Annotated in this window: 54 protein-coding genes, 1 tRNA gene and 2 pseudogenes (3 of these 57 only partly in view); 20 read left to right on the top strand and 37 right to left on the bottom strand. The window is 63.1% G+C overall.

The genetic code is table 11. The features are described from left to right. From AC066S_RS23920 to AC066S_RS23955, 8 genes are all read right to left on the bottom strand, one after another. Window positions 1–231, bottom strand: the 5' portion of a protein-coding gene (locus tag AC066S_RS23920; protein ID WP_126254975.1) for a phasin family protein. Its footprint begins 123 nt before the window's first position; the window shows 231 of its 354 coding nt (coding positions 1–231); the start codon lies at window positions 229–231; its stop codon lies beyond the left edge, outside the window. A gap of 202 nt (window positions 232–433) precedes the next feature. Then, window positions 434–670, bottom strand: a complete 237-nt coding sequence (locus AC066S_RS23925) for a hypothetical protein (RefSeq protein ID WP_478270755.1) — start codon at window positions 668–670, stop codon at window positions 434–436. A gap of 292 nt (window positions 671–962) precedes the next feature. Continuing rightward, window positions 963–1127, bottom strand: a complete 165-nt coding sequence (locus tag AC066S_RS23930; RefSeq protein WP_164718288.1) for a hypothetical protein — start codon at window positions 1125–1127, stop codon at window positions 963–965. Between the two features lie 167 nt (window positions 1128–1294). Further along, on the bottom strand, window positions 1295–3238 hold the full coding sequence (locus AC066S_RS23935; protein WP_478270756.1) for a glycosyltransferase: 1944 nt from the start codon (window positions 3236–3238) through the stop codon (window positions 1295–1297). Next, the gene (locus tag AC066S_RS23940) at window positions 3235–4617 is read right to left on the bottom strand and encodes an HlyD family secretion protein (RefSeq protein ID WP_478270757.1); all 1383 of its coding nucleotides are present in this window, start codon (window positions 4615–4617) and stop codon (window positions 3235–3237) included. The genes AC066S_RS23935 and AC066S_RS23940 overlap by 4 nt, the downstream gene beginning before the upstream one ends. A gap of 152 nt (window positions 4618–4769) precedes the next feature. Continuing rightward, window positions 4770–5615, bottom strand: coding sequence for a putative bifunctional diguanylate cyclase/phosphodiesterase (locus AC066S_RS23945; protein ID WP_478270758.1), 846 nt, complete (start codon window positions 5613–5615; stop codon window positions 4770–4772). Beyond that, window positions 5551–6762 carry a diguanylate cyclase domain-containing protein gene (locus tag AC066S_RS23950; protein WP_478270759.1) on the bottom strand — a complete coding sequence of 404 codons (1212 nt, stop codon included), beginning with the start codon at window positions 6760–6762 and terminating at the stop codon, window positions 5551–5553. The genes AC066S_RS23945 and AC066S_RS23950 overlap by 65 nt, the downstream gene beginning before the upstream one ends. A 6-nt stretch (window positions 6763–6768) precedes the next feature. Beyond that, entirely contained in the window at window positions 6769–7773 is a 1005-nt protein-coding gene (locus tag AC066S_RS23955; RefSeq protein WP_478270760.1) for a TRAP transporter substrate-binding protein, read from the bottom strand. 856 nt (window positions 7774–8629) lie between these two features. Between AC066S_RS23955 and AC066S_RS23960 the strand changes: the two genes are divergently transcribed. Then, window positions 8630–8890, top strand: coding sequence for a DUF1488 family protein (locus tag AC066S_RS23960; protein ID WP_126254969.1), 261 nt, complete (start codon window positions 8630–8632; stop codon window positions 8888–8890). A 96-nt stretch (window positions 8891–8986) separates the two neighbouring features. Here AC066S_RS23960 and AC066S_RS23965 read toward each other — a convergent pair whose 3' ends face one another. The 5 genes from AC066S_RS23965 to AC066S_RS23985 form a co-directional block, all read right to left on the bottom strand. Further along, window positions 8987–9370 carry a hypothetical protein gene (locus AC066S_RS23965; protein ID WP_478270761.1) on the bottom strand — a complete coding sequence of 128 codons (384 nt, stop codon included), beginning with the start codon at window positions 9368–9370 and terminating at the stop codon, window positions 8987–8989. A 256-nt stretch (window positions 9371–9626) separates the two neighbouring features. Beyond that, window positions 9627–11276 carry a chaperonin GroEL gene (gene groL, locus AC066S_RS23970; protein ID WP_135168766.1) on the bottom strand — a complete coding sequence of 550 codons (1650 nt, stop codon included), beginning with the start codon at window positions 11274–11276 and terminating at the stop codon, window positions 9627–9629. A 153-nt stretch (window positions 11277–11429) separates the two neighbouring features. Next, window positions 11430–11747 carry a co-chaperone GroES gene (locus tag AC066S_RS23975; protein WP_126254966.1) on the bottom strand — a complete coding sequence of 106 codons (318 nt, stop codon included), beginning with the start codon at window positions 11745–11747 and terminating at the stop codon, window positions 11430–11432. 402 nt (window positions 11748–12149) lie between these two features. Continuing rightward, window positions 12150–12950 (bottom strand): SDR family NAD(P)-dependent oxidoreductase, encoded by an 801-nt coding sequence (locus AC066S_RS23980; RefSeq protein ID WP_478270762.1) that lies wholly within the window; start codon window positions 12948–12950, stop codon window positions 12150–12152. Between the two features lie 70 nt (window positions 12951–13020). Then, complete coding sequence (locus AC066S_RS23985; RefSeq protein WP_478270763.1) at window positions 13021–13599, bottom strand: TetR/AcrR family transcriptional regulator; 579 nt, start codon at window positions 13597–13599, stop codon at window positions 13021–13023. Window positions 13600–13806: 207 nt separating this feature from the next. Here AC066S_RS23985 and AC066S_RS23990 point away from each other — a divergent pair, with 207 nt between their 5' ends. From AC066S_RS23990 to AC066S_RS24005, 4 genes are all read left to right on the top strand, one after another. Beyond that, entirely contained in the window at window positions 13807–14919 is a 1113-nt protein-coding gene (locus tag AC066S_RS23990; RefSeq protein ID WP_478270828.1) for an efflux RND transporter periplasmic adaptor subunit, read from the top strand. Then, window positions 14916–18026, top strand: coding sequence for an efflux RND transporter permease subunit (locus AC066S_RS23995; protein ID WP_478270764.1), 3111 nt, complete (start codon window positions 14916–14918; stop codon window positions 18024–18026). Before AC066S_RS23990 ends, AC066S_RS23995 begins: the two co-directional genes overlap by 4 nt. 11 nt (window positions 18027–18037) lie before the next feature. Further along, entirely contained in the window at window positions 18038–18295 is a 258-nt protein-coding gene (locus tag AC066S_RS24000; protein WP_478270765.1) for a DUF3551 domain-containing protein, read from the top strand. Between the two features lie 168 nt (window positions 18296–18463). Beyond that, window positions 18464–19624: an iron-containing alcohol dehydrogenase gene (locus tag AC066S_RS24005; protein ID WP_478270766.1), complete on the top strand. Its 1161-nt coding sequence runs from the start codon at window positions 18464–18466 to the stop codon at window positions 19622–19624. Here AC066S_RS24005 and AC066S_RS24010 read toward each other — a convergent pair. Both AC066S_RS24010 and AC066S_RS24015 read right to left on the bottom strand, forming a co-directional pair. After that, complete coding sequence (locus AC066S_RS24010; protein WP_126254961.1) at window positions 19596–19943, bottom strand: hypothetical protein; 348 nt, start codon at window positions 19941–19943, stop codon at window positions 19596–19598. The two genes, AC066S_RS24005 and AC066S_RS24010, sit on opposite strands and share 29 nt — an antisense overlap. 196 nt (window positions 19944–20139) lie before the next feature. Next, window positions 20140–20598, bottom strand: coding sequence for a winged helix-turn-helix transcriptional regulator (locus AC066S_RS24015; RefSeq protein ID WP_126254960.1), 459 nt, complete (start codon window positions 20596–20598; stop codon window positions 20140–20142). 240 nt (window positions 20599–20838) lie between these two features. On the opposite strand from AC066S_RS24015, the gene grxD reads away from it, so the two are divergent. Both grxD and AC066S_RS24025 read left to right on the top strand, forming a co-directional pair. Further along, window positions 20839–21168 (top strand): Grx4 family monothiol glutaredoxin, encoded by a 330-nt coding sequence (gene grxD / locus AC066S_RS24020; protein WP_135168775.1) that lies wholly within the window; start codon window positions 20839–20841, stop codon window positions 21166–21168. An 11-nt stretch (window positions 21169–21179) separates the two neighbouring features. After that, entirely contained in the window at window positions 21180–21329 is a 150-nt protein-coding gene (locus AC066S_RS24025; protein ID WP_478270767.1) for a hypothetical protein, read from the top strand. A gap of 180 nt (window positions 21330–21509) precedes the next feature. Here AC066S_RS24025 and AC066S_RS24030 read toward each other — a convergent pair whose 3' ends face one another. From AC066S_RS24030 to AC066S_RS24055, 6 genes are all read right to left on the bottom strand, one after another. After that, entirely contained in the window at window positions 21510–22523 is a 1014-nt protein-coding gene (locus AC066S_RS24030) for an NAD(P)H-dependent flavin oxidoreductase (protein ID WP_135168776.1), read from the bottom strand. A 21-nt stretch (window positions 22524–22544) separates the two neighbouring features. Beyond that, window positions 22545–23732, bottom strand: a complete 1188-nt coding sequence (locus tag AC066S_RS24035) for an acetyl-CoA C-acyltransferase (RefSeq protein WP_478270768.1) — start codon at window positions 23730–23732, stop codon at window positions 22545–22547. Window positions 23733–23746: 14 nt separating this feature from the next. Next, window positions 23747–24877, bottom strand: coding sequence for an acyl-CoA dehydrogenase family protein (locus tag AC066S_RS24040; protein WP_478270769.1), 1131 nt, complete (start codon window positions 24875–24877; stop codon window positions 23747–23749). Window positions 24878–24898: 21 nt separating this feature from the next. Next, window positions 24899–26080: an acyl-CoA dehydrogenase family protein gene (locus tag AC066S_RS24045; protein ID WP_478270770.1), complete on the bottom strand. Its 1182-nt coding sequence runs from the start codon at window positions 26078–26080 to the stop codon at window positions 24899–24901. A gap of 12 nt (window positions 26081–26092) precedes the next feature. Next, window positions 26093–26830 (bottom strand): SDR family oxidoreductase, encoded by a 738-nt coding sequence (locus AC066S_RS24050; protein ID WP_126254955.1) that lies wholly within the window; start codon window positions 26828–26830, stop codon window positions 26093–26095. Window positions 26831–27337: 507 nt separating this feature from the next. Further along, complete coding sequence (locus tag AC066S_RS24055; protein WP_478270771.1) at window positions 27338–27970, bottom strand: DsbA family protein; 633 nt, start codon at window positions 27968–27970, stop codon at window positions 27338–27340. Between the two features lie 214 nt (window positions 27971–28184). On the opposite strand from AC066S_RS24055, the gene AC066S_RS24060 reads away from it, so the two are divergent. Then, complete coding sequence (locus AC066S_RS24060; RefSeq protein ID WP_126254953.1) at window positions 28185–28703, top strand: winged helix-turn-helix transcriptional regulator; 519 nt, start codon at window positions 28185–28187, stop codon at window positions 28701–28703. Window positions 28704–28821: 118 nt separating this feature from the next. Here the strand turns inward: AC066S_RS24060 and AC066S_RS24065 are convergent, their stop codons facing one another. Together AC066S_RS24065 and AC066S_RS24070 are read right to left on the bottom strand one after the other, a co-directional pair. Further along, complete coding sequence (locus tag AC066S_RS24065) at window positions 28822–30627, bottom strand: AMP-binding protein (RefSeq protein WP_478270772.1); 1806 nt, start codon at window positions 30625–30627, stop codon at window positions 28822–28824. Between the two features lie 100 nt (window positions 30628–30727). Next, complete coding sequence (locus AC066S_RS24070; RefSeq protein ID WP_126254951.1) at window positions 30728–31927, bottom strand: ABC transporter substrate-binding protein; 1200 nt, start codon at window positions 31925–31927, stop codon at window positions 30728–30730. 913 nt (window positions 31928–32840) lie between these two features. Here AC066S_RS24070 and fabF point away from each other — a divergent pair. Together fabF and AC066S_RS24080 are read left to right on the top strand one after the other, a co-directional pair. Then, a complete protein-coding gene (fabF, locus tag AC066S_RS24075) occupies window positions 32841–34100 on the top strand; it encodes a beta-ketoacyl-ACP synthase II (RefSeq protein WP_478270773.1) in 1260 nt (419 codons plus the stop codon). Between the two features lies 1 nt (window position 34101). Beyond that, window positions 34102–34336, top strand: a pseudogene (locus AC066S_RS24080) (AAA family ATPase); the annotation flags it as partial. A gap of 126 nt (window positions 34337–34462) precedes the next feature. On the opposite strand, the gene AC066S_RS24085 reads toward AC066S_RS24080, so the two are convergent. The 4 genes from AC066S_RS24085 to mnmA all read right to left on the bottom strand — a co-directional run bounded on the left by AC066S_RS24085 (window position 34463) and on the right by mnmA (window position 37307). Then, window positions 34463–34539, bottom strand: a tRNA-Met gene (locus tag AC066S_RS24085). 270 nt (window positions 34540–34809) lie between these two features. Then, entirely contained in the window at window positions 34810–35166 is a 357-nt protein-coding gene (locus tag AC066S_RS24090) for a hypothetical protein (protein WP_126254949.1), read from the bottom strand. Between the two features lie 46 nt (window positions 35167–35212). Then, entirely contained in the window at window positions 35213–35851 is a 639-nt protein-coding gene (locus AC066S_RS24095) for a class I SAM-dependent methyltransferase (protein WP_135165460.1), read from the bottom strand. A gap of 274 nt (window positions 35852–36125) precedes the next feature. After that, entirely contained in the window at window positions 36126–37307 is a 1182-nt protein-coding gene (gene mnmA / locus AC066S_RS24100) for a tRNA 2-thiouridine(34) synthase MnmA (RefSeq protein WP_478270774.1), read from the bottom strand. A gap of 350 nt (window positions 37308–37657) precedes the next feature. Between mnmA and AC066S_RS24105 the strand changes: the two genes are divergently transcribed. From AC066S_RS24105 to AC066S_RS24145, 9 genes are all read left to right on the top strand, one after another. Then, on the top strand, window positions 37658–39262 hold the full coding sequence (locus AC066S_RS24105) for a flagellar hook-length control protein FliK (RefSeq protein ID WP_478270829.1): 1605 nt from the start codon (window positions 37658–37660) through the stop codon (window positions 39260–39262). A 12-nt stretch (window positions 39263–39274) separates the two neighbouring features. After that, complete coding sequence (locus AC066S_RS24110) at window positions 39275–39979, top strand: flagellar hook assembly protein FlgD (protein ID WP_478270775.1); 705 nt, start codon at window positions 39275–39277, stop codon at window positions 39977–39979. Between the two features lie 381 nt (window positions 39980–40360). Next, window positions 40361–40636: a CtrA inhibitor SciP gene (sciP, locus tag AC066S_RS24115; protein ID WP_002714638.1), complete on the top strand. Its 276-nt coding sequence runs from the start codon at window positions 40361–40363 to the stop codon at window positions 40634–40636. 193 nt (window positions 40637–40829) lie between these two features. Beyond that, complete coding sequence (gene fliF / locus AC066S_RS24120) at window positions 40830–42440, top strand: flagellar basal-body MS-ring/collar protein FliF (RefSeq protein ID WP_478270776.1); 1611 nt, start codon at window positions 40830–40832, stop codon at window positions 42438–42440. 18 nt (window positions 42441–42458) lie between these two features. Then, entirely contained in the window at window positions 42459–43556 is a 1098-nt protein-coding gene (gene fliG / locus AC066S_RS24125) for a flagellar motor switch protein FliG (protein ID WP_126254944.1), read from the top strand. After that, window positions 43556–44179 (top strand): FliH/SctL family protein, encoded by a 624-nt coding sequence (locus AC066S_RS24130; RefSeq protein ID WP_063201378.1) that lies wholly within the window; start codon window positions 43556–43558, stop codon window positions 44177–44179. The genes fliG and AC066S_RS24130 overlap by 1 nt, the downstream gene beginning before the upstream one ends. Before the next feature lie 3 nt (window positions 44180–44182). Continuing rightward, on the top strand, window positions 44183–44533 hold the full coding sequence (gene fliN / locus AC066S_RS24135; RefSeq protein WP_018318401.1) for a flagellar motor switch protein FliN: 351 nt from the start codon (window positions 44183–44185) through the stop codon (window positions 44531–44533). Between the two features lie 50 nt (window positions 44534–44583). Continuing rightward, window positions 44584–45969 (top strand): sigma-54-dependent transcriptional regulator FlbD, encoded by a 1386-nt coding sequence (gene flbD / locus AC066S_RS24140; protein WP_478270777.1) that lies wholly within the window; start codon window positions 44584–44586, stop codon window positions 45967–45969. Between the two features lie 267 nt (window positions 45970–46236). After that, entirely contained in the window at window positions 46237–47385 is a 1149-nt protein-coding gene (locus AC066S_RS24145) for a M20 family metallopeptidase (RefSeq protein ID WP_478270778.1), read from the top strand. A 106-nt stretch (window positions 47386–47491) separates the two neighbouring features. On the opposite strand, the gene AC066S_RS24150 is transcribed toward AC066S_RS24145, so the two are convergent. The 10 genes and pseudogenes from AC066S_RS24150 to AC066S_RS24195 all read right to left on the bottom strand — a co-directional run. Beyond that, window positions 47492–47650: a hypothetical protein gene (locus tag AC066S_RS24150; protein WP_164718287.1), complete on the bottom strand. Its 159-nt coding sequence runs from the start codon at window positions 47648–47650 to the stop codon at window positions 47492–47494. Between the two features lie 94 nt (window positions 47651–47744). After that, window positions 47745–48326: a flavin reductase family protein gene (locus AC066S_RS24155; protein WP_135165467.1), complete on the bottom strand. Its 582-nt coding sequence runs from the start codon at window positions 48324–48326 to the stop codon at window positions 47745–47747. Window positions 48327–48358: 32 nt separating this feature from the next. After that, window positions 48359–49195: an ATP-binding cassette domain-containing protein gene (locus tag AC066S_RS24160; RefSeq protein ID WP_478270779.1), complete on the bottom strand. Its 837-nt coding sequence runs from the start codon at window positions 49193–49195 to the stop codon at window positions 48359–48361. 20 nt (window positions 49196–49215) lie between these two features. Continuing rightward, complete coding sequence (ssuC, locus tag AC066S_RS24165) at window positions 49216–50022, bottom strand: aliphatic sulfonate ABC transporter permease SsuC (RefSeq protein ID WP_478270780.1); 807 nt, start codon at window positions 50020–50022, stop codon at window positions 49216–49218. Next, window positions 50019–51185, bottom strand: a complete 1167-nt coding sequence (ssuD, locus tag AC066S_RS24170) for an FMNH2-dependent alkanesulfonate monooxygenase (RefSeq protein ID WP_478270781.1) — start codon at window positions 51183–51185, stop codon at window positions 50019–50021. Before ssuD ends, ssuC begins: the two co-directional genes overlap by 4 nt. An 8-nt stretch (window positions 51186–51193) precedes the next feature. Further along, window positions 51194–52147 (bottom strand): sulfonate ABC transporter substrate-binding protein, encoded by a 954-nt coding sequence (locus AC066S_RS24175; protein ID WP_478270782.1) that lies wholly within the window; start codon window positions 52145–52147, stop codon window positions 51194–51196. 38 nt (window positions 52148–52185) lie between these two features. Then, the gene (locus AC066S_RS24180) at window positions 52186–53136 is read right to left on the bottom strand and encodes a sulfonate ABC transporter substrate-binding protein (protein WP_126254935.1); all 951 of its coding nucleotides are present in this window, start codon (window positions 53134–53136) and stop codon (window positions 52186–52188) included. Between the two features lie 398 nt (window positions 53137–53534). Continuing rightward, window positions 53535–54699 (bottom strand): annotated as a pseudogene (locus AC066S_RS24185) (cytochrome P450). Between the two features lie 133 nt (window positions 54700–54832). Continuing rightward, window positions 54833–55780, bottom strand: coding sequence for a tRNA dihydrouridine(20/20a) synthase DusA (gene dusA / locus AC066S_RS24190; RefSeq protein WP_478270783.1), 948 nt, complete (start codon window positions 55778–55780; stop codon window positions 54833–54835). Window positions 55781–56001: 221 nt separating this feature from the next. Then, a protein-coding gene (locus AC066S_RS24195) for an ATP-binding cassette domain-containing protein (protein WP_478270784.1) crosses the window boundary here: on the bottom strand, window positions 56002–57362 show its 3' portion. It continues 43 nt past the right edge of the window; only the last 1361 of its 1404 coding nucleotides appear in the window; the start codon falls outside the window, past its right edge; its stop codon occupies window positions 56002–56004. Continuing rightward, window position 57362 carries a 1-nt sliver of a LysR substrate-binding domain-containing protein gene (locus tag AC066S_RS24200; protein WP_478270785.1) on the top strand. Its footprint extends 773 nt past the window's final position, so just 1 of its 774 coding nucleotides falls inside the window; only part of the start codon is in view: it crosses the right edge, with 1 base visible at window position 57362; its stop codon lies off the right edge, out of view. The two genes, AC066S_RS24195 and AC066S_RS24200, sit on opposite strands and share 44 nt — an antisense overlap.

Raw genomic sequence — 57362 nt, forward strand, 5'->3', positions numbered from 1 at the left:
CTTGGCGAAGTCGGCCTGGACCTCCATCGCCTTGTCGAGCGACTTTACGCCCGAGAGCTTCTCGACAAACAGCCTGGTGTCCTCAACCGACTTCTTCGTGTAGTCCCCGTAGGCCGTGGCAATCGCAAGGAAGCCCCCGGGAAAGGCGCTGGACGGAGCTCCTGTATCGGGTTGATCGTTGCCATTCGGTTGCTGCGGCACATTCTGCTTGGTCCGGATCTGATCTGACATTTGTGTTTCCTGTTGGTGGTGGTTGATCAACGTCGCCCACCCACCGATGGTTGCTTCAGGGCCCTCAGTTCTCACCGGTTTGTAGCGCTGCGTGCGTTCGTGCGACGAACAGCCGCTGTGACTGCGCGGGCCGCGACATTTTCATCGCTGGTGGCTGACGATGTGCCGGCGGTGGCCATGAGAGCGGCCTGACAATCGTAGTCTAAAAATGACTCGAATCGTGAAAGCGGGTGTTTGGGGTAACCAACGCGGGTTCGGGGAGGTGATCAATATTGGTCAGCGCAGCAGCAGGCATGGTTCCAAGATGGCGCATCACCGCTCCAAGTGGCATCCACCGGTGACTGGGAGTTTCGCGCTCCCGCCTGATCAAGGCCAGCTCCATGACCGTCCAGCCATCGATGCGTCGCAAATGCCAGACAAGCCTGATGCTGGCGCGCATGACGCCCGGTCCCGCCGGGTTTTGCATTGATACCTTCGAATCTCCCGCTGGTGATCTCCACCGGCTCCTCGACGAGGCAGTCGACCCGATGAAATGCGCAAATACTCTAGCTTGGCTCCGGGGCGAGCTGCGGGCGCCGACATAGCCCGCGCGCAACCGAAGCGATCAAGCGCTGAAAGCCTCGACGTGGGCATTGCGGCCACGAAGAACCGACTGCGAAGCCTGGCTTCGCAGCGGCCGTGACCGCTCAGCTCCAAGGCAATATCTGGCTCAGCGTATCTTTTCCGCGAACTCAGCGCCGCCCTTCGACATATCGAAGGATGGTCTCCGAAAGACGCACGACGAGCTGTTTCAGCTCCTTGTTCTCTTTTTCGAGAGAGCGAACGGCGACTGTCATTCGCTTCTCATCGTCCGGACCATGTGGCCAAAAGGTGGGCGGATTTCGCTCGGCGATCATTCCTTCCTCCCGACAGCGCCAGCCCCCTAGGATACATGCTCTCAGACGCACCGATTCGCTGGTCAATATTGCTCAGCTTCATGATAGGACAGCCGTGCTGCCCAACCCCGTCCATGCAGCCGCCCGAGCAATGGCACCCGACCCGACGAAATCGCCGGCAGACGTCGTCAGCCGAAGATCCGCATCATGATTGCTTTGCCGAGGGGCGCGGCGCGTATGCCGGTGAATGCAGTGACGTAGTCACCGGAATAGAAGGCTCGAATGAGATCGACGCGCGCGTTGTGGGTTTCATCGAACCGGATCGCAAATCCATCCCCGGTGCGCCGCACGACCAGAGCGGCGACAGTTCTCCCCCGAAGAGTGCAATGAACGGCAGTCCCGACAGGCGGAGGATTGTCGCTCACGAAGCGGGCCCCCGTAATCGAGATATCGGCCAAACGGTAGATGCCGGACCGCTCACCGATACTGAAAAGAACCGGCTCAGTGCGCTCGAACCGCTCGGCTTTTCGCCGCCGCGGCTGCTCGATGGTTACCAAGCAGATGATGGTCAGGATGACCGCATTGTATAAGCTCCAGGCCAGTGCCAGGCCGCCATAGGCGATTGCGTCGCCTTGCGCATGAAGCACGAAGGCATGGGCAATTCCGGCGAGCGTGATCACCAACGCGGAGCCGTAGACCCTGAACAGCGACCATTCGATGAAACCTTGATTGCGATCCCCGCCCTTGGCGGTGACCTCGAATTTGTGCCCCCGCGGCTTCAGCAGTCCCGTCGCGACCGCTTTGAGAACGGCCGGCAGAGCAATGTATTGAGCGACGTCGGACATCACCGCCATTGACCGTCCGCGGGAAATCCAGGCCATGGTGAGCGAGTACCAGACATAAAACGGCAGGAAATATCCGAGGAGCACGAAGAGATCCGCCTGAACGGCTTTGACGCCGAACAGAAGATAAAGGCTCGGAACGACAAGACCGAATACCTTGACGACATAGGTCGAAGTCCAACTCAGGAATGCTTCGACGAGGGACAGCCTGTCGACAAAATCCAGCCGCGACCTTCGGGAAAAGGGGCCGCTGCGCCCACGAATGATCTGCATGAAGCCAAGGCACCATCGGCTGCGCTGAGTGATGTACTCCTTGAGTCCCTCGGGGGCTAACCCCAAGGTCAGACGCTCGTTCAGATACACCGTGCGCGCGCCAATTTCCTTCAGCCGCAGCGTCAGGAGATAATCCTCCGTCACGGAATCGGTCGGAAAGCCGCCAATTTTCACGAGTGACGAGCGTCTGACGACCGACGACGTGCCGCAACAGAAGGCCACGCCCCACGCGTCCTTCGCTGGCATCAGAATATCGAAGAAGAAGCGCTGCTCGTCCGGCCAGACCTTGGTCGCGGCCAGGTTGGTCTGGATCGGATCCGCATTGATGAAATGCTGAGGCGTTTGCACTACACCCACGCCAGGGTCGCGGAGCAGGCACATCGCGCGGGCGAGAAATTCGGGCATGGGGACGAAATCGGCATCGAGGATCGAAATGAAGTCGGGGGGATCGACGAGCCCCGTCACATGCCGCAGAGCATGGTTGATGTTGCCGGCCTTGGCGTCCTTGTTGTCGGGTCGTGCCAGATAGCGGCAGCCGAGGTCGCCTGCAAGCTCTTCGAGCCAGCGGCGCCCCCCGTCGTCCAGCACCCAAACTCGATAGTTCGGATAGTTCATTCCAGTTGCGCCGACGATCGTGCGCTCGAGAATCGAAACTTCCTCGTTGTAGGTGCAAATGAACACGTCGATCAGAGGGGCGTCCTGTTCGGCAAGCCATAGCCGGTTGGCTTCGACTTGCGGCGTTCGATCGGTCGTGCGGCTCAGGAACAGCAGCGAGAGTGCACTCGCCGCGAGTGCCGCAGCCTCGACGACGAGGAACAGCGCTCCCACGACGAAATCGGCGGTCCAGCCGACGGGCGGGACCGTGAACGCAAGGCGCCATCCAAAATAGCGGATCATGAGCAACAACACGATTGCGATCATCAGCAAACGCGCCGCAGTGCTCCCAAGCCGGAGCCAGGGCAGGATGGCAAGGCAGAACCCGAGCGCGATAAGGCCCGGTGTCAGCGCGGCGATCATGGCCCTCTCGCACTATCTGCCGAGAAGATGACGCGTCCGGTTCGCCCGACCGGACAATTGTTGGAGCCATTGTTGAGAGCGGGGACCGAGATCGTGGCACGATACGGTTCCTTGCTCAGCGCATCAGGATTGATGGCGAGGTTGGCCGGGGCTCCAGCAGATCCGGTGAGATTGACGACGGTGCCGGCCAACTCGGGCCCGCCGGCGCTCGGTCGGAAATGCGCAACCGATCCCAGTTGCAGGCTGTTGTACACACTCTCCGTGACGTTCGCCGTCACCACCGCGCCGGAGCAATCGAGGAGACGAACCAGCGGTTGGCCGGCCCGCACGTCCTCTCCTGGTGCTGTCAGGATCTCCCAGACCCGGCCTGCGACGGGAAATTTGAGCTCCGCCTCCGAGCGGCTGACGTAGCGGGATCGCTCGGATTCAATCTCACCCGCAAGCCACGCGATCTGCGCTTCCGCATGCGCCAAGTCCGCTGTGAGCCCTTCCGCCCGCTGCCGCATCTCCTCCTCACGCTGCACGGAACTCGGGCGATCGTTGTAGCTGTCGCCAAGAAACGTGCCGTCGCGCGCGGCGGTGAGCTCGACCTGGGTCGCATCCAGGCGGCGTCGCGCGCCGATCTCGGTCTGCAGTGCTATGGTTTGATCTCGCGTCAAGCGCCCAAGCTCGACGGAGGAAACGCTGCCTGACTTGATGAGCGACAACGCTCTTTCCACGGCAGCCGCCGCCTCTTCCCGACGCGCCGCGGCCGCTTCGATCGAGGCTTGGATCTCGGCGATGCGCGCTTCGAGCTGACGTATCCGCCCCTCCGTGAACAGGGCCGCCTGACGCGCCAGATCCTTCTGCGCGGCGCGGGCCGAGGCAATCTTCGAAACCAGGCTTGGCCGCTCGTTTTCCAGCCGAGACATCTGGCTGCGCAGATCATCGAGCCGCACGTGGTCACCGCGCGTGTTGACGACACGAAGGATGAGCGTGCCCTCGGCGACGATGCCTGGATCGCCCGACAGACCGGCGCCGGATGAAATCTTGCCGTCGATCGGCGACCTCAATGTCACCAGTCTCGAGTTGACGATGGCTTCGACGCTTGACGTCTGGAGAAGCGCCCTCAGGGGGAGCCAGCCGAAGACTGCGACGATGGCAATGCCCGCGGCTGCTTTCACAAATCGCAGCGGTATCCGGCTAGGATTGGATTGCGCCACATTCGCCGTCGGAGCGTCAGTCTCCGAAGCCCCGGTCTTGCCGGGATTGAGACGGGCATCCAACTCGTGCTGCAGATCGGACGCGCCATTTGCTCCGTCGATCGATGCCGTGAGAGGTTCGGTGGTGTGTGGACCGCCGCTTTCGGATGCCGGGTCGTAACGGGGTTGATTTTTCATGGTAGACATCACCATCAACGCACAACCTCGGCGAGAGATGCAGGCAACGCGAAAAAATGCCCATCTTGGTAAGAAGAACGCTAAATGAAACGCCAGAATGTTTACATAACAGGCGGCCGGGAGCCGCATCGCCCACAACGCGCAGGTTCGTGCTACCCTTCAGCCCTGGCGTTGACGACGTGCAGTTCGGTCACGGGCGAAGCCGGCGGCATTGTCCTCGCGAAGCCCGCCAGAATGCTGGCGCCGAGTTCCGAGGCCGGCACTGGCCGGCCGAAGAAAAAACCCTGGACCTGATCACCGTCGGCCGTATCGAGAAACGCCGCCTGACTGGCGGTCTCGACGCCCTCGACCGTTACGCGCATATGCAGCTCGCGTCCGAGGGCGATGATCGCTTTGACGACCGCTCCGACCTGGCAATGGGGGCCGTCGAGGCCCTGCATGAAGGCTCGATCGATCTTGATCTTGTCGAACGGAAAGCGCCACAGGTAGTTGAGGCTCGAATAGCCGGCACCGAAATCGTCCATCACGATGGCCACGCCCATCGCCTTGAGGCTCAGGAGCTGCGACACAATTGCTTCGGTGTTGCCGAGAAGCAAGCCTTCGGTAATCTCCAGCTCGAGCCGGTGCGGCGCGAGTCCCGACTCTCTCAGTGCGACAGCCACGATGTCGCTGATGGTGCCCGCCACGAACTGCTGGGGTGACAGGTTCACGGCAACGGTCAGGTGCGCCGGCCAGGTCGCAGCGGTGCGGCATGCCTGCCGCAACACCCACGCCCCGATCTTGTCGATGAGCCGCAAGTCCTCGGCGACCGGGATGAAGGCCAATGGCGGAATGAGTGTTCCGTCCGCCGCCGGCATTCGGATCAGCGCTTCGAAGCCGGCGAGGCGGCGCTGCGGTATTTCGAAGAGAGGCTGGTAGTGCAATTCGAACCGATCATTCAGTACCGCCTCGCGAATCGCTCTCTCGAGCTCGATGCGCGCCTGTAGCTCGGTATCCATCTCGGGCACGAAGAACCGGATGCAGTTGCGGCCGGCTGCCTTTGGCCGCATAGAGCGCGAGGTCGGCACTCTTGAGCAGCCGCTCCGGGGTGGTGCCCTCCTCCATCGCCAGCGCCACGCCGATGCTGGCGGTGGTGAGGATCTCGCGCTGCTTGAACTTCACCGAAGCATTGAGAGCGGTGGCAAGATGGCGCGCAAACGTCTCGGCCTGCCTCCTGCCGGCGATGTCATTCTGCACGACGACGAACTCGTCGCCGCCGAGCCGGGCCACCATGTCGTCGATCCGGACCGCTGCGCGCAGACGCTCGGCGATGGACTTGAGCAGAAAGTCGCCGCCGTCGTGACCAAGGGTATCGTTGACCTCCTTGAAACGGTCGACGTCGATGAAATGCACGGCGAGGCCGCCGCCGCGCATCGGCAGGTGAGCGAGGGCTCTGTCCAGTTGTTCGATCAGATGGAGACGATTGGCCAACCCGGTCAACGCGTCATGGTGGGCGAGAAAGCGGATGCGTCGGTCCGCCTGCTTCACCTTTGTTTCCCGATACCACGCAACTGCGGGAATGGAGAAAGCGAGACCCGACAGCAGGCAAAGGAATGCGGCCGCGGTCAGGAACGTATTGTGAAAACTCCTGCGTTGCTCCGTTTCATCCACGTAGGCCGCAACGACCGCAATGTGGCGACCGTCGGCCTGGACCGGGACATAGGCGCGCGCGAAGAACGCCGGTCGGTCGACCGAATTGCCCTCCGTGACATCGACGATTGGTTGACCGTTGGCGACTGACCGCGCCGCATCGGGGCTATATTCGGACAGGTCGACGAGCGCGATCTTCTCGCGAGTCGACACGAGCTGCGAATAACCATTGCGGTTGAAGATCTCGTAGTGAAACACTTCGCCGGCATTTCGCGCCGACAGGAAGAACGCTATGCTTGCGGCGGAAGGCTGCTCGCCGCCGGCGATCTGCTCGAGATCGGTGACACTGGCCGCCAGGAACCTCGCCCAGCTACGAGCGGCCGACGTCGCATCTTGACGCAGAAGATGATCGGTCGTGATCTTCAAGGTCGCCCCGGTGCCCAGCAGCAGAATGGCAAGCGCGGCGACGATGATGACGATGTTTCGCTGAGGCCAGATGCTGGCGAATGCTGACATCCGTGGCTACCGGGTCGAACGCATTTTTGTGAGCTCGGCCCGGACCGTTTTCAGCAGCTCGGCATTGTGCTGACTTTTCGAGGCCCAATCATCGGCAATGGCCGCGAACACGGCATTTGCCGCATCCAGGTCTGACGGCGAGGGAATGATCACGTGACGCTTGGGATCGGACTTTAGCTCCGCCACAATGCTGCTTTCCACGGCTTCGTAGGTATCTACGAAGCGCCCGGCAGACCACGCCCCACTGTATTTGAGGATGATCGCCTGCGCTGATTTCGGTAGCCGGTTGAATGTCTTCCGGTTCATCAAGACCATCAGCGGCGCGCCGCTGATGCCAAGAAGGTAGTGATAAGTCGCAACGCGTTTGACGCCGTAATCGACCACTGAAGCAGGGTTCACGAGGGCGCCGTCGATGCTGCCGTTGCCGATAGCTTCGGAGATCTTGTTGACCGGCAGGAGCACAGGCCGCGCCCCCAGTTTTTCGAGCGCGGCGGCTTCGCCAGGATTGTTGACGCGAAGGCGCTTGCCCTTCAGATCATTCAGCGACGTGATCGGGATATTGCTGTGGATCGTCTCGGGTTCGCTGACATAAGCGCCGATCACGATGTAGTCATCGTAACCTTGCAGCGCGTTGGCTGCCATCAGCCGGGTGAGCACCGCAACGGACTCCCGCATGCTCGCAAACAGGCCGGGCAATTCGAGGATTGCATTATCCGCAAATCGATTGCGCGTCAGGCCTGTGACGACGTAGGCGATGTCCGCCCTACCATCGAGCACGAGCTGGGGCTGCTCAGCCGGGTCCTTGCCAAGCGCGCCGCTGAAATAGGTTTCAACTTCGATCTGGCCTCTGGCCTCGGCGTTGACCGCGTCGACGAATGGCTTGACCGCGGCGAGATAGCTCGTCGAGCGGTCGGAGCTGAAGAACGCCAGTTTGAGCTTGATCGGTTCGGCGGCGGACGCCGACGTCAATACCATGGAGATCAACGCGCATCGTGCCAGCAACTTGAGCATCGGCTTTCCGATCGTGGCGACGGCGCGTCACACAATCGTGCGAGGTTGTGCGAGACGCCGATTTCCTCTGGTCTCTAGCGAACCCTCATAGATAGACATGCTGCAGACAACTCTCATAGATAGAAATTGGCGATCCCAGCAGCGAGCAAATCGCGCATCGTGGTTGGACGCGTGTTAACGCCAGCGAGGCAATTGTCTGGAAGAGCGCCAATGCGGCCTGGGCCCACGCATCCTCGCGGGCAGACTCGCGACCGCCCGTGAACTTGGCTTCGGCCCCTTCATCAAAGACGACCGGGAGCCGGCATCCTAGACCGCAGCCGGATGTTTTGCTGAGCAATATTGCTCAGTTCACAAAGCCAGCGCTCGACAGGAATCGTGGACTGAACACGGCTACGGGCCTGCGCTCAGGATGCACCAGATCCTCCGGGGGAAACTACCACCGAATGAGCACTGCAGCAGCGATCAGCAGCACGAAAAAGATCGGCAGCAATACGGGAGGTACCATCCACTCGCGAACACTGAAGTTGGAGATATTCGACATTTGACCGCCTCTTGGTCGCGGCGGGAGCACATTGCTCTCAGTCACCGATAACAGCCGATGGGCGCGCGGTGATGACCCAGATATAGTGCCTATTCGCGGAATAACGAGGTCAAGCGCAACTTTTCTGCCGTCGTCGGCATCGCGCGGCATTGTATTACGCTTCCAGAATGACCATTTGAGGGGTGGCGCAACTGGATCGCTCCAGCATCCCTCGCTTGGCGCCAGCTTCGGCCACGTCCGATGTTGTCTGCCTACTGCCTGCACGCGACCTCGACGTGGGCGTCGCGGAACACCGGCAACTGATCGGCTCCAACCATGATTGAGTTTCCAAATCACAGTCGTTCTTATGATCGCACACGCCGTGCCGTGCGATTTTGGGGATACGACAGCGCTATTGAGGCGTCGTTCTTCATAAACGAAGGCGCGCTGAAGCGACTTCAACCAGGTGCCAGCTACGATGAAGCGGGGTTCCTCTGCGCGTTTGATTCCAATCGTGACGTGATCTGTGCCGCCGCTGCCAAGGTCTACAGCCGCGGCAGCAGGGGCTCCTACGATCTGGTCGCCGCAAATTTTTGAAACGCTCCTGCTCTTGCAGGCGGTCTTGCAGGCCGGTCTTGCAAGCTGGGCCTGACCAGCGGAATTGCGGCCTCTCCGCCGCGCGGAGTTGCCTGATTATCCGCGCAACGCAACAGCTTTCTTGCTATCAAGCGATTCGGCGCAAGCTTTTGCGACGGCCGAGTTTGGCTCGGTGCTTCCCGGCATCGTGGCCCAGCCGCCCTTTTCGACGAATTTGCTCTGGTCCCAGGCGTAGGTCGCCTTCTTCATCTCGACCAGGTTCGCGGGTGCATCCGCGGCTTGTCGAAATTTCTCAACGCAGATCGGTGTGAGAGCTGCGACGACAGCTATCGCAGCACTGTTCCTCGCGAGCGTCTCGGCGGTCCCGCCTGTCACCCAGCCGCCCCAGCTGAAGCCCATGATTGCCAGAGCGATTGCTCCGGCCGCGGCTCCCCACAGCGCCGACCGCACGGCAGCTTTTGTCTCCCCGGAGATCTCCATCGCTTTCACCCTGACCTAGAGGTAAGTCGAGCTTCACCCGTCAAAGCGCGATGCGATTAGGATGAATCGTCATCGCGCTTTAGGTTGTCGTTTGAGCATGATCTTTTCGGAAAACCGCTGCGCACTTCTCCGGATCATGCTTTAGGGAGGCTAGACACGTCGAGCGATCGGCGTCTGTACCAAATTGCTCACGCAATCGCGCGCGGACACTCGCGCGATGCCCGATGCGCCGGTTCGGCGTCGTGAGCCGGCTCGCTTAGAAATCCATACCTCCCATGCCCCCCATGCCGCCGCCGCCCGCAGGAGCGCCGCTGCCCGCGTTCCGCTTCGGCCCCTCGGCGACCATGGCTTCGGTGGTGATCAAGAGTGCCGCGACCGAGGCCGCGTTTTGGATCGCCACCCGAACCACCTTGGTCGGGTCGATGATGCCTTTGGTGACCAGGTTGACGTATTCGCCGGACTGGGAGTCAAAGCCGTAGCCGTATTGATCCTTCTCCAGGATCTTGCCGACGATCACCGAGCCGTCTTCACCGGCGTTGATCGCGATCTGGCGCGCCGGATAGGACAGCGCCTTGCGCACGATCTCGACACCGGTCTTCTGGTCGTCGTTCTTTGTGCGCAGCCCCTTGAGATGCTCGGACGCGCGCAGCAGGGCGACGCCGCCGCCCGGCAGGATGCCTTCCTCGACGGCCGCGCGGGTCGCATGCATCGCGTCATCAACGCGGTCCTTGCGCTCCTTGACCTCGACCTCGGTCGCGCCGCCGACGCGGATCACCGCGACGCCGCCGGCGAGCTTGGCCAGACGCTCCTGGAGCTTCTCGCGGTCGTAGTCCGAGGTAGTTTCCTCGATCTGCGCCTTGATCTGGGCCACGCGCGCCTCGATATCGGCCTTCTTGCCGGCGCCGCTGACGATGGTGGTGTTCTCCTTGTCGATCATCACCTTCTTGGCGCGACCGAGCATGTTGAGCGTGACGTTCTCGAGCTTGATGCCGAGATCTTCCGAGATCGCCTGGCCGCCGGTCAGGATCGCGATGTCCTGCAGCATGGCCTTGCGGCGATCGCCGAAGCCCGGCGCCTTGACGGCCGCGACCTTCAGACCGCCACGCAGACGGTTGACGACGAGAGTTGCGAGCGCTTCGCCTTCGACATCTTCCGCGATAATCACCAGCGGCTTGCCGCTCTGCACCACGGCTTCGAGCAGCGGAAGCAATTCATTCAAGTGAGACAGCTTCTTCTCGTTGATGAGGACGTAGGCGTCGTCCATCTCAACGCGCATCTTGTCGGCGTTGGTGACGAAGTAGGGCGAGATATAGCCGCGGTCGAACTGCATGCCTTCGACGACCTCGAGCTCGGTCTCGAGCGACTTGGCTTCTTCAACGGTGATGACGCCCTCGTTGCCCACCTTCTTCATGGCGTCGGAGAGGAACTTGCCAATTTCCGCGTCGCCGTTGGCCGAGATGGTGCCGACCTGGGCGATTTCCTCATTCGAGGTGACCTTCTTGGAGTTCTTGACGAGGTCCGCGACGACGGCTTCCACGGCGAGGTCGATGCCGCGCTTCAGGTCCATCGGGTTCATGCCGGCGGCAACCGCCTTGGCGCCTTCACGGACGATCGCGGCGGCGAGCACGGTCGCGGTAGTGGTGCCGTCGCCGGCCGCGTCGGCGGACTTGGAGGCGACTTCGCGCACCATCTGGGCGCCCATGTTCTCGAACTTGTCCTCGAGCTCGATCTCCTTGGCGACGGTGACGCCGTCCTTGGTGATGCGGGGGGCCCCGAACGACTTGTCGAGAACGACGTTGCGGCCCTTGGGGCCGAGCGTGACCTTGACCGCATTGTTGAGAATTTCGACACCGCGCAACATCTTGTCGCGGGCATCTACGCCGAATTTGACTTCTTTGGCCGACATCATGATCTCCGTTTTCGACTGGTCAGATCCCAAGGATCTCCCAAGGATCGCGCGCCTGGGCGGGCTCTCGAGGAGCGGGACTTGAGTGACGGGCCTCATCCTGCGAGACGCCGGCTGCGCCGACGGCTCAGGACAAGGAAGACTTACTGGAGCTTAGGCGACCTTCTTCTTGGCGACGGGCCGATCGACGAGAACGCCCATAATGTCGCCCTCCTTCATGATCAGCAGGTCCTGACCATCGAGCTTGACCTCAGTACCGGACCACTTGCCGAACAGCACGCGGTCTCCGATCTGGAGGTCGATCGGAATCAGCTTGCCGGCTTCGTCACGGCCGCCTGGACCAACCGCCGTGATCTCGCCCTGCGAGGGCTTTTCCTTGGCGCTGTCCGGAATGATGATGCCGCCGGTGGACTTGTCTTCGGCTTCGATGCGCTTGACCACGACGCGGTCGTGAAGCGGACGGAATTTCATGCTGTCCTCCTGTTTTCTGGTTGTTGTTGCTTTGGATGAAATAGCAGTCGTGGCCAGCAAGTGCTAATCAGCACATAAGCCGCCGCAGGGGGCGTACAAGACCGAGCCGAACCGATATTCTGAGAGCAGCCCGAACGGCATGACACCGGCCCGGCCCAATGGCGTCAAACTGGCAAAGCATGCCCACGAAGCTCACAAGCCGAGCCCCGCGCTTTCGTTCCAGCGGCTTGGCCGGAATGTGGCAGCGGATTTGACGGTGTTACGTCTCGCCCCCGGATGTATCACCTGCGAAAGGCTCATACGTGGCTCGTCCCTCCTACCTCGCCCGGCGCGGTGACGGTCGCGCCTTCCTGCAGATTCGGTTTGGGGAGTCAGAATTCCGCAGAGAGGTACGGCCAGGCGTTAGGCGTCCATTATTCTCTTCATCGTGGCCCTTTGCATTGATCGCGGCGTCAAACGATTTGAAAAGGCGGCCATCTTGTTCAATGGACCTGCGACCGCTATGGCCCTTCCTTGCAAGAGCGCCCGAATCCCGCTCGCCGCGACCGGACGCGGCTTCATGGTAAGGAGGCGCAGCAAGCCTGAAGCGGTTGCGCCAGCTGCCGCATCGAATCCCGTCGCGGTGTGCCCCGGGCAGAGACTGGTCACGACCACACCGTGCGGGCGGAGTTCGTCATGCAGGGCCTCGCCAAAGGCGAGTACATAAGCCTTGGTCGCGGCATAAGCTGCGTAGCTGGGAACGGCCTGGAAGGCCAGAAGGCTGGCGATGAGGAGGATATGTCCGGATCGCCGCTTGGCCATGTCGCGGCCGAACAGATAGGTCAGCTCAGTGATCGTGGTGATGTTGAGCTGGATCATGTTCGTGGTCTGCTCGATCGGCGTGTCCAAAAAATCGCCGTGCAAGCCAAATCCGGCATTGTTCACCAAGATGTCGATCGTCACCGACCTCGCATCGAGACTGCTTTTCAGGCGGCTGGCCGCGTCCGGCGCGGCAAGATTGATCGCCTCGACCAGGACATCCACCCCGTATTTGCTGCGGAGATCCGAGGCAAGCTTGTCCATCGACTCTCGCCGTCGAGCCGCCAAGACGAGATTGACTTTCTGCGCCGCCAGCAGATCTGCGAATTCAAGGCCGAGGCCACTCGACGCGCCCGTGACCAGCGCCCATTTTCCGGCGAAGTTGTCCGTTGCTTCTTTTGACATCGTTCTCTTTCTAATTTGATCAGCGAATGGGCCGTGCGAATTCTCACTCCGAACACCGGCCCCTCCCCATTCAAGCGGCAGCGGCGTCTCGGACCTGTTCGGCCGCGGCATCCAAAAGCGCTTGAGCCAGATCGGGGTCGTTGACGACGCGCGAGAGCGTCACCGCGCCGACCATCGTCGCGAGAATGCCCATGGCCTTGCCGCGCGAGGCCTCGCCGTCGTTTCCGGCGATGAAGCGGCCGAGCACGTCGAGATGGGCTTTGATTCCCTCTTCGAATTCCGCCTTCACGTCGGGGCCCTGCCGGGCGGCGTCCGAGCCGAGCGCCACGATCGGGCAGCCGTCCATCTTCTCTCCGCGATGGTCGCCGCTGAGGTAGAACCCGATCACGGCGCCGAGTGGATCGTCAGGATGCGCCGCGGCCGCGTCTGACCATCGGCCGGATGCGCTTTCCAATGCGCGCCTGGACGCCTCCACCGCCAGATCCTCTTTTGAAGCGAACTGCTTGTAGAAGGCGCCCTGAGTCAGCCCGGCCCCCTTCATCAGATCCTTGAGGCCGATGCCATCAAAGCCGCGCTCCCTGAAGAGGCGACTGGCCACATTGATCACGGTTTGGCGGTTCTCGGCCGCCTGGGTGCGACTCACTCGCATCGCGGATCTCCATTTGGATTTCGTTCAACTTCTATATCCGATATAGAGTTCGATTACAATCTATCAATCGACGCGGCGCGATTTCGCGGGCTGCGCGGCGAAAATCCCGGGGTTTTGGATCACGCTCCCGTTACCGCCCCGAAAATTAGATTGCGAACGAAATCTAATCTGATTATAGATGTCGCATGAAATCTAATTTTGAAGGAGATGGTCATGAAAAGGGGTGTTGCGGTGCTCGCCGGTATTCTGGTTCCGGCAGGGGTAGCGACCTTCGTTGCGCTTGCCATTCCCTCCCATGAAGCCTCCGCGGTGATCGACCCCAGGCAGGAGCCCCCGATGGTCCGTCTGGTGACGGCCACTCGGGTCAGCGGATTTGAACGCGGTTTCACCGGGACAGTCGGCGCGCGAGTGGAAAGCAATCTCGGTTTTCGCGTTGCCGGGAAGATCGTCGAGCGGCTCGTCAATGTCGGTGAGCAGGTCAAATCCGGCCAGCCCTTGATGCGGATCGACGAAACCGACCTCCGCCTCGCGGTCACAGCAAAGCGCAATGCCGTCGCCGCGGCGCGTGCAGTTGTCGTTCAGACCGACGCCGACGAGCGGCGCTACGCCAACCTGGTGAGCGACGGATGGACCTCAAAGCAACGCTACGAGCAGGCGAAGGCCGCATCGGACACTGCCAAAGCGCAGCTTGCCGCCGCGGAAGCCGAAGCAGGGGTCGCCGAGAACCAGGCGACTTATTCCGTCCTGGTGGCGGATGCGGACGGAACGGTCACCCAAACGCTCGGTGAGCCGGGACAAGTGGTCTCCGCCGGCCAAGCGGTCGTTCGGCTGGCACAGTCCGGTCCTCGCGAAGCCGTGGTCGCGCTTCCCGAAACGATCCGGCCGGCGATCGGCTCGCTCGCCGAGGCGAGCTTGTATGGGAGCGATGGGCGCCGCTTTACCGCGCATCTGCGCCAGCTGTCGGATTCCGCCGATCCCCAGACCCGCACCTATGAGGCCCGCTACGTGCTCGATGGTGACGCCGCGGCGACACCGCTAGGCGCGACGGTCACGATTCGGCTCGCCAGCCAGGATCATCAGCCGGAAGTCCAGGTGCCGCTGGGCGCCGTGCTCGATGACGGCAGAACGACGGGCGTTTGGGTCTTCGACAGCGCGACCTCGACCGTGCGCCTGCAGCCCGTCAAGCTGCTGCGCGTGACCAGCGAGACAGCCGTTATCTCCGGATCGAAGTCCGGTGACCAGATTGTTTCTCTCGGCGCTCATCTCCTGCATGAGGGCGCTCGCGTCAGGACTGGCTCGGAAAGCGGGAGCAAATCGTGAGCTTCAATCTCTCCGCCCTCGCCGTTCGCGAACGTGCCGTCACCCTGTTCTTCATCCTGCTGCTGGCAGCCGCGGGCGCCTACGCCTTCCTCATGCTCGGGCGAGCCGAGGATCCGTCCTTCACCATCAAGACCCTGACGGTCACCACCGTTTGGCCGGGCGCGACGGCGCGCGAGATGCAGGACCAGGTCGCCGAACCCCTGGAGAAGCGGATTCAGGAGCTGACCTGGTATGACCGGGTGGAGACGACGACGCGGCCGGGTTATGCCTACATGACGGTGACGCTGAAGGACAGCACGCCGCCGTCCAGCGTGCAGGAGGAGTTCTACCAGGCCCGCAAGAAGCTCGGAGACGAAGCGCGCAAGCTGCCGTCCGGAGTGCTTGGCCCCTTCGTCAACGACGAATATTCGGACGTGAGCTTCGGACTCTACGCGCTCAAGGCCAAGGGCATGCCGATGCGAGAGCTCGCCAGGCAAGCCGAGACCATTCGCCAGGATCTCCTGCACGTGCCCGGCGTCAAGAAGATCAACATCCTCGGCGAGCGTCCCGAACAGATCTTCGTCGAGTTTTCCTATGCCAAGCTGGCAACCCTCGGCGTGTCGGCAACGGATATCGTTGCCGCCCTTCAGCGGCAGAACACCGTCACACCGGCGGGCTCGATCGACACCAAGGGGCCGCAGGTCTTCATCCGGGTCGATGGCGCCTATGACAGCGTCCAGGCGATCGCCGACACGCCGATCGTCGCTGCCGGGCGGACGCTGAAGCTGTCCGACATTGCCGAGGTCCGCCGCGGCTACGAGGATCCACCCACCTACATCATCAGGCACCAGGGCGAGCCCACCATCATGCTCGCGGCGGTGATGCAGGAGGGCTGGAATGGTCTGGCGCTCGGCAAGGCGCTGGAGGAGAGGTCCGCGGCTATTGCTCGGACACTGCCACTCGGGATGACGCTGGCCAAGGTCAGCGACCAGGCCGTCAACATCACCTCGGCGGTCGACGAGTTCATGATGAAGTTTGCGATGGCGCTCGGCGTGGTGCTGCTGGTGAGCCTGCTCAGCCTCGGCTGGCGTGTCGGCATCATCGTTGCGGCGGCCGTCCCTCTGACGCTCGCCGTCGTGTTCCTCATCATGCTGGAGACCGGCCGGTTCTTCGACCGCATCACGCTCGGCGCTTTGATCCTGGCGCTCGGTCTTCTCGTCGACGACGCCATCATCGCGATCGAGGTGATGGTGGTGAAGATGGAAGAAGGCATGGACCGCATCTCGGCGGCGGCCTATGCGTGGAGCCATACCGCGGCGCCGATGCTGTCCGGAACGCTCGTGACAATCGCGGGCTTCCTGCCGGTGGGTTTCGCGCGCTCGACCGCCGGCGAATACGCCGGCAACATCTTCTGGGTCGTGGGATTCGCCCTCATCGTCTCCTGGATCGTCGCGGTGATCTTCACGCCGTACCTTGGCGTCAAGATGCTGCCCGCGATCAAGCCGGTCGAAGGCGGTCACCATGCGATTTACGGGACGCCCAACTATCAGCGCCTGCGCAGCCTCATCACCCTCGCCGTCCGCCACAAGTTCCTGACCTGCAGCATCGTCGCCGTCGCCTTCGCGCTTTCCGTCGTCGGCATGGGTGGCGTCAAGCAGCAGTTCTTCCCGACCTCCGACCGCCCGGAAGTGCTGGTGGAGGTTAGGCTGCCGGAAGGCACCAGCATCGAGACCACGACGGCCACCGTCGAGAAGCTCGAGGGCTGGCTGCACGATCAACCCGAGGCCAAGATCATCACGAGCTATGTCGGTCAGGGCGCGCCGCGCTTCTTCTTCGCGATGGCGCCGGAGCTGCCGGATCCGGCCTTCGCGAAGATCGTCGTTCTGACGCCGGACGCGGAGGCGCGCGAGGCTTTGAAGCACCGGCTCCGAAAGACCGTGTCGCAGGGCCTTGCACCTGAGGCCAATGTGCGCGTCACGCAACTCGTGTTCGGACCCTATACGCCATTCCCGGTTGAGTTTCGTGTGATGGGGCCTGATCCCGCGCAATTGTACGCCATCTCTCAGAAGGCTCTCGAAATCATGCGTGGCGTTCCCGATGTGCGGCAGGCAAATCGGGATTGGGGCAACCGCACGCCCGTGCTCCGCTTCATCCCGGATCAGGATCGGCTGAACCTGATCGGCCTGTCGCCGGCCGAGGTGGGCCGCCAGCTCCAGTTCCTGCTCACCGGCATCGCCGTGACGCAGGTTCGCGAGGACATCCGCAATGTCCCGATCGTGGCGCGCAGCGCCGGTGGCGAGCGGCTCGATCCGGCGCGTCTGGCGGATTTCTCGCTGATGAGCCGCGACGGCCGCTCGATTCCGCTCGACCAGGTCGGTCATTCGGAAATCCGACTTGAAGAGCCGATCCTGAAGCGCCGCGATCGCACCCCGGTCGTCACGATACGCTCGGATATCAATGAGGCGACCCAGCCTCCGGAGGTCTCCAAGGAGATCAAGACGGCCCTCCAGCCGCTGATCGCCTCTCTTCCGGCCGGCTATCGCATCGAATTGGGCGGATCGATCGAGGAGGCAACCAAGGCCAACGACGCGCTGGCGACGATCTTCCCGGCCATGATCGCCGCCATGCTGATCGTCGTCATGCTGCAGGTGCGATCGTTCTCGACCATGGCGATGGTCGTCCTGACCGGACCGCTTGGTCTCGTCGGTGTCGTGCCGGCACTGCTCATCTTCAACCAGCCGTTCGGATTCAACGCGATTCTGGGCCTGATTGGACTGGCGGGCATCCTGATGCGCAACACTCTGATCTTGACCGAACAGATCAAGGAGAACCTTGCCGCCGGACTTGACGACTATCACGCCGTCATCGAGGCCACGGTGCAACGCACGAGGCCCGTGATCCTCACGGCGCTTGCTGCCGTGCTGGCCTTCATCCCGCTCACGCATTCCGTGTTTTGGGGATCGATGGCCTACACGTTGATCGGCGGCACCGCCGTCGGCACGGTTCTGATCCTGCTGTTTCTGCCCGCGCTCTATGCCGCCTGGTTCCGGATCAAGCCGACCGCAGAGGGGACGCATGCGGATGCAATGGAAGAAGCCCAAGCACGGCCAGCAATGGCCGCCGAATAGATGACGCTTGAGTGCAGGAGACCATATTGAGCAAGCTATTCACCCTCCTCTCGATTGTCTTCGCCGGCCTGGCTGGCGCAGACTACTTGAGCGTTGCACCGGCGGCTTCAACAAATGCCTACGGATACTGTCTTCAAGACCATTCCTCCGACACGCGGACATGCAGCTTCGATACGCTCGAGCAGTGCATCGTCCTCATTTCCGGTCGCGGTGGGAGTTGCGCTCGCCACCCGTGGCCGTCCGAGGGATCCGCTATGGCGGCGAACTGAACCAAGGCTGTCCGCCATATTTTGGTCGAGCCGGGCTTCGCCGAAGCGGAGCTCGGCTCGCAACCACATGGCTGGCCTCGCGATCCGGCACCAGAAAAGATGGCCGTTGCGCCCAGTCACTATTAATACTAAAGTGACTTATATTCAAAAACAGTCGTGGGGAAACAAATGCGCAAGGTTGGGATACATAACTTTCCGGACATCGACCGTGTGGTTTACGGCAAGCCTGCAGCCGAGGCTTTGAATGATGAAGCGGTGCGGCTGAATGCCAATCGCGTTTTCCTCCTGGTCAGCCGTACCCTGAATACGAAGACCGACGAGATCGAAACGATTCGCCGTGCGCTCGGCAACAAGCATGTAGCGACCTTCGACGGGATCGCGCAGCACACGACCCGCAAGCAGGCCGCCGAGGTCGCGCGTCAAGCGAAGGAGGCGCAAGCTGATCTGGTGGTAGCCGTCGGCGGAGGCTCGGCGGTCGACCTCGCGAAGATCGTCATCATGGCCATGGAACACGACATTTTCGATGAGGCAGGCTTCGACCCGTTCGTCATGGGGCCTGGCGTGCCCTTCTCTCCATTCCGTGCGCCCACAGTGCGGCAGATCGCAGTGCCGTCGACGCTGAATGGCGGCGAATACAATGCCGGTGCGCTCGTCACGGACGAGCGCACCAAGCTGAAGCAGATATTCTTCCACCCGCAGATGTCACCCGTGGCAGTCATTCTTGATCCCGACCTCAGCCTTCATACGCCCATGAACCTATGGATGGGATCCGGGACACGCGCGATGGATCACGGCATCGAAGCCCTGTGCTCGCCAGCGGGCACGCCTTTGGCGGATGAAGTGGTCCTGGCGGGCATCCGTCTTTTGCGCGAGGGGATGCTCCGCACCTTGCAGCAACCGAATGACATGGAAGCGCGACGCCAATCGCAACAAGGCTCATGGCTCGCCGCTTTCGGCCTGCAGGCTCGTGTTCCGATGGGCGCAAGCCACGGCATCGGACACGTTCTTGGCGGCACTTTCGATGTTCCTCACTATTACTGCACGCCCGTCATCATGCCGAGCCTTCTTCGGTACAATAAGGCCTTTACAGAGGACGCGCAGAAGCGCCTGGCGGCGGCCCTCGGCAGCCCTGAGATGGAAGCTGGAGATGCCTTTGCCGGCTTCGTCAAGGCGCTCGGACTACCTACGCGTCTGGCAGACGTCGGCGTCGGCGAAGACAAGTTCGAGAAGATCAGCAAGATCGCGATCAATCATCGCTTCGTTCAGGCCAATCCGCGGCCGTTCAAGAGCGAATCCGATATCATCGATCTCTTGCGAATGGCCGCTTGACCGCACCTGGGCGCTTAGTCCGCGCCGAGACTTTACGCGGCGCTTTTGCGATTCCAGGGACCTGGGGCTCGCTGCCCAGGACATATTCGCGAGCTACGCTCATTATCTCCGATGAGAATTCCGGTTGATCCACCGCGCGCGCCAACAGCAGGGCACCGACGATCTCGGAGACGACGGCAATCGCTTCTCGCTTCGATGGGCCGTTCACGTCCTCCGACAGAAAGTCGATCATCTCTCTCAGGCGGTTTGAAAACGCCCTTCTGATGCCCACGCCGGCCCGCGTGACCTCGGCACAGCCCGAGGCGGTTTTGGGCCACATTCTGCCTTTTCTCAAGAGCTGACGGCGTCAAGGCGCCGCGCGCGCCTGCCTTTCCGTTCAAAGAATGCCCAGTCACATCCTTCCAAAAGGAAGCGTCGATGGCCAAACCGTGTCCCATCCTGATGACCGGCGCCGGCGGAGACGTAGGCTCCATCAGCAAAACGATGATCGGGCCACTCGCATGGTGGCTCGCGGCTCAATTCCTTGCGCCTCTCGCTGTCTTTGCCGCCGGCTTGCCAGCGGATTTCACCCGTTGCACCGGACGGCGGATCAAGGCCTCGGAGGCTTTCTGCAGGTGACGCAAGCACTCATCGTGCTGCAGGCCGGGGCTCAATTTCCCGCCGAGGTGCCGTAGACCCCATCGACCGAGCGCCAATACGATGACGCCGAGCTCGCGGCCCGGATCCGTCAGGCTATAGGCGGCCCTGGGAGGGTGATCGCTGTAGAACTCGCGGCGCACCAGGCCGTGTTCCTCGAGTATCTTCAAGCGATCGGAGAGCACATTGGGAGCCATGTGGGGCAGACGCTCCTGAAGATCCTGAAAGCGCATGGTGCCGGGAAGCAAGTCCCTGATGATGAGCAGCGTCCACCGCGCGCCGACGATGTCGAGCGTTCGGGCTACCGGACAAGTTACGTCGAGGCTCTTTCTTGCCATCCAAATGAGGTCCCGGAATCCTTAGCTTGTCCGAATATAGTCAATATTACCGGAATTGAAACTGCACCGAGGTGCCGTGAGCCCCCGCTTCGCACGATTAGGTCCGCAGTGCCTAAGTTCCTTTTACGTATTTACTTTCTATTGAAACTGAAGTGACATCTTCTGCTCGGTATGGAAGGCCAAGCTGGGGCTCGCGAAGGAAGGTAACGACCGGGGCTGACAAACGTCAGGAGAACACGGATGACGATCGCAGAGTTCATAAGCAACGAAGTCAATGCAAACGAAGTCGTGCTATTCATGAAGGGATCGCCGAGTTCGCCGGCCTGCGGATTCTCGGCGCAGGTTGTTCGTATCCTCGATCATCTGGGCGTGACGTTCAAATCGCATGACATCTACCAGTCCGAGGAATTGCGGCGAGGGATCAAGGCGTATTCGGACTGGCCGACGATTCCGCAGCTCTACGTGCGCGGCGAGTTCGTTGGCGGCTGCGACATCGTCACGGAGATGTTCCGGTCCGGCGAACTCCAACAATTGCTGTCGGCAGAGCACCAAATTGTTCACTCGTCCTGAGCGGCCCCGTCATGGATCCGAATGGCGGCTATGGCGTTTCGCTCTACCAGATTGACGACGGCGAGAGCATCGAAGCGATTACTTCGCAGGATCCCATCGTGAATGACGGCGCCGGCCATTATGAGCACTATCCGATGCGTCATCTGGCGGCCCGGGGCTAAACCCCGCGTCCATCACCTCCAGGCCAAATACAGAGCGAATCCTCTCGGATGCGCTCGAATACAATGCCACAACTGGCCGAGACGCCACTCTTTTCAATGAGAGGCGTGGCTGACGAACATACAAGGTGTAAGGGACAGGACGCTCAAGATATCGAGCGTCCTGTCCGTTGACCCATTGCGTCAGGCGATTGCGCGTGCCGGGGCAGAAGCCGTGCTCACACCGTCGAGGAAGCCGGTCAGCCGCTGCCGGATGATGCGTTCGGCACCATCCATGATGCGATCGATCAACTCCTTGACGGTCGGAATGTCGTTGATCAGACCGACCACCATGCCGCAGCTCCAGGCCCCGGCATCCATGTCGCCCTCCAACATCACCTTCGGGTAGACGCCGGCAACCTGGTCGAGAATATCCTCGATCTTCAGGCCGGCGCCCTTCTCGCGCTCGATCTCGATCAGCTCCTTGACGCCCTCGTTCTTCAGCACACGCTCGGTGTTGCGCAGCGCGCGCATGACGAGAACGGTGTCGAGCTCGGTCGCCTTGACCAGTGCCTGCTTCACGTTGTCGTGGACCGGCGCCTCCTTGGTGGCGACGAAGCGGGTGCCCATGTTCATGCCCGCCGCGCCCATGGAAAGAGCCGCAACGAGGCTGCGCGCATCCGCCATGCCGCCCGAGGCGACGAACGGAATCTTAAGCTCATCGGCCGCACGAGGCAGCAGAATCATGTTGGGAATGTCGTCCTCGCCAGGATGACCGCCGCACTCGAAGCCATCGACACTGACCGCGTCGCAGCCGATCTTCTCGGCCTTCAGCGAATGCCGTACCGAGGTGCATTTATGGATCACCTTGATGCCGGCGGCCTTCAGCGCCGGCATGTACTCTTCCGGGCTACGGCCGGCAGTCTCGACCGCCTTGACGCCGCCTTCCTTGATCGCGGCGATATACTCGGGATAGGGCGGCGCGGTGAAGCTCGGCAGGAAGGTGAGATTGACGCCGAACGGCTTGTCCGTCATGTCGCGACAGCGCGCGATTTCCTTGGCCAGCAGCTCGGGCGTCTTCTGGGTGAGGCCGGTAATGAGGCCGAGGCCGCCGGCGTTCGACACCGCTGCTGCAAGTTCTGCGAACCCGACATAGTGCATCCCGCCCTGAATAATCGGATGTTCGATGCCGAACAGTTCCGTAATCGCTGTCTTCACGACGATCTCCCGCAGTTCCGTTCAATGGATGATTTCGAAAAGGCCCGCCGCACCCATGCCGCCACCGATGCACATGGTCACGACACCGTACTTTGCCTTCCGTCGCCGCCCCTCGATCAGAAGGTGGCCGGTGAGGCGGGCGCCGGTCATGCCATAGGGATGACCGATCGCAATCGAGCCCCCATTGACGTTGAGCTTGTTCGGGTCGATGCCGAGCTTGTCGCGGCAATAGATCACCTGAACCGCATAAGCCTCGTTGAGCTCCCAGAGATCGATGTCGTCGATCTTCAGGTTGTGACGCTTCAGCAGGCGGGGGATCGCGACGACCGGGCCGACACCCATCTCATCCGGCTCGACGCCTGCGGCAACGAAGCCACGGAAGATCCCGAGCGGTTTGAGCCCCTTCGTGGCCGCGATCTTGTCGCTCATGATCACGCATGCTGATGCACCGTCCGAAAGCTGGCTCGCATTACCTGCGCTGATGGTTTTGCCGTCGAACACCGGCTTGATCTTGGCGAGGCCTTCTGCGGTCGTATCAGGACGCGGGCCTTCGTCCTTGGTGAGGGTCACCTGTTCATAGGAAACCTGCTTGGTGTCTTTGTTGACGAGCGCCATTTTCGTCGTGATCGGAACGATCTCCTCGTCGAACCGGCCGCTCTGCAGGGCGGCCCCGACGCGGCGCTGGCTCTCCAGGCTGTATTCGTCCTGCTTGTCGCGGCCGATCTTGTAGCGCTCGGCAACGACCTCGGCCGTATCGAGCATCGACATGTACATTTCGGGCTTCATCGCCATCAGTTCATCGTCGACCATATGAAACTTGTTCATGTGCTCGTTCTGCACCAGGCTGATCGACTCGATGCCGCCGCCGATCGCGATGTCCACGCCGTCAAGCATCACGGAACGTGCCGCCACGGCGATCGCCTGCAGGCCTGAGGCGCATTGCCGGTCGATGGTGGTGCCGGCGACGGTCACCGGCATGCCCGCGCGGATCGCCCCCTTGCGGGCTACGTTCATCACCATGGTGCCTTGCTGCATGGCGCAGCCCATCACCACGTCTTCGACTTCACCCGGGGCAATGCCGGCGCGCTTCACCGCCTCGGCCATGACGTGACCGGCCATGGTAGGCCCGTCCGTATTGTTGAGGGATCCGCGGTAGGCTTTGCCGACCGCCGTACGAGCGGTGGAAACGATTACTGCTTCTGTCGTCATACTCGCCTCTTTCCTTATGCGGCCGCGCCCAGTCGTGCATAGCGCAGGACGTGGAACGCGGGGTCGCCGAACTGGATGTTGATGGAAGAGATGCGCTTGAAATAGTGGCCGACATTGAGCTCGTCGGTCATGCCCATGCCGCCATGCAGCTGCACGGCCTGGTCGGCGACGAATTTGGCCGCATAACCGATCTTCGTCTTGGCGCCGGAGGCGAGCCGCGAGAGGCCGGCTTCACCTCCGCTGATGCTGAGATTGAGGTGCTGCATCAGGGAGAGCGCCTCCTGATGCGCGATGAACATGTCGACCATCCGATGCTGCAGCACCTGGAATGAACCGATGGTGGTGCCGAACTGCTTGCGCGTCTTCGAGTATTCCAGCGTGGCGGAATTCAGCTCGCCAATGGCACCGACCGCTTCCGCGCAGAGCGCGCCGATGGCGCGATCGCGGCAGGCCTCCAGCGCTGCCACGCCCTCGCCTTCCTTGCCGAGCAGCTGTCCGCGGACATTGCGCAGACTGATCTCGGCGGCGCGACGGCCGTCGATGGTCTTGAAGCTCTGCAGATCGACGCCAGCCGCGCGGCGGTCGACCACGAACAGACTGACCCCGCCGCGATCCCGTCGATTGCCCGAGGTACGCGCGGAAACGACAAGGTAATCCGCCCAGGGCGCTGCGATCACTGCCGTCTTGCCACCGCTCAGGACGTAGTCATCGCCCTCACGTCGCGCGGTGGTCGTCACGTCTGCGAGATCGAACCGGCCCCCCTTCTCCGTCCAGGCCAGCGTCCAGATCTTCTTGCCGTCGACGATGTCGGGGATGAAGCCCTGTTTCTGCGCGGCATCGCCTAGCCGTTCGATCAGGCCGCCGGCCAGCACCACCGTCTCGACGAACGGCTCGACGACGAGATGGCGCCCGAACTCATGCGCGATGATCATGGTCGACAGCGGGCCGCCGCCGAGACCACCCGCATCCTCGGCGAACGGTGCAGCCAGCAGGCCGAGTTCGGCAAACGCCGCCCATTGCCTGCGACTAAAACCTTGTTCGTCGGCGACGATCTTGCGGCGCGCCTCGAAATCATACTGATCGCGCAACAGGCGCTGGATGCTGGATCGCAGCAGTTCCTGCTCTTCCGTAAACTGAATGTCCATCCGACCCTCTCGATACTCTGGCTAGAGACCAAGCACAGCTTTTGCGATGATGTTGCGCTGAATCTCGTTCGACCCGCCATAGATGCTGAGCTTGCGAGAATTCAGATACTTCTCCGACGCGGTGTGCCCGTATTCAGGGCCGGGCATGAAGCGATTGGCGCTGGCCGGTTGCTCTCGCAGCGCGAGCCCGTGACTGCCGATCGCGCGGTGGGTCAGTTCGGTGATCCTTTGGAAGATCTCCGTGCCGCGGATCTTGAACAGCGATGCGGCCGGTCCGGGATCGATGCCGCGCGCCATCTGAGCCACGACACGCAGCTCGGTCGCCTCGAGCGCCAGGACGTCAAGCTCGACGAGGGCGATCTCGCGCTGGACGTCGAGATGCATCGGATCGTCGGACGGGATCTCGGCTTCAACGATTTGCTTCAGCTTGTTGATGTAGCGTGTTGACCGGCCGATGCCGGCCATGCTGGTGCGTTCGTTGCCGAGCAGAAACTTGGCGTAGGTCCAGCCCTTGTTTTCCTCGCCGATCAGGTTCTCGACGGGGACACGAACGTTCTCCAGAAAAACGTCGTTGACCTCATGGCTTCCGTCGATGGTGATGATCGGTCGCACGGTGACGCCCGGCGACTTCATGTCGATCAGCAGGAAGGAAATGCCGGCCTGTGGTTTGGCATTCGGATCGGTCCGCACCAGGCAGAAGATCCAATCCGCGTGCTGAGCGAGCGTCGTCCAGGTTTTGTGGCCATTAACGATATAGTGATCGCCCTCGCGCACGGCCTTGGTGCGGACGGTTGCCAGGTCAGAGCCGGAGCCCGGCTCGGAATAGCCTTGGCACCACCAGTCCTCGCCCGACAGAATACGCGGAAGAAATTTCTTCTTCTGGGCCTCGTTACCGAACGTGTAGATGACGGGCCCCACCATGGTGACGCTGAATGCCAAAGGCGGCAGCGTGCCGGCCCGGCTGGTCTCCTGTTCGAAGATAAAGCGGCGCGTAATCGACCAGCCGGGCCCGCCGTACTCCTTGGGCCAGAGAGGCGCGATCCAGCCCTTCTTGTGCAGGATGCGATGCCAGAGCAGCGATTGCTCCTTGGTCAGGTCGGTCTCCGGATTCGGGACGCGCATTTCCGCGGGGTAGTTTTCCGCGATGAAGGAGCGCACCTCGTCCCGAAATGCGGCATCCTCTGTGGAAAGCGCCAGCTCCATCCTATCTGCTCCTCACCACTTCTCGCCGAAGGGACGAATCTCCATCTCGAACGTCCATGCGCTTTTCGGCTGCTGGTAGAGCTGCCAATAGGATGCAGCGACGGAGGACGGAGGCATCAAGGCATCCGGATCATCCAGCGCGTTGGGCCCGAGAGCCTCCAGTCGGCGCTGCCGAACCCATTCGGTATCCACGCCGGAATCGATGATCAGATGCGCGACGTGGATATTCTTCGGGCCAAGCTCGCGGGCCATTGCTTGCGCGACCGCACGAAGTCCAAACTTGGCGCTCGCGAAAGCTGCATAACCGCTGCCGCCTCGGAGCGAGGCGGTCGCCCCGGTAAAGAAGATGTTGCCACCTCCGTGCGGCAGCATCAGGCGGGCCGCCTCGCGACCTGCCAGAAAGCCGGAATAGCAGGCCATTTCCCAGACCTTGCGGAAAACGCGTTCTGTGGTTTCCAGAATCGGGAAATTGACGTTCGCTCCGATGTTGAAGATGCAGACTTCCAGCGGCGCGTGCTTGTCCGCATCGTTGAGGAAGGAGATGATCTCGTCTTCCTTGCGAGCGTCGAGCGAACGGGCGTGAATCTCTCCGCCGGCCGCCTCGATGTCTTTGACGAGCGGAGCCAGCTTTTCGCCGTTACGACGGCCGGCGAAGACCGTGAAGCCTTCTGCGGCAAACTTCTTGGCGATCTCGCCGCCGATGAAATCGCCGGCGCCGATGACAGCCGCGGTTGCATTTCTTTTCTGCACGGGCGTGCTCCCTGTGAGGTTATACGTCGCTTGCGAACGATCTAGCCGTGAACCCGCCGGACCGCGTCCGTCGACGCACTCGCGGCATTATGGAAAGTACATAGCGTTCTTTTTTAGAACTCGTCAATTGATATTTGACGTTGGTGCTTCGAACTCGCAAGGAGCACCACGTTCCGACTTCAAGCTGAACCGGATTTCGAGGCTGGCAGCCGAGCACGGCAGAAGATGCGCCCTCCCGATCCGAGGACAGTTCGTTCAAAGTGAACTCGCTCACGGCACAAAGTCGAAGGACATCAGCGCTGTCCTTTATCGGGGCCGCGATTGCGATCTAAAGGTATTGCCAGCGAGCGCACCACTTCACCGCAGATGGCGCAGCTATTTCAGCGGTCACGCCCGAGGGCGAGCGCCGTCGAAAAGCCTGGCCTGCTAGATCCGAAACGATCACCGCGGGCGAGTTGTGGCCGGCGGCTACTCCCATTTCATGATCGCCGAACTTCGATGCGGATATCACTTCGCCTTGGAGGTCGCCCCACTGGATTGTTCGACGATGGATTCCTCCACGTCCCGCAACTGATCTTTGCCGAAGAACATTTCCTTGCCGACGAAGAAAGTCGGCGAGCCGAACGCGCCCCGGCTCACAGCATCGTTGGTCAGCTCGATGAGCCTCTTCTTCACGTCGTCGTCCTGCGCACGCTTTGCGATGCGATCGATATCGATGCCTGAAGAGATGAACGCGCTGCGGAAAACCTCGGGATCGTCCATCTTCTTCGGTTCTTCCCACATATGGTGATAGGCGGCCCTGAAATAGGGCTCGAACACTGCCTCGGACTGCGCCGCAACCGCGCAGCGCATCAGCATGAGGGTGTTGACGGGGAAGAAGGGGTTGGTGCGGAATCTCGTCACGTTATGGCGACGAATAAACCGCTGCGTCTCGAGCGCCTGGTATTCCGGCTTGTTCTTGATTCCACGCAGGGAATCGAAGGGCGACATGTTTCCGGTGGCCTTGTAGATGCCGCCAAGGAGGATCGGGACGTACTCGAATTTGGCTCCAGTGCGCTGTTCGATGCCCGGGATCGCGACCTCGGCCAAATAGGCGTTCGGGCTACCGAAATCGAATAGGAACTCTACTTTCGGTGTCATATCGGCGTTCTCCGGACAATTCGATGACGATGACGTTCGCAAGATCATCTTGTCTTTTTTACAGTTCTATTTTCGAACTGTCAAACCGATCCCGAGCAATTTGGGCGATTTTTCCGGGAGCTATTGTTTGGGGATCAGTACCTAACTAGAATGATATGACTTTATTTCCCGCTCTGGAGATTCGTGGAAGAATGGTTGGTATTGGAGACCGCGGATGAAATGGAAAGAACTCGAGGAAGAGCCATGTTCGATGGCCAGGACTATCGCGGTCATCGGCGACCGATGGACGCTGCTTATACTGCGCGAATGCTTTCTGCGGACTCGCCGCTTCGAGGGATTCCAAACCGCGCTGGGTATCACTCGCCATCTGCTTGCCGAGCGATTGAAGAAGCTTGTTCGGCAAGGCATTCTTCGCCGAGTCCCCTATCAGGAATCGCCCAAGCGCCACGAATATATCCTGACGCAGAAGGGCCTCGACCTCTACCCGATCATGATGGCAATCGTCCATTGGGGCGACACTCACATGGTCGACGAACGCGGTCGGCCACTCCTGCATCAGCATCGCAACTGCGGTAAGAACTTCGACCCCGTCATGGTCTGCTCCGAGTGTGGCGAGCCAATTTTGGCCAAAGAAGTCCATACGCATCCGGGCCCTGGCGCCAGGGGCCCCCTCGCGCAAAAGGAAATGGAAGCGCCGGCCCGAAAACCCAAAGCGCGGCGTAAGGTTGCCTGATCACTCCTGCCCTGCGAAACCGGCCAAGTCACTACGCGTGCAGTGACTGAATAGCCGACCGCTTCGCCGCGATCAGCTTCCATGTCGGGCACCACCTGGGCGTTCGACGTGCAAGAGTTCAAACTCGGATCACGCCTGGGGTCGGGGCGGAGCAGTAGAGAGATTCGACCTGGTCCGACCGGCACTTCAGGACGGCGCGTTGATTGACGTATGCCTTGTCGGTGATTTCTCCAGCGGCAATTGACGGCGGCTCCTTGAGCAGCACGAACGAATGAGCATTTTCGCTGCTGCCAACGGTCCGGTTGTATTCTTGCAGCCGGTCCTTGAGGAACTGCACGACGACGGGGTCGCTGGTCAGGTCGGACGACGGCTGCGGAGAGATCCGCGCAGCCTCCGTCGGGTTCAGCCAGCAAAGCAGACCGCAGTGCTCTCGGTTTTCACCTGCAATCACCACATCCGACAGCACGCCGCGGGTAGCCGCCAGGATTGCAGCACGCATGTTCCCGATCGACACCCAGGTCCCGTTGGCGAGCTTGAAGTTCTCGGAAATCCTGCCTGTAAAGCGAAGTCCGGATTCGGGTTTCTCGGGGTCCATGAACGAGACTGTGTCGCCGATGCGATAGAAGCCTTCTTCATCGAAGGCTTGCTCCGTCAAGTCCGGCCGGCCGAGATAACCAGGCGTGACGTTGGGACCTTTGACCCGCACCTCGTATGTGTCGGAAACGGGAAGCAGCTTGAGCTGCAAGCCCGGCGCAGGAAGGCCGATCTCTCCCTGTCGATCGGTGGCCCAATGCGTCGTACTGATCGTTGGCGCGGTTTCCGTCGTACCGTAGCCGGACATGACAGGAATACGCCGGCCGGTGATCGATGACGTCAACCGGTAAAGACGCTCGAGCGTGTTCTGCGAGATGGCTGCGCCGGCGTAACTTATGCGATCCAGCCGCTTCAGGATACGCGCGCCAATCTCGGAATCCTTCTCGATGGCGTCGCAAAGAGAATTGTAACCGGCTGGCACGTTGAACATGGCGGTCGGCGAAACCTCTTGGAGATTGAGGAGCGTCTTGTGGAAGAGCTGCGGCATTGGCCGGCCGTCGTCGATGTAGAGCGTCCCTCCATTCTTGAGTATGCCGTGCAGAATGACGTTGCTTCCCATGGTGTGGTGCCATGGCATCCACTCGACCTGAACAGGCGCTTCGGAGGGAGCGACCAGCAAGCTGCCCATTTGCAGAGAGCTCGCCATCATGCGGTGAGTATTCAGGACGCCCTTGGGAAGGCCCGTCGAGCCCGACGTGAAGAGGACTTTCGCGACGGAATCGCAGGATACAGCGCGGGACGCGCCTTCGAAGCCTTGGTAGCTGCTCCTCTTCTCAGTCAGGTCAGAATAGCGCACCGTTTCGGGAGCGCCGTCTACGCTGATCCAGGTTGCCGCTTTCAGCTCTGGAATGGAGCGGGCGGCTGAGAATTCGCGTCCGCTTTGCACGAACACGAACTTCGGGCGCAGCACCTCTGCGATATCTTTCAGCCGTGCCAGACCGCCGGGCATCAACGTGTAGTTCGGCGAGACTGGCGCGAGAACGACGCCGATCGACATCGCGGCGAAAGACATCACCGCGTTCTCTATGGAATTCCCGGAGAGGATGGCGAGGTTATCCGAAGGCTTCGCATCCATCTCGATCAGGCTTTGGCCAACAGCCTGAACCAAGGACCAGGCCTGGCTGTATGTGACTTCGTCCCACCCGCCGCTTGAATTGCGTTGAGCCAGGAAAATGCGGTCGGGAGCGGCTTTGGCCCATTTCGGCAGGAAGTCCGTGATGCGCCAATCGCACTCCCCCAGTTCGATCGGCGAGCTCAAGATGAGCGTACCGTCGCTCCGACGCTGCAGGGAGACCTCTTTGGGCGCGAATACAGGTGCGTTCGTTGACATTGAAGATGATCCCATGACTTCGGACTCGCGCGGACGGCTTACCTCAGGAGGTCAACGGCGCATGCGATGACGCGCCGTTTTCTATTTTCTACGCGATCAACTACTCGGATTTCGCGTCAAGCACGTCGCCGAACAACTGAAAGGTCGTTCCGGTCCAGCGCTGCAGCCGCATTTGGGTCGACATCATGTTCGAGCTTTCGCTGGTGTTGACCTCGATGCCCGGTAGCGCGACGGGGACCACGACGTTCTTGAGATTCTTTGCTTGCGCCAGGATATTCTTGCGGGAGAGATCGTTGCCGCATTGCTTCAAAATCTGCTCGAGCAGAACTCCCTGTTGATATCCGAGCGTATAACTTCCGTTCGTGATGTCGGCGCCGGACAGATACTTCTCGAAGAAGCTCTTATAGGCTTGCATGCCAGGATCGTTCTTCCATGTCTCGTCTGCGACGTCCTTGCTGATCGTGCCTGCGATCACGCCGATCGATTTGTCGAGCCCGGCCGGCGCGAGCGTGCCACCAACGGATGCGGAGGGATAATTGATAATGACGGTCGCCTTCCATCCAATCACCGAGGCCTGCCTGATCGCCTGCGCTGCAAACTTCGGTGTTCCGGCGATCACGAGAGCCTCGGCGCCCGAGCTCTTGAGATTCGTGATCTGTGAATCGATCGTCGGCTCGGTAACCTCGTAAGAGGCGGTCACGACCTTTCGGTCGAAGTCGCGCCCCAGATACGCCTTGAAGGCATTGACGTAGTCCTTACCGAGGTCGTCGTTCTGGTAGAGAATTGCGTATTTCGCATTGGGAAGCGTCTTGGTCAGATACTTGGCGTAGATCTTCCCTTCGGTATCGTAGCTGACGAGACCGGTCGTCATCAGGGGATAATTCGCGACATCCGTGAACTTGGATGAGCCGCTGACGATTGCGAGGCTAGGCACCCCTTTCGCCCTGAGATACTTGGCCGTAGCCGAGAGGCCGGGCGTACCCAGTTGGCCGAACATGAAGGACACTTCGTCGCTCTCGACCAGCTTGCGCACGTGCTCCACCGCCTTGGGCGGACTGTAGGAGTCATCGTAGGCGATGTAGTTGATCTTGCGGCCGTTTACGCCGCCTCGGTCGTTCAGCGATTGGATATAGGCGATAAGTCCCTTGCCCACGAGCCCGATCGATGATGCCGGTCCGCTGAAGGGGAAGACCCCTCCAACCTTGATCTCAGTTTCGGAGATGCCGGGCTCTTCCGCCGCGGACGCGGGGCCGCTCAAGAGCACAGCTAGAGCTATCGCGATTTTCCATTTCGCTGTCATCGATCGTCCTCCCCACGCGCGCCTGTCGGGGCACGCCAGTATGTTGGTTGACCTTCTGCTTTTCGCGCTCGCCCGCCGGTCTCCGACCGGAGTGAGGGCTTGAGGTCTGGGTCGAACCTTATCGTTCTTTTTTAGAACTCGTCAAGCGTCTCCGTGATCTGATGCCTGCGGCACATTCAGCCGATATCATTCTGAGCGGTGACTTTGCTTGCGAGAGCTCCACACATCAATCCGACCAATTACTTCCGAAATAGAACTTATATGCCAGAAGACGGACTGGCCCCCGCCACTGGGACGCACGTCGTCAAGTACTGCCAACGCCCTGTACCCGCCGTCACGACCGGCTTGCGGCATCGTCCCTTGAGCGCAGATGCATCAATGTTGCTCGGAGAAATATCGATCTTCTCGGCGTTAGGGCGGGTGTGAACGAGTTCTTCTTCGCCGGATTGTCGATCATGATCTTGAGGATTCGACCGTGGACCGCCAGCGGCTGGCGCCCTGACAACGTGCAAGCCCCGGACGTTTGAGGCTGACCTGTGTGGCGGCGAGTGGGCTCCCGAACCGGCGAGGAGACCTTTCCGAGGAGAGGCGCAGACCGACATCGCGCAGCTTGGGAGAAGTCCGAACGAGATCGGCGAACGCTCTCCCGGGAGAGCTTCCTTTCCCGGCACTGAAACGAACCCTATTGACCATTATTGATCAATAGTTACTTGATATTTCGTAGCGGCTCTGGCAATTTGTACAGGCGTAGCTATTTGCAGGGGTAGAGCACGGCTCCCTATCACGGGTGACGACGTCCCCCTCATCGCTGGAGAAGAAGTTCAGAAGGACCGATACTGCAGACGCATGATCGGGATTTCTCTCCCTAGCTCTGGCAATAGACCATCGTATCTCCACAAAACCGGATCCTTACATGCGCCGAATAGTCGTCACAGGAATGGGGCTGGTCTCTCCGCTCGGCTGCGGCGCGGAGGTGGCGTGGTCCCGGCTGCTTGCCGGCAAGTCCGGGCTGACCATGCTGCCTGAGTGGGCTTCCTCGCTACCGGGGAGAGTTGCCGGGCTCGTGCCGGCTAAAGCCGATGACGTCGATGGTGGCTTCGATCCGGATCTGACCATCCCGCCCAAAGAGCAGCGGAAAATGGATCGGTTCATTCAGTTCGCGTTGGTGGCAGCTGCGGAGGCCGTCAAGCAGGCTGGCTGGACCCCTACCGACGAAGGCTCCCAGGAGCGGACAGCGACGATCATCGCTTCTGGAATCGGCGGATTTCCGGCCATCGTCGAAGCGGTACGGACGACCGACCAACGTGGCGTCCGCCGCCTGTCACCCTTTACCGTGCCGTCCTTCCTGGCAAATCTCGCCGCCGGACACGTTTCCATACAGTACGGCTTCAAAGGGCCGATCGGCGCTCCCGTCACGGCGTGTGCCGCCAGCGTACAGGCGATCGGCGACGCGGCTCGATTGATCCGCGCGGGTGAGGCTGACGTGGCGGTCTGCGGAGGTGCAGAAGCTTGCATCGACCTGGTCAGTCTTGGAGGGTTCGCTGCGGCTCGCGCAATCTCCACGCACTTCAACGACAGGCCCTCGCAGGCGTCTCGCCCGTTCGATCGGGACCGCGATGGATTCGTCATGGGCGAAGGCGCCGGAATTCTGGTGATCGAGGAGCTCGAGCACGCTCGCGCGCGCGGGGCTCTGCCGATCGCCGAACTCGTCGGCTATGGCACTTCCGCCGACGCGTATCATATCACGTCGGGCCCTGAAGACGGCTCAGGCGCACGGCGAGCCATGGAAGCGGCCTTGCGGCAGGCTAACCTCGATCCGCGCAACGTACAGCATCTCAATGCACACTCGACCTCGACGCCGGTCGGCGACAACTCCGAGCTGGCCGCCATCAAATCCGTTTTCGGAACCCACGGCGGCATCGCCGTGAGTGCGACAAAGTCGGCGACCGGTCATTTGCTGGGCGCGGCAGGGGGCGCCGAGGCCATCTTCGCGATCCTCGCCGTCCGAGACCAGATAGCCCCTCCCACGCTCAATCTGGAAAATCCGGACGAGGCAGCGGAAGGCGTCGATCTCGTCGGACCAAAGGCCCGAAATATGGCGATGGACCATGTGATCTCGAATGGTTTTGGATTTGGCGGCGTGAACGCCAGCGTCATCTTCAAGCGCTGGTAGGGTGACGTTCCCCGACGCCGACACGATGGGTCGCATCGTCGACGTGCACTTCCCCGGCATCAAGAAGCGCCTGGTGGAGGAAGCCCTGCGCATCTTCTTCGAGGTGCGCGAGGTGCCCGGCCTGAAGAAGAAGCCGTCGACCTCGGAGCTGCTGGACTGGCTCAAACGAGGACACGAGCGTCGAGCAGCTGCGCGAGCGCGACCCGCGAAAACTGATCCCGCCGCTGCACGGCGCGCCGCAAACGCAATCGACCTGGAGTGAAAACTTTGAAACCTCTCGACAACCCGATCGGCACGAGGTGGTCACCCATGTCTCAGGTAGGTTTCGTTACCTATGTGTCCGGGCTGGACACGCGGGAATGTGGTAGCGGGGGAGGGACTCGAACCCCCGACCCCAGGATTATGATTCCCGTGCTCTAACCAGCTGAGCTACCCCGCCACAGGGATCGCGGCGGCGAACAAGGCCGATCTCGCGAACGCGCGGCATATAAAGAAGGGGGCGGCGGGAAGTCAAGCAAAGCGGCCGGCTTTTTCGGCCCTCGGCAAGGCTTGTCGACAAGCCGCCTTTCGCAGATTCGGCCTCTTTTCCAATGAGTTCTTCCCCGCCCTGAGAACGCGGATGCCCGGGCCTTCGCCTCGCCGAAGCGGCTTCGGCCGCGCAGGCGGGACGAGCCCGGGCATGACGGCATTTGGGGATGCGGAGCGAGCCCTATTTCGGCCGCACGTTCGGGTCGCCGCCCGGGCTGCCCGGAGGCGGGATGACCGGGGTGTTGCCGCCGGTGTCGGGAGCCGGGGCGTGCATCTCGGGGTCGACGCCGGCGGGCGGGCAGAGCACGCCGTCGGACTTGGCCAATCTGTCGCCCAGCGGTTCCCGGGACTGGCCGGTGGTGGTGCCGTCCGAGGAGCGGCCGAGCCGGTCCTGCGGGGTGCAGTTGGCGGCATGTTGCGGAGAAGGCGGCGCGGTCGCTTGCGGCGGCGTCGCCGGGGCGGGCGGGGCCTGCGCGATCGCACTGCCGGCGGCGGCGATCAGGAGGCTGGCCAGAATGATGTTTGATGTCGTGCGCATGGGAGGGAAACGCCCGCGCGATGCACCCTGTTCCCTGCCCGCCTGATCACGATTTGACGTAGCGGATCAGCGAAAAGTGCCCCATCGGCGGCATCGGGCGCCGCTCGGCCAGCGTGATGCCGCCGTGCCTGGCCGCCCAGCCCTCGAGGCGGGCCCACGGGAATTCCGGGCGCCAGCCGAGGCGGCGTGCGATCGGCGCGAAGGCGAGCTCGAACAGCTTGCGCGGACCGCTCTCGGCGCCGATGTGATTGACCAGGATCAGCTCGCCGCCAGGCTTGAGCACGCGCACGAACTCGTCGAGCGTGCCTTCGGGATCGGGCACGGCGGTGATGACGTATTGCGCCACCACCGCGTCGAAGAAGTTTTCGGGGAAGGCGAGGTTCTTCGCATCCATCACCGAGAGCACTTCGACGTTGGAGAGCCGAAGCGCGCGCACGCGCGCCTGCGCCTTGCGCAGCATCGGCTCGGAAATGTCGACGCCGCAGATCTTCGTGGTGCGTGAATAATCGGACAGCGAGAGCCCGGTGCCGACACCGACGTCGAGGATGCGGCCGCCGATGCGGTCGGCCTCGGCGATGGTCGACTGCCGGCCGGCGTCGAACACCTTGCCGAACACGAGATCATAGACCGGCGCCCAGCGGCCATAGGCCTTCTCGACCCCGGCCCGCGAGATGTCTGCTGCCATGCCCCCTGCCCTGCCTGTTGCTCTTACTTACACCGGACGATCATTAGTGAGATCGAAGTCAGCCCCGAACTCGGTCTAGCGCCTCTCCCGCTCTTGTCCGCCGAAGCCTTGGCGAAGGCGGATGCGGGAGAGGTCGGCGCGTAGCGCCGGGTGAGGGCTTTAGCCGCTCGCGAGATATCGGTAGTGGAGAGAGCCCTCTCCCCAACTCTCTCCCACAGGCGGGAGAGGGGGCGCACCTCCGGTGTCGCGAGAGTGCAATTCGATCTCATGATGATTAGCCGCGAACCGCCTCTGCGAGCGGCCTTGCCGTGTCGCTTGCGACCTTCGCAGCGGCGCTCTGGATGAAGCCGCCGCCGAGCACGCGCGCCTGCCCGCTGGCTGCGTCGTAGAATACGCAAGCCTGGCCGGGCGAGACGCCCTCCTCGCCGGCGACGAGCTCGACCTCGTAATGGCCGTTGTCGCCGCGCAGCCAGGCCGGCTGGGGGCTGCGGGTCGAGCGCACGCGCACGAACAGTTCGAGGCCGCCGCCGATGGCGCGGTCGATGTCGCCGTCGCCGATCCAGTTGACGTCGCGCAAGGCGATGCGGTGCATCTTGAGCGCATCGCGCGGGCCGACGACGACGCGGCGGGTCGCAGCCTCCAGCCGCACCACATACAGCGGCGCGGATGCCGCGATGCCGAGGCCGCGGCGCTGGCCGACGGTGAAATTGGCGATGCCGTTGTGGCGGCCGAGCACGCGTCCGTCGAGATCGACGATCTCGCCGGGGTCCATCGCGTTCGGCCGCAGGCGCGTGATGATGTCGGTGTAGCGCCCGGTCGGCACGAAGCAGATGTCCTGGCTGTCGTGCTTGTCGGCGACGGAAAGGCCAAAGCGGCGCGCGAGTTCGCGCGTCTCCGGCTTGGTCATGTCGCCGAGCGGGAAGCGCAGGAAGTCGAGCTGCTCCTGCGTGGTCGCGAACAGGAAGTAACTCTGGTCGCGGTCGGCGTCGGCCGCGCAGACCAGCGCGCGCGAGCCGTCCTCGCGGCGGCGCGAGGCGACGTAATGGCCGGTGGCGAGCGCCTGTGCCCCGAGCTCGCGCGCGGTCTTCAGGAGGTCGCGGAACTTGACGCTGCGGTTGCACTCGATGCACGGCACCGGGGTCTCGCCGAGCGCGTAGCTATCGGCGAAATTGTCGATGACGGATTCGCGGAAGCGGTCCTCGTAATCGAGCACGTAATGGGGAATGCCGAGCTTGGCGGCGACGTCGCGGGCGTCGTGGATGTCCTGGCCGGCGCAGCAGGCGCCCTTGCGATGGGTCGCCGCGCCATGGTCGTAGAGCTGCAGCGTGATGCCGACGACGTCGTAGCCTTCCGCCTTCAGGAGCGCAGCCGTCGTCGAGGAATCGACGCCGCCCGACATGGCGACGACGACCCTGGTGTCCTCAGGACGGCCTTCGAGATCCAGACTGTTGAGCATGGGCCTTTAAGGGTTGTGACGACGGCGCGCGGCGATCCCGCGATTTCTTGCTTCTCGCGGGACATCGGCGATCCCCGGGAACTCGAGTTCCCGAAAGGCACGACTGCCCGGTCGAAAGCGGCTGAGAGTAACATCTTTAATATAGGCGGCATTCCGGTGAAGCAATCACGCGGGCGGCCGGCTTAGGGCAATTCTTGCCGGGGAGGCAGAAATGGCGGGGTTGCGGCGGGCCTGGCAGCCGCGCCTTCAAATTCTTAAGCCATTGATTTTATTTTATAAAAAAGCACGTGGCAACGCTGGCCCGCTCCTTGCTCCCTTTGATGCCGAAGTTTGTTGCCAAGGGGTCGCCTGTGGTCGGTCGTACGTCAGATGTCGCGGCAAGCGTGCAAGTTTCGAGCGCGCAGCAAAAGCCTGCCCGGTCGCAGAGCGCCAAAGAGGCGTCCGCGAGCGACTCCTTCGGGTCGCTGGTCGACAGCAACACCCAGGCGATCAACACCAATGCGGCCGCGCAGGCCCAGGACAGCGCGCCGCGCCGGAGCGAGTCGTCCTCCGCGGACAAGGGCGCACGCGACGCCTCATCGACGGATCAAGCCTCGCAAAGCAAGGCGAGCGACGAGACCGACGCGTCGGCGCCCATCAAGGCCGACGAGGCGAGCGATGCCGCCACCGATGCCGCCAAGGACACCGGCGAGGTCAAGGACAAGTCCGAGACATCCGACGCCAAATCGGCCGATACATCCGAGCAGACCAAGGGCGACAAGACCGAGGCCGCCGATGGGCTCGCGGCCGCCGTCGATGCCGCGCCGGCCGACGCGGCGCAGGCGGCCATGCCGGATCCCAACGCGGTCGTGGTTGCCTCTCCGGTGGTCCCAACCGATCCGAACTCCGCGGCGAACCAGGCCGCCACCTCCTCGCCGCTGACGATCGCCGCCGCCGGCCTTGCCGCCAGCGCTTCAACCGCGGCGCAGATCGCGGGCACCAAGACCGACACCGCCACGCCGGGCGACAAGAGCGCCAAGATCGCCGGCGCCAAGGTCGATGCCGACACCTCGGCGACGCTGGCCGATGCTGCGACCGGCGCAAGCGACGACGCCACGACCGAGGCCAAGCTGAACGGCGGACTGATCCCCGTCCATCAGGGCACGCCGAAGACCTCGTTCCAGGCCGCCGCCACCGCGCAAGGACAGTCCGACGTCTCCAATATCGGCCAGGACACCGCCAAGGCGAATGCCGCCCCGACGCAAGCATCAGGCCCGACGGCCGCCAACGCCGCCGCGCATGCGCAAGGCTCCAAGCCGCACGCAGATGGCGCAGCGACCGAGGCGAAGCCCGGCGCCGCGGACCGGACGCCCGACGCGATCCCGGCCGCACCGGCCGCCCAGGCCCATGCCAATGCGCAGGCAGCTTTCAACACCGCCGATGCGAGCGCGCAAGCCGCCTCCGCCGTGCAGGCGCCGCTGACCAACGCGACCTCGACCGCGTCCGCAACGACCGCGACGCTGACCGCGACCGCGGCCAGCGCGACGGCGGTGCCGATCAACGGCGTGCCGGTCGAGATAGCGGCCGCGATCCGCTCCGGCAGGTCCCGGTTCGACATCAGCCTCGATCCGGCCGAGCTCGGCCGCATCGACGTGCGCATCAATGTCGACCGCGCCGGCAACGTGACCTCGCATCTCACCGTGGAGAAGCCGGAAACGCTGCAGATGCTGCGCCAGGACGCGCCGCAATTGCAGCGCGCGCTCGACGATGCCGGCCTCAAGACCGGCAGCAACGGGCTGTCCTTCAGCCTGCGCGACCAGAATTCGTCGGGCCAGAACTCCGGCCAGAACAACGACAATGGCGGCAATGCCCGCCGGCTGATCATCAGCGAGGACGAGACCGTCGCCGCCGCACCCGTCGGCCGCAGCTATGGCCGCATGTATGGGCCGAGCAGCGGCGTCGACATCAGAGTGTAAGGAGTATTCGACATGACCACCACGAATGGCGCCACGGCCCCTAGCGTCGTCTCCGGGACGACCGAGCTGCCGAAATCCTCTTCGTCGAACACGCTGAGCTCGACCACGGGATCGACGCTCGCCGGCAACTTCCAGACCTTCCTGACGCTGCTGACCACGCAGCTGCAGAACCAGAACCCGCTGGATCCGCTCGACACCAACCAGTTCACCCAGCAGCTGGTGCAGTTCGCCGGCGTCGAGCAGCAGCTCAAGACCAACGATGCGCTGGCCCAGCTCGTCACCCTGCAGCAGACCACGCAGGCGACCCAGGCGCTGGGCTTCGTCGGCAAGACCGCCCTGGTCGACGGCACGACCGCGACCATGAAGAACTCGTCGGCCACCTGGCATCTCAACGTGCCGACCGATTCCACCGTCGACATCACCGTCGCCAATGCCAGCGGCCAGACCGTGTTCACCGGCAAATATACCGCCGCCGCCGGCACCGACATCCCCTTCACCTGGAACGGCCAGGGCAATGACGGCACGCAATGGCCCGACGGCAAGTACACGATCTCGGCCACGGGCAAGGACGTGGCGAACAACAATGTCGGCATTTCCGCGCAGGTGCAGGGCACCGTGTCGTCCGTCGACCTGACCCAGTCGCCGCCGCTGCTCACCATCGACGGCGCCAGCTACACGCTCAGCCAGGTCAAGAGCATCATCGCGACAAGCAATTGAGGAACGGCTGCCCGCCAAACATTCGGTGTCATCCCCGCGAACGCGGGGATCCATAACCCCGGACGTCGTTTTCGCGTGAGGTCGTAACCCCGAGTCGCCGTCAAACGATTCCCTGGGTTATGGATCCCGGGCTCGCGCTCCGCGCGCCCCGGGACGACAGTTGAGAGCTTTGCAGCGTCGCGTGCAGGCCTCATTCGTTAGTAAAGTATTTACGAAGACCCCCTCGACCGGCCCGGATGCCACCGTCCCGCCGGCCGACACGGCCTCGTCTCAGCATTTTCAACGAGAATTGTATTGAAGCCTTAGGCTTAGCGGATTTTTAAGCCGCCGGGCGTAGGGTTACGGATGTGAGTTCAGTGGTTGAGAGTTTGTGAGTACGCCATGACAGAACCCCATCGCCCGAGGGTAAAATACGTCATCGGGCCGGACGGCAGTCCGTTGACGATCGCGGATCTGCCTGCACCCGGCACCAAACGCTGGGTCATCCGCCGAAAGGCCGAAGTCGTCGCCGCTGTCCGTGGTGGACTTCTCTCGCTCGAGGAGGCCTGCAGCCGTTATACCCTGACGGTCGACGAATTCCTCTCCTGGCAGTTTTCCATCGACCAGCATGGTCTGGCGGGTCTTCGCACCACCCGCATCCAGCAATATCGCCAGTAGGCGATCCCGGAAATCTGCGGCTTTTGACGAAAATCGGCCTCGCCCTGCGGGGCCGATTTTTTTCATATCGCACTTTGGCGCGACTTTTGTCCGACCTCTTAACCTTCGTTAACCATATCGAAACCATCCCCTAGGCAATAATTGCCCAGTCGGCCTTTCCAGTGAAAGCGGCCGAATCTGTTGGGGCGGTTGCTTGCAAGGTCTTGCGGACTTTCTGAAGAGTATCGGCGCCGCCCGGTTCGGGGCGATGATCGCGGTCACCGCCGCGCTCATCGGCTTTTTCGCGTTCGTCATCATGCGCGTCACCACGCCGCAGATGACGACGCTGTTCACCGACCTCAGCGTCGAGGATTCCTCCGGCATCATCAAGGACCTGGAACGCCAGGGCATCCAGTTCGAGATCCGCAATGAGGGTTCCATCATCATGGTGCCCAAGGACAAGGTCACGCGCCTGCGGATGAAGCTCGCCGAGGGCGGCCTGCCCAAGGGCGGCGGCGTCGGCTACGAGGTGTTCGACAAGTCCGACGCGCTCGGCACCACCTCTTTCGTCCAGAACATCAATCACCTTCGCGCGCTGGAAGGCGAGCTCGCCCGCACCATCCGCGCCATCGACCGCATCCAGGCCGCCCGCGTCCACCTGGTGCTGCCGGAGCGCCCGCTGTTTGCGCGCGAGGCGCCGGAGCCGTCGGCCTCGATCGTGGTGCGCGTCCGCGGCTCGCTGGAAGCCCAGCAGATCCGCGCCATCCGCCACCTCGTCGCCTCCGCCGTCAACGGCCTGAAGCCGCAGCGGGTCTCGATCGTCGACGAGGCCGGCCAGCTGCTCGCCGACGGCGCGGCGGCCGATCCGGAGCAGGCGGTCGGCGACGAGCGCCGCATCTCCTTCGAGAAGCGGATGCGCAAGCAGGTCGAGGACATCGTCTCCTCCGTGGTCGGCTCGGGCCGCGCCCGCGTGCAGCTCTCCGCCGATTTCGACTTCAACAAGGTCACGCAGACCTCGGACAAGTACGATCCCGAAGGCCGGGTGCTGCGCTCCAGCCAGACCCGCGAAGAACAGAGCATGACCGCCGACAACAACGGCCAGGTCACCGTCAACAACGAGCTGCCCGGCAACCAGCAGAACAACGGCGCCACGGCCAAGGACCAGAGCAAGAAGACCGAAGAGACCAACAATTACGAGATCTCCCGCACCACCAAGACCGAGGTGACGGAGGCCGGCCGGGTCAACCGCATCTCGGTCGCGGTGCTGGTCGACGGCATCTATTCCAAGAACGACAAGGGCGAGCTGGCCTATCAGGACCGCACCAAGGAGCAGCTCGACCGCATCGCCGCGCTGGTGCGCTCGGCCATCGGCTTCGACCAGAAGCGCGGCGACCAGGTCGAGGTCGTCAATCTGCGCTTTGCCGATGCGCCCTCCACCGCTCCGATTGGCGAGCCTGGCGGCCTTCTCGGCATGTTGCAGTTCACCAAGGACGACGTCATGTACTTCGTCGAGCTCGGCGTGATGATGCTGCTCGGCCTGGTCGTGCTGTTCCTGGTGATCCGCCCGCTGGTCAAGCGGATCCTCGCCTCCGACGACGTTGCCGCCGCCATCTCCGGCGTCCTCAGCGGTCCGGCGGCTTCCGAGGAATCCGCGCCGTCCGCCCAGCCGCTCCTGCCGAGCGGCGCCGCCAGCGCGATCGACGTCGCCACCATCCAGGGCCAGGTCCACGCCCAGTCCGTTCATCGCGTCGGCGAGCTCGCCGAGCGCAACCCCAACGAAACCGTCGCCATCGTCCGCCAATGGCTGAGCGAATCCGCAAAATAGTACGAGAAGTGATCTGACATGGCCGCCGCATTGCAAAACGCCAACAGCAACGACATCACCAGCGTGATCTCCACGCTCGGTCAGCGCGCCAACACCCGGGCAAAGGACGGCAAGCCGGCCGAACAATTGTCCGGGCCGAAGCGCGCCGCGATCCTGATGCTTGCGCTCGGCGAGCAATATGGCGGCAAGATCTGGAGCCTGCTCGACGACGACGAGGTGCGCCAGCTCTCGCTTGAGATGTCGACGCTCGGCACCGTCGAGGTCGACACCGTCGAGGACATGCTGCTCGAATTCGTCTCGCGCATGTCGGCCTCGGGCGCGCTGATGGGCAATTTCGACGCCACCGAGCGCCTGCTGCAGCAATATCTGCCGCCGGAGCGCGTCAACGGCATCATGGACGAGATCCGCGGCCCCGCCGGGCGCAACATGTGGGAGAAGCTCTCCAACGTGCAGGAAGAAGTCCTCGCCAACTACCTCAAGAACGAATATCCGCAGACCATCGCGGTGGTGCTGTCGAAGCTGAAGCCGGAGCATGCCGCGCGTGTGCTCGGCATCTTTCCCGAGGACCTCGCGCTCGACGTCGTCAACCGCATGCTGAAGATGGAGGCGGTTCAGAAGGAGGTGATCGAGAGCGTGGAGAAGACGCTGCGCACCGAATTCATGTCTAACCTGTCCCAGACCCGCCGCCGCGACGCCCACGAGGTGATGGCCGAAATCTTCAACAATTTCGACCGCCAGACCGAAACCCGCTTCATCACCTCGCTGGAGGAGGACAACCGGGAATCGGCCGAGCGCATCAAGGCGCTGATGTTCACCTTCGACGACCTCGTCAAGCTCGATTCCGGATCGGCCCAGACCTTGATGCGCAACGTCGACAAGGACAAACTCGGCGTCGCGCTCAAGAGCGCCAACGAGGACGTCCGCAACTTCTTCTTCGGCAACATGTCCTCGCGCGCGGCCAAGATGCTCCAGGACGACATGGCGGCGATGGGCCCGGTCCGCCTGCGCGACGTCGACGAGGCCCAGGCGCTTCTGGTCAACCTCGCCAAGGACCTCGCCGCCAAGGGCGAGATCATGTTGACCAAGAACCGCGCCGACGACGAGCTGGTGTATTGATGGCCGCTCCGGCGAAATTCCTGTTCGATACCGACTTCGCGGCGCCCGAGCGGGCGACGCGCGAGAAGGCCGCGACCGCGGCCGAGATCGCCCAGAAGGTCGCGGAAGCCGAAGCGCGCGCCTATCAGGAAGGCTTTGCCGCCGGTCAGCGCGAAGCCAAGGCCGAGAGCGACCGCCGCGTCGCGCTCGCCATGGAGGAGATCAACATCGGCATCCGCGGCATCGCGGCCGGCATCGGCAACATCGAATCGAAGATGGAGACCGAGGCGGTCGACGTCGCGGTGGCAGTAGCGCGCAAGCTCTGCGCCGACCTCGTCGCCGCGGAGCCGCTCGGCGAGATCGTGGCGCTGGTCAAGGACTGCTTCTCGCATCTGGTCGCGACGCCGCATCTCGTCGTCCGCATCAACGATGCGCTCTACGACGCCGCCCGCGAAAAGATCGAGCGGCTCGCCAAGCAGAGCGGCTTCGAGGGCCGGCTGGTGATCTTGGCCGAGCCGGAGATTGCCACCGGCGACTGCCGGATCGAATGGGCCGATGGCGGCGTCGTGCTGGAGCGCGGCGCCATCGCGGCCAAGATCGACGAAATGGTCGGACGCTATGTCGCGTCCCGCAGGGGGAGTTAACCCATGAGCGACACCGACGGACAGGTCCCGCTGCCCGATCTCAACGGCCCGATGCCGCCCACCGGCACGGACGTCGGCTACAACGAGGACGAATATGCGGCGCGCGCCGCCGCCGACCTCGAGGCCGTGTTCGACGTGCCGGTACAGGTCTCGGCCGTGCTCGGCCGCTCCAAGATGGACGTCAGCGAGCTCCTGAAGCTCGGGCCCGGCACCGTGCTCGAGCTCGACCGCCGCGTCGGCGAAGCCATCGACATCTACGTCAACAACAAGCTGGTCGCCCGCGGGGAAGTCGTCCTGGTCGAGGACAAGCTCGGCGTGACCATGACCGAAATCATCAAGACCGAACGCAGCTAATTCGCAGGGAATGACGCGCGGCAGCGCGACCAGACGGACAGGAGACTGACATGCGGCTTCTCATCGTAGGCACATTGAAGGGCCAGCTCACCACCGCCATCAAGATCGCGATGGAGAACGGCGCCACTGTGACCCACGCCGAGGATCACGAGCAGGCGATGCGGGTGCTGCGCGGCGGCAAGGGCGCCGACCTCCTGCTGGTCGACGTCGCCCTCGACATCCGCGACCTCGTGCTGCGGCTCGAGGCCGAGCACATCCACGCCCCGATCGTCGCCTGCGGCATCACCAACGACGCCCGCGCCGCGGTCGCCGCGATCCATGCCGGCGCCAAGGAATACATCCCGCTGCCGCCCGACCCCGAGCTGATCGCCGCGGTGCTGGCCGCCGTCGCCAACGATTCCCGCGAGCTGGTCTATCGCGACGAGGCGATGGCGAAGGTGATCAAGCTGGCGCAGCAGATCGCGGGCTCCGACGCCTCGGTGATGATCACCGGCGAGTCCGGCACCGGCAAGGAGGTGCTGGCCCGCTACGTCCACACCCGCTCGACGCGCGCCAAGCGTCCCTTCATCTCGATCAACTGCGCCGCTATCCCCGAGCATCTCCTGGAATCCGAGCTGTTCGGCCACGAGAAGGGCGCCTTCACCGGCGCGATTGCCCGCCGCATCGGCAAGTTCGAGGAGGCAACCGGCGGAACGCTGCTGCTCGACGAAATCTCGGAGATGGACGTCCGCCTGCAATCCAAGCTGCTGCGCGCCATCCAGGAACGCGTGATCGACCGCGTCGGCGGCACCAAGCCTGTCCCCGTCGACATCCGCATCATCGCGACCTCGAACCGCAACCTCGCGGAAGCGGTGCGCGAGGGCACGTTCCGCGAAGACCTGTTGTTCCGCCTCAACGTCGTGAACCTGAAGATCCCGCCGCTGCGCGAGCGCCCCGCCGACATCCTGGAGCTCGCCCAGCATTTCGTGAAGAAATACGCCGAGGCCAACGGCGTGCCTCTGCGCCCGATCTCGGCGGAAGCGCGCCGCGTGCTCTCGGCCAACCGCTGGCAGGGCAACGTCCGCGAGCTCGAAAACACCATGCACCGCGCGGTGCTGATGGCGCAGGGCGACGAGATCGGTGCAGACGCCATCATCACGCCGGACGGCGACCGCCTCGACCTCGCCAAGACGCCCCCCGCCGTCGCCCACGCCACGATGGCCGCCGAACAGGTGACGCGCGCGCTGGTGGGGCGCACCGTGGCGGATGTCGAGCGCGACCTGATCCTGGAGACGCTGAAGCACTGCCTCGGCAACCGGACCCATGCCGCCAATATCCTCGGCATCTCGATCCGCACGCTACGCAACAAGCTCAACGAATATTCCGACGGCGGCATCCCGATCCCGCCGGCGGGCACCCCCGGCGAATATCCGCGGATGCCGGTGATGGGGGCGTAAGCGGCTATCTGCGAATATCGAGGATGCGGATGCCCGGGCCTGGTCCCGGGCATTTTGTTTGGAAGAGTGCACATTCGCCTCCGTCATTGCGAGGAGCGTAGCGACGAAGCAATCCAGCCTGCCTCCGCGATCAAAGCTTGGATTGCTTCGCTTCGCTCGCAATGACGGGGTCGAAAGCACTCGCCGCATACCGGGATCGCGCCGCACGACTAGGACGTCCGCGCGCAAAGTCCTATAACCGCTCGCGACAACCACGCGAGGGTAAACATGTCTGAAGCTCAAATCACGGACTGGCTGGCATCGCAGAAGCAGGCGATGATCGATCTGCTCCGCGATGTCGTGAACATCGATTCCGGCTCCTATGACAAGGAGGGCGTCGATGCGGTCGGTGCGCGGTTCGAGCGGCATTTTGCCGAGCACGGCATTCCGAGCCGCCGCGAGGCCAACGCCACCTTCGGCGACGCGATCCACGCCGAGGTGGCCAAGCCCGGCAGCAACGAAAAGCCGGTGCTGTTGATGGGGCATCGCGACACCGTGTTCGGCAAGGGCGAGGCCGGGCGCCGTCCCTTCACCATCACGGATGGCCGCGCCTACGGGCCTGGTGTCGCCGACATGAAGTCCGGTCTCGTCATGAACGTGTTCGTCGCAACCGCCTTCCACAAATTCGGCGGCAACCCGCATCCGATCAAGCTGCTGATCACCTCGGACGAGGAGATCGGCTCGCCCTCGTCCCGGCCCGCGATCGAGCGCGAAGGCCGCTCCGCCCGCGCCGTGTTCAATTCCGAGCCGGGCCGCCCCACCGGCAACGTCGTCACGGGGCGCAAGGGCGGCATCTTCATGCATCTGGGCATCACCGGCAAGGCCGCGCATTCCGGCGCCAACTTCGCCGCGGGCATCAGCGCGATCGGCGAGCTCGCGCACAAGATCGTGCAGATCCACGCGCTGACCGATCTCGACAAGGGCATCACGCTGAATGTCGGCCTGGTCTCGGGCGGGCAATCCGTCAACACCACGGCGCCCTACGCCGAGGGGCAGATCGACCTGCGCTATGTCGATCCGGCCGATCGTGCACGGATCATGGCCGCGATCGAGAAGATCGTCGCGACCTCCTACGTGCCGGGCACGAGCGCAACGCTGACGATCAAGGGCGAGTTCGTGCCGGTGGTGCAGAGCGCGGAGTCCAAGACGCTGTTCGAGAACTATCAGGCGGCCGCACGGCAGGTCGGCCTCACCACGCTGCAGGGTGAATTCTCCGGCGGCTGCGCCGATTCCGGCTTCACCGCCGCGGTCGGCACGCCGACCATCTGCGGCCTCGGCCCGGTCGGCGGGCTCGCGCATACGCCGGAGGAATATCTCGAGGTCGACAGCATCGTGCCACGCGCGCAGGCGCTGGCGCTGGCGATTTTGCGGGGATGAATGACGGTGCCGTAGGGTGGGCAAAGGCGCACTTGCGCCGTGCCCACCATTGCCCTCGTTGGACAGAAGTCGTGGGCACGCTTCGCTTTGCCCACCCTACGAAATATCACGAATAACTCGGTGCATCCGGCTTGCGGAAGATGTGAATGGGATCGCCGGGGATGATCACGGGCTGGCCCGAGAACATCGCGTAGGCGTAGAGCGCGAGATAGGCGATCGCGAGCGCACCGACGGCGTAGAAGGCGAAGGTTGCGATGCGCTTCATCGATCCGCTCCATGGCCGGCCCGAAACGGGACGCTCTGAGCGCTTCTAGAGCGATGAGGCGGAAAAGGCCAGCCCGCGCGCCCGCCCGCGGCGATCAAACGCCGCGCCGGCCGTGCGCGGGAAGGCTGACATCGGCGAGCCTTGCGGCGTCTTCGTCCTGGTCGACCGCCACGTAGCGGCCGTGCCAATAGGCCAGCGCCGCGGTACGCATCGAGCTCTTGATGTCCCTGACACGGCCGATGACGATGCCGTGCGAGTGGCGCTCCACGATCTCCTCGACCTCGCAATCGAAGGCCGACAGCGCGCCGGCCAGGAGCGGCACGCCCGAGACCGCCGTCACCCATGTGGCGCCCTTGAAACGATCGGCGCCCTTCAGCCCGCCCTTGCCGGAAAAACGCTCGGCCACGTCGAGCTGGTCGGCGTTGAGGATGTTCACGCCGAAGGCGCCGTGGCGCCGGATCAAGGGGAAGGACGAGGCGTCGCGGTTGATGCTGACCAGCAGCGTCGGCGGCTCGACCGATAACGAGGTCACCGAGGTCACCGTCATGCCGGTGATGTCCTTGCCCCTGCCGGCGGTGATGACGCTGACGCCGCCGGTGAGATGGCGCATGGCGCCGCGGAAATCGGCGGACGAGACGGGGATTTCAGTCATGAGATCGCGAGGCACTACATTCATGGCATTGCTCCCCGAAGCGGGGTTCCCTTTATTTAGGTACGATCATCCGCCGACAACAGGTGGTGCAGGATCGAGCCTTCGAGGTCTGCGAGTTCGACCGAGCCGCGCCGGCGCGGCCTGGCTGCGTTAACCACGACGTCATGGGCGATGCGGCCCTCCTCGATCACGAGCACGCGATCCGCCAGCGCGACCGCTTCGGAGACGTCATGGGTGACCAGGATCGCGGTAAAGCCCTGATCGCGCCAGACGCGCTCCAAGAGGCGCTGCATCGAGATGCGGGTCAGCGCATCCAGTGCGCCGAGCGGCTCGTCGAAGGCAAGCACGCGCGGACGGGAGACCAGCGCGCGAGCCAGCGCGACGCGCTGCTTCTGGCCGCCCGACAGTACCGAAGGCCAATGCTCGCGCTTGTCGGCGAGGCCAACCTCCGTCAACGCTTTCTCTGCGCGGACATGTGCGTCCTGCGAGGCGCGATCGCGGCCAAGGCCGACCTCGACATTGGCGAGCACGCGGGCCCAAGGCAAGAGCCGTGGCTCCTGGAACATCACACGGATGTCCTCGGGCTGGATGTCCTGACCGAAGCCGATGCTGCCGGCATCGATCTTGTCGAGGCCGGCGATCAGGCGCAGCAGCGTGCTCTTGCCGCAACCGCTCTTGCCGACGATGGCGACGAACTGGCCGGCCGGGATGTGCAGGTCGATGCCGCGCAGCACCTCGTTGCTGCCGAACGACTTGCGCAATCCGCGGATGCTGAGCGGCAGACCGCCGGTCTTTACCGGCCGCTCCTCGCGCACCACGCGGGCATGAGGCGCGAAGTTGGCGGAGCTGGCGAGCTCGGTTTCGGGAAGGGAGGTACGAAGCGCTGTCTGCATGTGATTCCCAGTATTTCTGCTCAACGTTTCTGGAAGGCGGGGTGCCAGGAGAGCGTCGACCGCTCCAGCACGCGGGAGGCGCTGTCGGCGAGCTTGCCGAGCAGGGCGTAGATCAGGATCGAGAGCACGACGACGTCGATCAGCATGAACTCGCGCGCCTGCATCGCCATGTAGCCTAGCCCTGAGGACGCGGCGATGGTCTCGGCGACGATCAGCGTCAGCCACATGATGCCGAGCGCGAAGCGGATACCGACGAAGATCGAGGGCAACGCGCCCGGGAAAATCACGCGGCGGAACAGCTCGCCGTCGGTCATGCCGTAGATCCGGCCCATCTCGATCAGCTGCGGATCGACGGTGCGGATGCCGTGCAGCGTGTTGAGGTAGATCGGGAAGAACACGCCGAGCGCCACCAGGAACAGTTTTGCGCTTTCATCGATGCCGAACCACAGGATGACCAGCGGGATCAGCGCCAAATGCGGCACGTTGCGCACCATCTGCAGCGTCGTGTCGGTCAGCTTGGCCGAGAGCTGCGACAGGCCGTTGGCGAGGCCAAACGCGAATCCGATGCTGCCGCCGATCAGGAATCCGGTCGAGGCGCGCCAGAACGACACCCAGATGTTGCGGACGAGTTCGCCGGAGAGCAGCAGATTCCAGCCGGCGTGCACGACGTCGCTCGGCGCCGGCAGCACCCGCGTCGGCACGAAGCCGGTGATGCTCGCGAGCTGCCAGATCGCGATGATGGCAAGCGGCACGATCCACTGGACCAGGCCGTCGACGCGCGGCAGGCGAACGCCGCGCGGGAGCGAGATGCTGTCGATCAGGCTCATGACTGGGACACTCGGTGCTGCGGACGGAAATCGCTGCCGACCGTCTCGCCGAACGGACCGCCGTTGAAATGCAGCCGGGTCACGTTGTTCGGCTTCTCCAGCGAGAGCAGCGGGAACACCAGCTCGGCGAAGCGATAGGCCTCCTCCAGATGCGGGTAGCCCGACATGATGAAGGTATCGATGCCGAGATCCTGATACTCCCTGATGCGGGCCGCCACCGTCTGGGCGTCGCCGACCAGTGCGGTGCCGGCACCGCCGCGCACTAAGCCGACGCCGGCCCACAGGTTCGGGGCGATCTCGAGCTTGTCGCGCTTGCCGCCATGGAGCTGCGCCATGCGCTGCTGGCCGACGGAATCCATGCGGGCAAAGTTCTTCTGCGCCAGCGCAATGGTGTCGTCGCTGACATGCCTGATCAGTTCGTTGGCGGCGCGCCAGGCCTCCTCATTGGTCTCGCGGACAATGACATGAAGGCGGATGCCGAAGGAGAGCTTCCGGCCGCGCGCCGCGGCCACCTCCCTCACCTTCGCGATCTTCTCGGCGACGAGCGCTGGCGGCTCGCCCCAGGTGAGATATTTGTCGACGGTGTCGACGGCGACGTCGATGCCGGCGTCCGAGGAGCCGCCGAAATACAGCGGCGGCCGCGGCGACTGCACCGGCGGAAACAAGAGCTTGCCGCCTTCGACACGGATGTGCCTGCCCTCGACGTTGACGGTCTTGCCGGCGAGCAGGTCACTGTAGACGTTGAGGAACTCGCGGGTGACCTCGTAGCGCTCGTCATGACCGAGGAAGACGCCGTCCCCCTTGTTCTCGACGGGATCGCCGCCGGTGACGACGTTGACGAGCAGCCGGCCATTGCTGATGCGATCGAGCGTCGCCGTCATGCGCGCGGCCACGCTCGGCGATTGCAGGCCGGGCCTCACGGCCACGAGGTAGCGCAGCCGCTCGGTGAACGGCGCGACTGACGAGGCGACGATCCAGGAATCTTCGCACGACCGCCCGGTCGGCAGCAGCACGCCGAAATAGCCGAGCTGATCGGCGGCCTGCGCGATCTGGCGCAGATAGTTGAAGTTGACCTCGCGGCCGCCGATGCCAGTGCCGAGATAGCGGCCGTCGCCGTGGGTCGGCAGGAACCAGAGGATGTTGGCGTTGGATTGCTTGCTCATGATTGTGCTCACGTACCGGGCTTCCGAGCGACGTCGGAAATCTTGATGGATTTGGGGATCAGGCCCAGCGCGAAGAACGCATCGGCCACCTGCTGCTGGTCGGCAATGACGGCATCGGTGATCGGCCTGATGCCGTAGGACTGCCGCTTCAACGCCACCTCGACCACCGGGACGGACAGGCCGATCGACGGCGCCAGCTGCTCGGCGACCGCGTGGATATCGCCCCGGGCCCAGTCGTCGATCGCGCTCAGTTCAGCGAGCACGGCTTCGACGACGCCGGGATTGGCATTGAGGAATTTCCTCGAGGAGAAGTAGAACTGGTAGTTGGCAACGATGCCAGTGCCATCAGTGAGCGTGCGCGCGCCGGTGGCCGCTTCCGCGGCGGCCTGGAACGGATCCCAGATCACCCAGGCGTCGACGGCGCCGCGCTCGAAGGCGGCGCGGGCATCGGCCGGCGCCAGGAACACCGGCTCGATCTCCGAATACTTCACGCCGGCCTGTTCCAGCGCCTTGACCAGGAGATAATGGACGTTGGAGCCCTTGTTGAGCGCGATCTTCTTGCCCTTGAGGTCGGCGACGGATTTCAGCGGGCTGTGCTTCGGCACCAGGATCGCCTCGCCCTTCGGGGCCGGCGGCTCATAGGCGACATATTGGATCGGCGCGCCGGCGGCCTGCGCGAAGATCGGTGGGGCTTCGCCGGTGTTGCCGAAATCGATCGCGCCGACATTGAGCGCTTCGAGCAGCGGCGGACCGGAGGGGAATTCCGTCCACACCACCTTGAAGCCGGCGGCAGCCAGCTTCGGCTCGAGCGTGCCCTTGCTCTTGAGCAACACCAGCTTGCCGTATTTCTGGTAACCGATGCGGACGACCTTGTCCTCGCCATAGGAGGTGCCGACCGCGGCGGCGACGATGCCGATCGACAGCATGACGGCTGCGATCAGGCGCTGGATGATACGCCTCATGTTCAAACCCTTATGCGTGGAAAGAGTGGTCGGCATGATCAGGCTGCCGGGTTGCGCCAGACGATGTCGCGGATGACGATCGGCTTCGGAATCAAACCGAGCTTGTAGAAGCGGTCGGCGACACCCTGCTGGGTCGCGACGATGTCGTCGGTGACGGGACCGACCACGAAGTTGGCGCGATTGGCCGCCACGGTCTGGATGTCCAGCGGCACGCCGGTGATCGCGGCGAGCGATCTGGCGACCTCGTCGCGATGCTGCTCGGCCCATGTGCCCGCCGCGGTCGTCACCTCGACGATCTGCTGCAGGATCGTTCCGTGATTCTTCGCGAAGTCGCGGTTGGCGATGTAGAAGGAATTGGTCTTGGTGACCTCGCGCGCATTGATCAGGATGCGTCCGTTCTGCTTGGTCTCGCCGATCGCGAAGTACGGATCCCAGATCGCCCAGGCCTCGATGCTGCCATTGGCAAAGGCCGGGCCGGCATCCGGTGGCGTCAGATAGACCGGCGTGATGTCGGCATAGGTGAGGCCGGCCTTCTCCAGCGTCTGCACCACGACGTTGTGGGCGCTGGATCCCTTGGTGAAGCCGACGCGCTTACCCTTGAGGTCGGCGATGTCGCGGATCGGCGAATGCTTCGGCACCAGGATGCCCTGCCCGTTGGTGACGGGCTGGGCCGCGGCATAAACGATCGCCGCTCCCGCTGCCTGCGCGAACACCGGCGGGGAATCTCCGACCGCACCGAAATCCACGCTGCCGACATTCATCGCTTCCATCATCGGCGGACCCGACGAGAACTCGATCCATTTCACGTCGATGCCTTGCGGGGCGAAATGTTTTTCCAGGGCGGCCCTTTGGCGCGCGATCACCAGCACGCCAGTCTTCTGGTAGCCGATACGAATTTCCTTCAGCGCGCCTTGGGCCGTTGCAGACGAGGCAATCGCTGCAGCGGCTGCAGTTCCGATCGATAGTTTGAGAAAGTCACGACGCTGCATTCCACACTCCAGACCGCGTGCGGCCGTTGTTCGTTCACGTGTGGAGGATGATGGTGCGGGTTGTCGGAGGTGTCGAGACGTCCAGGAAAATAGCGATGCGCGCACTGCGCGTGCGGCAGTACGCATGATTAATCTTTCAAGCGGCCGCGACGATGCAGAGCGATTATTTTCGCACGCGAATGTGAGCGCCGCACGGATCCGGCCCTCCGCTGCAAAGTGCCGAACTCAAAATTTCGAAAACAACCCCATGCACAGTAGCCGGCGCTAACGGGATCAATGACTTACGCGGCAGCCAACTTGCGCGGCAGGCAAAAGGTTTGCTCCGTCGGGCAAAACAGGCGCATGATGGCATGATCGCGGAGTGAACGGCGTCGTGGTGCGCGCAAGCGCCTGCCGGCCTAATGCAGCCATCTCACCGGCAAGTTCTGCAAGCCCCGGAACGCCCAGCCGCCGATGCGCACCGGCTCGTCGTCGGCGAGCTCGAGCTTCTTTGCCCGCGCGAACAATGTCGGCAGCGCGACATCGGCGATCATGGCGCGGGACGCGAAGGCGCCGGCGCAGAAATGCGGGCCGGCGCCGAACGCGACGCTCTTGGTCACGTCGCGGCGCACGTCGAACTCATCGGCGCGGTCGAAATGCTTCTCGTCGCGGTTGGCGGAGCCGAACATCAGGAACACGCGCTCGTCGGTTTCGAAGGCGACGTCGCGGATGCTCCAGGGTTTTGCGATACGGCGCGGCGACATGCCGATCGGCGAGATCCAGCGGGCGTATTCCTCGAAAGCCTGCAGCCAGGTCACTTCACCGCGCAGAACCAGAGCGAGCTGCTCGGGATGGGTCAAGAGCGCCCATACCGTGCCGGCAATCGCCTTGCGCGGTTCGTTCTGCCCGCCCGAGATCGCGAGCTTGACGTTGGCGCGCACGCTCTCCATCGACATGCCCGAGGAAAGGAGAACCCCGAGAATGCTCTGGTCGGGATGCTTGCGCATCACCGGCAGGATGTCGTCGATGGCAGCGTCGATACCGGACGTCGCGGCATGGCAGCGCGCCTCGACCGCGGGATCGCCGGCGTAATTGGCGATGCCCTCGATCATGCCTTGCGACCAGGCGTCCATATCCTCATAGCCGATATTGGTGAGGCCGGTGATCGACTTCAGGCATTCGCCGGAGAACGGCAAGGCGAAATCGCGCATCAAGTCGACCCGCCCGGGCTCGATCGAAGCGAGGATGCGGTCGGCATGGGCCTGGAACTGCGCAGTCCAGTGCGCCTTCACCGTCTTCGGCGACACCGTCGGGAACATCGCGCGGCGCTCGACCTGATGCGCCTCGCCGTCCTTGCGCATCATGTTGTGGCATCAGCCGGTTCATCAGGCCGGCGGGCTGGTGCGAGGAGAACACGTCGATCTGCTTCTCGGAGATCGAGATGTCGTCGCGGCTGGTCAGCAGCGTCGAGCCGAGCTGCGGCACGAAGGCGATCGGCGCCTCCTTGCGCATCTTTGCCAGCATTGGATAGGGATCGGCCCAGAATGCGGCAGGATCGATGTCGATGCGTGGCGCCGTGCTCAAGCGTCGCTCCCTTGCTGTATCCCCGACGCTTTTCGCTCACGCGACCGTTCGGGTCCGGATCAGCTTTTAGCGCGTTCAGGCGCCGCCGTCTGTCCCCAGCGATTGGGACAGGGCGGCGTCACTGGGGCATCTGCTAGGCAGCCTGTCCAAATGCGACCTTGGCGATCGCATCGCTCAGCACATCGAAGCCGGCCCCCGGCCGCGTGCCCTGCTCGGCGAGATGGCGACGGAAGGCCCGTGCGCCCGGCACGGCATGAAATGCGCCGACGAAATGCCGCGTGATCGCATGCAGCCGCGTGCCACGCGCGAGCTGCTGCTCGATATAGGGCATCATGGCCTCGAGCGCGGCCTGCATGGTCCCATGCGGGGCCGCTTCGCCAAAGATCTCCCGATCGACGGAGAGCAGCCGCCATGGTTCCTGATAGGCGGCGCGGCCGAGCATCGCGCCATCGACGTGTTGGAGATGCGCTTTCGCTTCGTCTACGCCGGGGATGCCGCCGTTGATGATGACGGGCACGTCGGGCATCGCACGCTTGAGCCGATAGACGCGGTCATAATCGAGCGGCGGGATGTCGCGATTCTCCTTCGGCGACAGACCGTTGAGCCAGGCCTTGCGGGCATGCACGATGAGCGCATCGCAGCCTGAGGCGACCACCGCGCGCGCAAGCGCATCGAGCGCCATTTCAGGATCCTGGTCGTCGATGCCGATGCGGCATTTCACCGTGATGGGAATCGCAACCGCACGCTTCATCGCCTCGACGCATCTCGCCACCAGCTCCGGCTCCGCCATCAGGCAGGCGCCGAAGCGGCCGTCCTTCACGCGGTCCGACGGGCAGCCGACGTTAAGATTGATCTCGTCATAGCCGAACGCCTCGCCGATCCGCGCAGCCTGCGCCAGTTCGCGCGGATCCGACCCGCCAAGCTGAAGCGCGACCGGATGCTCGACTGCGTCGAACCCAAGCAGCCGCTCGCGGTCGCCATGAATGATGGCCCCGGTCGTCAGCATCTCGGTATAGAGCAGCGCCCGCCGCGTCAGATGGCGATGGAACACCCGGCAGTGCCGGTCAGTCCAATCCATCATGGGCGCTGTGGCCAATTTTCGATCTAAGCCGTTCATTTTATGGAGATATTTCGCATCCGATCGGCCCTATATGCGATTGGACCGATTGAGAAATCCGGTTTGACCAAGCATCCGCTGCCTGGCTCTTCTAGGGCCATATATGCATGAATTGGAAGCGGAAATTGGGTCTTCGGGTTCTCAGTGCACACGGTGCAATGCGAATCTTCACCGAGATCGCGAAATCAGGCGGACAGGAGCGAAGCAGCTGAACCGATATGTGGAATGGCGTCGACCAGCTCGCGCGTGTAGTCATTCTGCGGATTGCTGAGCAGCGCGTGGCTCTCGCCCTGCTCCACGATGCCGCCGGCGCGCAGTACGATGGTGCGGCTGCACATCATGCGCACCACGTTGAGGTCGTGGCTGACGAACAGGAAGGCGAGATTGTCCTCGCGCCGCAGTCGGTCGAGCAGCTGTAGCACCACGGCCTGCACCGAGACATCGAGCGCCGCGGTGGGCTCGTCGAGCACCAGCAAACGCGGCCGGCACGCAATGGCGCGGGCGATACCGACGCGTGCCTTCTGGCCACCCGACAATTGATGGGGAAAGCGTGACAGCAATTCTCGCGGCAGGCCGACGCGATCGGCGCACTCCTCGACCCGGGAACGCAACGCGCCGCCGGGGCGCAGGCCGGCGAGCCGCAGCAGCGGATGGGCAATGCAGTCGAACGCGGTAAAGCGCGGATTGAGGCTCTCATGCGGATCCTGAAAGACGATCTGGATATCCTTGCGCAGCGGCGAGCGGTGAAAGTCGCGGGATGGGACCTTCGAGATCGAATAGCCATCGAACAGGATGTCGCCTTCGCTTGGATCGATCAGCCGGCAGATCATGCGCGCGGTAGTGCTCTTGCCGGAGCCGGACTCACCGACCAGGCCGACGCTTTCGCCGGCTGCCATGGTCATCGAGAAATCCGCCACTGCGGCGGCGCCATCGTCAAAACGCTTGACGATGTGCTGGACGTCGAGCAGCGGCGGTGTGCCCGGCGCGGGCGTCGGCCGCTCCCTCACCTCGACAACCGACAGAGCTTCGTCAGCCGGCACGAGGTCGCCGACACGCGATGTCGCGGTCGGCGATGACGCTACCAGTCGCTTGGTATAGGCGTGCTGCGGCGCCCGAAACAATGTCTGTGGCACGCCCTCTTCCACGAGCCGCCCCTGCTCCATCACCACCACGCGTCGGCAATAGTGTGCCGCGAGACCAAGGTCGTGGGTAATGAGGATTGTCGTCATGCCGCGCTCGGCGACGATGCGCGCCAAAAGGTCCATAACCACCTTCTGTGTCGTAACATCGAGGCCGGTGGTCGGCTCGTCGGCAATCAGTAGCGATGGATTGCAGGAGATCGCGATCGCGATCATCACGCGCTGGCACATGCCGCCGGAGAGCTCGTGCGGATAGGCGTCCAGCCGTCGCTCCGGATCGCGGATCTGCACCGCGTGCAACAGCTTCAGCGCCTCGGCCCGCGCCTCCTGTTTCGAGAGCCGCCGATGCGAAAGGATGGCATCGGCGATCTGGGCACCGACAGCGCGGATCGGATTGAGCGCGGCGA

This window comes from Bradyrhizobium sp. CFUWI (assembly GCF_056429085.1).

Bases quoted from the DNA above. Each gene is read 5' to 3' on its own strand.
- AC066S_RS23925 (WP_478270755.1), bottom strand. From the start codon at position 670: ATGCGCGCCAGCATCAGGCTTGTCTGGCATTTGCGACGCATCGATGGC.
- AC066S_RS23930 (WP_164718288.1), bottom strand. From the start codon at position 1,127: ATGATCGCCGAGCGAAATCCGCCCACCTTTTGGCCACATGGTCCGGAC.
- AC066S_RS23935 (WP_478270756.1), bottom strand. From the start codon at position 3,238: ATGATCGCCGCGCTGACACCGGGCCTTATCGCGCTCGGGTTCTGCCTT.
- AC066S_RS23940 (WP_478270757.1), bottom strand. From the start codon at position 4,617: ATGAAAAATCAACCCCGTTACGACCCGGCATCCGAAAGCGGCGGTCCA.
- AC066S_RS23945 (WP_478270758.1), bottom strand. From the start codon at position 5,615: ATGGATACCGAGCTACAGGCGCGCATCGAGCTCGAGAGAGCGATTCGC.
- AC066S_RS23950 (WP_478270759.1), bottom strand. From the start codon at position 6,762: ATGTCAGCATTCGCCAGCATCTGGCCTCAGCGAAACATCGTCATCATC.
- AC066S_RS23955 (WP_478270760.1), bottom strand. From the start codon at position 7,773: ATGCTCAAGTTGCTGGCACGATGCGCGTTGATCTCCATGGTATTGACG.
- AC066S_RS23960 (WP_126254969.1), top strand. From the start codon at position 8,630: ATGATTGAGTTTCCAAATCACAGTCGTTCTTATGATCGCACACGCCGT.
- AC066S_RS23965 (WP_478270761.1), bottom strand. From the start codon at position 9,370: ATGGAGATCTCCGGGGAGACAAAAGCTGCCGTGCGGTCGGCGCTGTGG.
- groL (WP_135168766.1), bottom strand. From the start codon at position 11,276: ATGTCGGCCAAAGAAGTCAAATTCGGCGTAGATGCCCGCGACAAGATG.
- AC066S_RS23975 (WP_126254966.1), bottom strand. From the start codon at position 11,747: ATGAAATTCCGTCCGCTTCACGACCGCGTCGTGGTCAAGCGCATCGAA.
- AC066S_RS23980 (WP_478270762.1), bottom strand. From the start codon at position 12,950: ATGTCAAAAGAAGCAACGGACAACTTCGCCGGAAAATGGGCGCTGGTC.
- AC066S_RS23985 (WP_478270763.1), bottom strand. From the start codon at position 13,599: ATGCGAGTGAGTCGCACCCAGGCGGCCGAGAACCGCCAAACCGTGATC.
- AC066S_RS23990 (WP_478270828.1), top strand. From the start codon at position 13,807: ATGGTCATGAAAAGGGGTGTTGCGGTGCTCGCCGGTATTCTGGTTCCG.
- AC066S_RS24005 (WP_478270766.1), top strand. From the start codon at position 18,464: ATGCGCAAGGTTGGGATACATAACTTTCCGGACATCGACCGTGTGGTT.
- AC066S_RS24010 (WP_126254961.1), bottom strand. From the start codon at position 19,943: ATGTGGCCCAAAACCGCCTCGGGCTGTGCCGAGGTCACGCGGGCCGGC.
- AC066S_RS24015 (WP_126254960.1), bottom strand. From the start codon at position 20,598: ATGGCAAGAAAGAGCCTCGACGTAACTTGTCCGGTAGCCCGAACGCTC.
- grxD (WP_135168775.1), top strand. From the start codon at position 20,839: ATGACGATCGCAGAGTTCATAAGCAACGAAGTCAATGCAAACGAAGTC.
- AC066S_RS24025 (WP_478270767.1), top strand. From the start codon at position 21,180: ATGGATCCGAATGGCGGCTATGGCGTTTCGCTCTACCAGATTGACGAC.
- AC066S_RS24035 (WP_478270768.1), bottom strand. From the start codon at position 23,732: ATGACGACAGAAGCAGTAATCGTTTCCACCGCTCGTACGGCGGTCGGC.
- AC066S_RS24040 (WP_478270769.1), bottom strand. From the start codon at position 24,877: ATGGACATTCAGTTTACGGAAGAGCAGGAACTGCTGCGATCCAGCATC.
- AC066S_RS24045 (WP_478270770.1), bottom strand. From the start codon at position 26,080: ATGGAGCTGGCGCTTTCCACAGAGGATGCCGCATTTCGGGACGAGGTG.
- AC066S_RS24055 (WP_478270771.1), bottom strand. From the start codon at position 27,970: ATGACACCGAAAGTAGAGTTCCTATTCGATTTCGGTAGCCCGAACGCC.
- AC066S_RS24060 (WP_126254953.1), top strand. From the start codon at position 28,185: ATGAAATGGAAAGAACTCGAGGAAGAGCCATGTTCGATGGCCAGGACT.
- AC066S_RS24065 (WP_478270772.1), bottom strand. From the start codon at position 30,627: ATGTCAACGAACGCACCTGTATTCGCGCCCAAAGAGGTCTCCCTGCAG.
- AC066S_RS24070 (WP_126254951.1), bottom strand. From the start codon at position 31,927: ATGACAGCGAAATGGAAAATCGCGATAGCTCTAGCTGTGCTCTTGAGC.
- fabF (WP_478270773.1), top strand. From the start codon at position 32,841: ATGCGCCGAATAGTCGTCACAGGAATGGGGCTGGTCTCTCCGCTCGGC.
- AC066S_RS24090 (WP_126254949.1), bottom strand. From the start codon at position 35,166: ATGCGCACGACATCAAACATCATTCTGGCCAGCCTCCTGATCGCCGCC.
- AC066S_RS24095 (WP_135165460.1), bottom strand. From the start codon at position 35,851: ATGGCAGCAGACATCTCGCGGGCCGGGGTCGAGAAGGCCTATGGCCGC.
- mnmA (WP_478270774.1), bottom strand. From the start codon at position 37,307: ATGCTCAACAGTCTGGATCTCGAAGGCCGTCCTGAGGACACCAGGGTC.
- AC066S_RS24110 (WP_478270775.1), top strand. From the start codon at position 39,275: ATGACCACCACGAATGGCGCCACGGCCCCTAGCGTCGTCTCCGGGACG.
- sciP (WP_002714638.1), top strand. From the start codon at position 40,361: ATGACAGAACCCCATCGCCCGAGGGTAAAATACGTCATCGGGCCGGAC.
- fliG (WP_126254944.1), top strand. From the start codon at position 42,459: ATGGCCGCCGCATTGCAAAACGCCAACAGCAACGACATCACCAGCGTG.
- AC066S_RS24130 (WP_063201378.1), top strand. From the start codon at position 43,556: ATGGCCGCTCCGGCGAAATTCCTGTTCGATACCGACTTCGCGGCGCCC.
- fliN (WP_018318401.1), top strand. From the start codon at position 44,183: ATGAGCGACACCGACGGACAGGTCCCGCTGCCCGATCTCAACGGCCCG.
- flbD (WP_478270777.1), top strand. From the start codon at position 44,584: ATGCGGCTTCTCATCGTAGGCACATTGAAGGGCCAGCTCACCACCGCC.
- AC066S_RS24145 (WP_478270778.1), top strand. From the start codon at position 46,237: ATGTCTGAAGCTCAAATCACGGACTGGCTGGCATCGCAGAAGCAGGCG.
- AC066S_RS24150 (WP_164718287.1), bottom strand. From the start codon at position 47,650: ATGAAGCGCATCGCAACCTTCGCCTTCTACGCCGTCGGTGCGCTCGCG.
- AC066S_RS24155 (WP_135165467.1), bottom strand. From the start codon at position 48,326: ATGAATGTAGTGCCTCGCGATCTCATGACTGAAATCCCCGTCTCGTCC.
- AC066S_RS24160 (WP_478270779.1), bottom strand. From the start codon at position 49,195: ATGCAGACAGCGCTTCGTACCTCCCTTCCCGAAACCGAGCTCGCCAGC.
- ssuC (WP_478270780.1), bottom strand. From the start codon at position 50,022: ATGAGCCTGATCGACAGCATCTCGCTCCCGCGCGGCGTTCGCCTGCCG.
- ssuD (WP_478270781.1), bottom strand. From the start codon at position 51,185: ATGAGCAAGCAATCCAACGCCAACATCCTCTGGTTCCTGCCGACCCAC.
- AC066S_RS24175 (WP_478270782.1), bottom strand. From the start codon at position 52,147: ATGAGGCGTATCATCCAGCGCCTGATCGCAGCCGTCATGCTGTCGATC.
- AC066S_RS24180 (WP_126254935.1), bottom strand. From the start codon at position 53,136: ATGCAGCGTCGTGACTTTCTCAAACTATCGATCGGAACTGCAGCCGCT.
- dusA (WP_478270783.1), bottom strand. From the start codon at position 55,780: ATGATGGATTGGACTGACCGGCACTGCCGGGTGTTCCATCGCCATCTG.